This is a genomic window from Chryseobacterium sp. JV558, from assembly GCF_033712365.1.
Taxonomy (GTDB): Bacteria; Bacteroidota; Bacteroidia; order Flavobacteriales; family Weeksellaceae; genus Chryseobacterium.
In genome coordinates this window covers 576,715-633,231 of record NZ_WJHU01000002.1, presented here as the reverse complement: position 1 = coordinate 633,231, position 56,517 = coordinate 576,715, and the positions used below count along the sequence as shown (strand labels likewise).

Below are 56,517 nucleotides of genomic sequence, written 5' to 3'. Positions count from 1 at the left end.
TTTATACCATTTCAGATTCAATGTTATCCCGTTTCAAATTTTATGTTTGGATGAATTTACTGAATCAGGATAAATTTTTAAGTCCTTTTCATGAGTTTACTATGGAATATCATTCTGCAAAAAATGACATGCTGAAAGATCTTTATGATAAACAAAACGTAACAGAAATCTGGAATGACACCACCATTATGAGTGCTTTGAGACAAATTTCATTTTATTATGAGATGGGATTATTAAAGAAAAATGAGGTGGATCTTATTCTTGATGACCTAAAAAAATTACTGGAAGGGCTGGAAATTAAAACACTGGAAAAAACTAATTTCCAGATATATGTCAACGATTTAGTAATTTTAAACAACAGTATTTTATTCAAAAACGAGCAGCAATGTTCTTTTTTTGTTCCTTTCAGTATGTTTGGATATATGATGACCAATGATAAAATCACCTGTGAAGATTCTCTGAGCTATTTTGAGCACCAGATCAAGAACTCCAGATCACTGAACGAATCCGGAAACCGGGAAAGGAAAATGTTCTTTAATAAAATGTATGAACAAATTGACCAATTAAAACAAGATTTATCATGAATACGCTTCGTAAAGGCGAATATTTTGGAGAAACCAATCAAATGGTCAATTTAGAAGGATTGACAATCACCGATACGGAGTATACGCACCCTTATGTAGACTGGCATTATCATGAAAATGCTTATTTTACTTTTCTTCTTCAGGGAAATATGACGGAAGGAAATAGAAAAGAAACCTATGGCTGTTCTGCAGGAACATTATTATACCACCATTGGGAAGATCCACATTATAATATTAAGCCAGATATCTTTACAAGAGGTTTTCACATTGAACTTTCACAAAGCTGGTTTGACCGTTTTGACATTCAGAGAAATAAAGTGGAAGGCAGTTTTAATATAAAAGATCCCGCTTTAAAATTACTGGTTTATCAGATGTTCAAAGAAACCAAAACCAATGACTTATCTTTTGAACTGGCTGTCAATCAGCTATTATTACATCTGTTCAGTCAATTGACCCATCAGAAAGAAAGCACTAATAGAAAACCAATTTGGGTAGGTCAGATCAATGAGATCTTACATGAAAGTTTTACAGAAAGCCTGAATCTTACAGAACTTTCTAAAACTTTGAACATTCACCCTATTCATCTCAGCAGAGATTTTCATAAATATTTCCACTGCAATCTTGGTGAATATCTCAGAAAATTAAAACTTAATAAATCACTTGAACTACTCACTTTACCCCATTCTTTAACGGATATTGCTATGGAATGTGGCTTTTCAGATCAGAGTCATTTTATCAGATGTTTTAAAGAAAATATCGGGATTACACCTTTGAAATACAGGAATCTTCTGAAAGTTTAAAATATATCTGCAAGTAAAGAGACTATCTCAAAAGTATCATTCACGATTTGGATACATCATTCCCCGATTTGGATACATTTTCCCTTCTGTAACTTTTCATCTTTGTACCATCATTTAAACAAAAAAATATTTAAAAAATGGAAACAAGAAAAGTATGGTTCGTGACAGGAGCATCAAAAGGCTTAGGATTCGAGTTGGTAAAAAAATTATTATCCGAAGGATTTCAGGTTGCTGCAACAAGCCGTACCGTTGAATCCCTGATCTCAACCTTCGGAGAAACTTCTGAAAACTTCCTTCCGCTTAGCGTAAACATTACGGACAATAACGATATAAAATTGGCCATTGCAAAAACGGTTGACCATTTCGGAAAAATAGATGTAGTGGTCAATAATGCAGGCTACGGTCAAATAGGAACACTGGAAGAACTTACTGATGAAGAGGCAAGAGAAAATTATGCAGTGAATGTTTTCGGAACATTGAATGTAATCAGAAATGCCATGCCTTATCTTCGTGAGCAGAGATCAGGAAACATCTTCAATATTTCTTCTGTTGGTGGATATTCGGCTAATTTTCCGGGTTGGGGAATTTACTGTTCTACAAAATTTGCTGTTGCCGGATTTACTGAGGCTTTGGCTGAAGAAGTAAAAGATTTTGGAATTCATGCTACAGTGGTGTATCCGGGATATTTCCGTACAGACTTTTTAAATAAAGATTCTGTGAAAACACCTGCCAATCCTATTCAAGCCTATGAAGCGGCAAGAAATTCTGAACAGGCCCATCTTAATGACATCAACGGAAATCAGCCTAATGATCCGGAAAAGGCAGCTGATGTACTGATTCAGATCAGTAAAGAAAAAAATCCACCGGTACATTTATTATTAGGTGTAGGAACTGTGGAGTTTCTGAATAATAAGATTGATATTTTAAAGAAAGACGCTGAGAAATGGGAAAGCCTGACTGTTTCCACGGCAATCTAGATTTGTTATATATCCTTCGGCTTTGTTTATTAAGAACAGAGTCGAAGGCTTTCTGACACAATCTATTAAACCTTTTATAAAAACAACTAACTTCGCTATTATGAAACAACCTGTCCGTTTTAATTCCATTTCAGATTTCCATGCATTCTGTGGTCTTCCTAATCCTGAGCATCCACTGATCAGTTTGATGGATTACAGCAAAGTCCGGTATGTAATAGAGGATAATGAATTGAAGTGGATTCAGAATTTTTATTCAATTGGCTTGAAAAAAAATGTCAATCCAAAGTTTAATTACGGACAGCAGCAATATGATTTTGATTCGGGAGTATTGTGCTTTGTTTCTCCTCAACAGTTTTTAAGCCTGGAAATAAGACAGGATGTTGAAGTAGAACCTACCGGATTTTTATTATTGATTCATCCCGATTTTCTGTGGAATACTTCGTTAACCAAGAAAATAAAGTCTTATGATTTCTTCAGTTATCAGGTAAAAGAAGCGCTTTTTCTTTCCGATAAAGAAGAGAGAATTATCGTTGATATTCTTAAAAATATTGAACGTGAATATCAGGCAAACACTGATAAATTCACGCAGGAACTGATTATTTCACAGATTGAATCATTATTGATTTATTCTGAACGTTTTTATGAACGACAGTTTTTCACCAGAAAAAAATCCAGTCATGAATTGCTGCATAAGTTCGAAGACGTTCTTTCTTTATATTTCGAAAGTGGAAATCTCCTGGAAACCGGAATTCCATCGGTAAAAACCATTGCTGAGCAAATGAATATTTCGCCCAATTATCTGGGAACATTACTCCGTTTACACACGCAGCAAAATACCCAGCAGCATATTCAGAATAAATTAATTGATTCTGCTAAAGAACGTTTGAGTACTACGAGTTTATCTGTAAGTGAAATTGCTTATGAACTAGGGTTTGAGCATCCGCAGTCATTCAGTAAGCTCTTTAAACAGAAGACTAATCAGTCTCCGGGAGAATTTAGAAAGCTGTTTAATTAGAATGTAAATAAAGCGGGTCTCAATAAAATTCAGGATAAAAATAAATGACAATGTTAATTTCATTCTATTTTACCACAAGGAAGTTCAGTATTTTTGTTTAAATACTTTTTTTAAGATGAGACCTATCCTATTATTGATCTTTACTTTCACATTTTATCTTTATCAGGGACAAAATAAAAACATTACTACTCCTGAAAAAATTGAAAATCCCATTCAAAAAAAATATACCGGAAAAATTGTTTTTCTTAACAAGACCATTGCCCTTGAAAATTTGAAGGATTCGGACTTTCTTAGTTCTTCCCTATTTCAGGAAAACGGAGATCTCGGTATTCATGCTTTTTTTGATAACTCACTTGTCAATTACCTACATCAGCTTGAACCCAACTGGACAGTTGATGAACTGCTCAAAAACGGGAATTATCAATTCTCATTTTATGTAGATGGAACGCTGATCTATAAAGAAAACCTCAATACAGGTGCTGGTACTGCCGATAACAAAAAAGTCAAAACTTCATTGCGAATTCCTCTTCTCAGCAGTAAAAACGAAGATTCATGGGGAAGATATTTATGGATGCGTTTCTATATGTCTCATAACGGAATTGAGGCTCTGGCAGAAGGAAATCATACCTTGAAAATTGAAATGCGCCCGTATCTCAATACTTCTACACTCAAGATAGGATCTGTTATCGCAGAAGGTCAAATCAACCTCAATGTACCTTCACAGAATATTTCAGAGCAACAGATTGCTATTCAGCCTATCCAGCCCAACAGCGGATGGAAAGTTTCTCAGGAAAAAATCAACACGCAAACCATCAAAAATCTGAATAAGAAAATTGCAGAAACCAGGTTTAAAAACATAACTGGAATTGTCATTGCAAAAGACGGAAAATTGCTTCTTGAGGAATATTTCAACGGATCCGGAAGAGATTCTTTACAAGACACCCGCTCTGTAGGAAAATCGTTTTCTTCGGCATTGACGGGAATTGCTGTGAAAGAAGGATATATAAAAAGCGAAAATCAATACCTGAAAGAGTTTTACGATCTGAAACAATTCAAAAATTACTCCTCTCAAAAAGAGAATGTTACGATAAAAAGTTTATTGACAATGAGCTCCGGATTTGAAGGAAACGATGAAAATTCTGACTCTGCCGGAAATGAAGAAAATATGTATCCTACCGAAAATTGGGTGAATTTCACATTGGATCTGCCAATGACAGAGAATACTCCAGGAAAAAACTGGAATTATTTCACTGCTGGAGTTGTGGTAACCGGAGATATTTTGGATAAAACAGTTCCCCAAGGCTTAAAAAATTATGCCGATAAAAAGTTATTTCAACCCCTTGGAATCACCAATTATAAATGGCAGTTTACTCCACAGCAAAAACCTTCTCTGGCTGGAGGACTGCGTATGAAAGCTCTTGATTTTGCAAAATTCGGGCAGCTGTACAGCAATAATGGAGTTTGGGATGGAAAAACGATTTTGAGTAAAGACTGGATTAAAAAATCTTTTACCAATTATTTCCCGGACCGTCAGGATTTTGAAGGCTATGGGTATTTATTCTGGAGAAAAGTTTATACTGTGGGAAATAGCAGCTATGAAGCTTTCCAATCCAGTGGAAATGGTGGAAACAAAATCATCATCTTCACCAAGATACCTGTTGTAATGGTAATTACCGCACAAGCTTACAATAAACCTTATGCCCACTCACAAGTTGAAAAAATGGTACAGGAATATCTTTTACCCGCCTTGATGATGGATAATCAATTGCAATAATAAAGTTTCAGATAATAATAGAAATATTGACGGAGTAATCGCTTATTGTGATTACTCGTCTTTTTTAGATGGAACCAGGAATACGTCCATCAAGCCTTCCGGCAGCTGCATTTTAATGAATCGCTCTTCTCTGTTGACTTCCAGAATCCAGTCTTTGATCAAAGGAATTACAATTTCTCTTCCTTCAAAACCTAAAATGAAATAATTCTGTGCCGTCTGATCGTTTATCGAACGGATTACTCCACATTCATTATTGTTTTCGTCAAGGATGTCATACCCGATGATCTCGTGGTAATAGAATTGTTTTCCTGAAAGCTTAGGCAGTGAAGCAAGCGGAAGGTAAACATTTTTACCCAACACCTGATCTATGATAGCCTCAGAAGAGTTTTTGAATGCAAGATTCAGAGCATCAAGTTTGCTCCATGATGATCTTTCAATAAAAAATGGAACCAATAATCCGTTGATTTCAACGAATATTGATTCCAATTTATTGTAAAGCTCGGGTTGATCGGTATCCAATTTAAGGATCACGTTACCCGCAAGTCCATGTCTGCGTGTGATTTTACCTAAAAAATAGCAATCTTCTTTACGCATAACAGGGTTTGTTCTTAAGCTTCAGTGTTTTCTTCAGTTTCAGCAGCAGGAGCTTCTCCTTCTGTAGCTTCAGCAACAACTTCTTCAGCAGGTGCGTTAGCAGCTTCTTCAGCAGCTTTAGCATCAGCGTCAGCTTGTGCAGCAGCAGCAACTCTAGCTTCATTTACTTTTACTTCAGCTTCTAAAGCAGCTTTCTTAGCATCAGCTTTAGCAGTTGCTAAACCTTCTACTTTACCTTGTACTTTAGAGTCTTTAGCGTCTACCCAAGCATTGAATCTTTTTTCAGCTTCAGCTTCATCAAAAGCACCTTTAGCTACACCACCTTGTAAGTGTTTTTTGTAAAGAGCACCTTTGTAAGATAAAATAGCTCTAGCAGTATCAGTAGGCTGAGCACCGTTGTTTAACCACTCTACAGCGGAATCAACGTTCAATTCGATAGTTGCCGGGTTAGTAATTGGGTTGTAAGTTCCTAGTTTTTCGATGAATCTACCATCTCTTCTAGCTCTAGAATCTGCAACCACGATGTGGAAAAAAGGTTTTCCTTTTTTACCGTGTCTTTGTAATCTGATTTTTACTGACATAATGTTTGAATTTTACGGGAACTCGTCCCAGTTAAATATTTAAGAGTGCAAAGATAGTAAAAAAGTTTGAAGTAAAAAGCTACAAGTAAAAAGTTTTATAAATTCAAATTATTTTTTTGTCCAAGCAGGATAAAAGAGAAAACTGTTGAAATAATCACAGAAATCAAAATAGCTAGGAATATAATTAGATTACCTCTCGTTTTCAGCGTAACTCCATAGATCACAAAATAGTTGATGATATAGACAGGAATCAGTAAAAAAAACGAAAATAACCCTGTACAAACAATTACAGCTTTCAGAAACAAAAATCCAGTCACAGATGCAATTACAATTCCTAACAGGCTTTTGTAAATTGTTTCTTTATCTATTTTATCATTCTTTTTTACCTTTGAAAATTGATCAAATTTATCAAGAATAAAAACCTTCAAATCACTACTTCCCATGATTTCTGAAGAGATATTACCTATAATAAAATTTATTTCTTCTCCTTTCTGTACACTGTTGTAAACCTCAAACGCGACTCTTCCTTTTTCTTTAATTAAAATTTTTTGGAACTCTGCTTTCTTTACAAATTCATCATAATTGAATTTCTGACTGATTACTTCATGCATTTCATCGTTGATTTTGCCTGTATGATCAATCATATAAAGATAAGCCTCCAACAAATCTTCTTCATTATAATTCCTGTAAATATTCTTCATATTATACAGCACCCATATAGAAAAGTCCCAGACACTTCTGGTTCTCTTCAATGGTCAGAGAATCTTTCAACTCATCTACAATTTTGGGAGAACTCCAATAGCATCCGATATTATTGGCTGTACAAGTAAGATACATGTTCTGAACCGCCATTGAAACAGCCGCTATTTCTTCCCACTCAGGAACCATTCCGCTGAAATTGACAACAATAGAAACGACAACATTGGCTTTATTGATCTTAAAACCAATATCATTGTATTTTTTTTCTAAGAAAAGCTGTTCGGGTGTAATTGCTTTATAGATAGCCTGCATTTCTGAGGCCAGCTGTGCTTTTTCTTCTCCTTTGAATATTTTAAAACGCCAGGGTTTTGTCCGTTTATGATTGGGGGCAAAGGTGGCAGAGTTTAAAATCTCCTCCAAAACTTCCTGAGAAATTTCCGTATCTGTATAATCTTTTGGAAAAATACTTCTTCTTTCCTCTATGATTTCTTTTAAGATGGATGCTTTATTCATACCTGCAAATTTACAACATGGAATTCAATCTCTTTCATTTAAAATGTTAAGTATTTGCCATCTGTACACGATTTTTATAAGCTTTATAATCACTTTTACAGTACTTCCACGATCTTCTGATGGATTTTATTTAAAGTAAATTCATCACCTGGTTTCATACCATTCATTTTTTTGGCCATGGGACTTTCGGGGGAGATTGCATAAAACCGGTCCCCTTCGAAAAAAAATTCCCCTAATGACACTGATATATAAAACCGGGCCTTGTTGGTGATCACCAGCGAGCCAAGCTGCACTTTTTCTGTAGCGGTATTCAGGACTTTTGCCATATTTCTATTAAGATCATTCAAAGCACCCAGCTGTCGCTGCATCTGATAAATCTCCTCCTGCATTTCTTCTCTCATACTATCATATTTCGGAGTTTTTTTAATGTCACGGCTCGCTTCCAGGGTAAACTCGATAAAGTTTTTAAGCTTTTCAATTTTCTCTGCGATGGTAATTTTCACAAAGTCTCTGATATCACTTTTTTCAAATACAATCTTCTCCATACAATCGATTCTTTATATAAAGATAATATTTTTGAATAATATTTCTTGGGCTTACCATAAAATAACTCTTTCAAAATAGATCATTATTTTAAAAATTTATTTTTAGCTTTGCTTTTCTAAAACTAAAAATCATGTTTAAAGCACCATTTTCATTTGATGGGAGAATCAGAAGGACAGAATATGGATTGTCCTATCTTCTATATCTGGTATTTTCCGTACCATTCAATATTTATTTTCAGAGTAACGAACCATCATCGGGTGTTACTATAGTTTTCTTTCTTTTACTGATTCCATTTCTTTGGTTCCTTATTGCACAGGGAGCAAAAAGATGTCATGACAGAGGAAATTCCGGTTGGTATCAATTAATTCCTTTCTATGGTTTATGGATGTTATTTGCGGAGAGCGACCACGGACCCAATGAATATGGACCTAATCCTAAAGGGGAAGGAAATTATAACTCAATCAATGAGATCGGCAAAAAAGAATTATAATAAAAAAGCCTTGTAAATTTTACAAGGCTTTCATTTTATTTTTCAGCAAGTTTCTTCAGGTCTCCGAGTCCCTGACTAAACATTTTATCCATATTGCTATTCATCATTGGCTTCATAATCTTCATCATAGCGTTCAGTTCATTATCTATCATCCAGGTCACTTTCGTTCCGCTACCTTCAGGAGTCACAATGAAATTGGCTTTCATATCTCCCTCAAACGGTTCTATGAAGTGAAGTTTTGTTGCCATTTTCTGATCCGGTACAAGCTCAGTAATAGCCTGTTCTCCTTCTCCCACATTTTTATCTCCTTTCCAGTGATAAGAATCTCCTACTTTATCTCCGTCTCCGGAATAGGTAATCACAATGTTCTTATCAGCTTTGGAAAAAGGATCCCATTGATTGTAGCCTTTTAAAGTACCTACATAAGGCCATACTTTTTCTTTTGGAGCATTGATGACAATAGATTTTTCATAATGGTAATCTTTACTGAAAGCCAATACTGCAACTACAGCATAGATGATAGCCAGCACAATGATGGCACCAATGATTTTTAAGAGTGTTTTCATAGTCTATAATATTTAAGGTTATTTATTTTAAATCTGTTCTCAAAATTAAATATTCCCACATCACTCCCACTTTCCATATGACAAGATTATTTAAAGATAAGTATTTTTGTCATAACTTGTGAGTAAGGCATTATTTTTGAGCGTTTCAGCTGTGATTCCCAATGAATCGTTACATTTACTTTATATAAAAAATCAAAAAATGAATATTTTAACAGAAAAATTTACCACTCCATATCATTCAGCTCCATTCAGTGACATTAAAAATGAAGATTATCTTCCGGCATTTAAAGAATTGATTCAAAAATCCGAAGCCGAGATTGATGCTATCGTCAATAATACTGAAGCACCTACTTTCGAAAATGTTATTGAAGCATTGGCGTATTCCGGGGAACAGCTGGATGTGGTTTCAAATATTTTTTTCAACTTAAATTCTGCAGAGACCAGTGATGAGATCCAGCAGATTGCTCAGGAGGTTTCTCCGATCTTAACAGAATATTCTTCAAAAATATCTCAAAACGAAGCCCTTTTCAACAAAATCAAGAAAGTATATGATGAAAAGGACAAATACAATCTTAACGAAGAGCAAAAAATGCTTTTAAATGAGACCTACAAAGGTTTTGTGAGAAGCGGAGCCTTACTGAATGAGCAAGACAAAGAAACATTAAAGAAAATCAGCATGGATCTTTCTTTAAAATCTTTACAGTTTGGGCAAAATGTTTTGGCTTCTACCAATGCTTATTTTAAGCACATCACCAATAAAGAAGATCTTGCGGGAATTCCTGAAGCTATCATTGATCAATATGCTGAAGAGGCTAAAGAAAGAAACCTTGAAGGCTGGGTAGTCACTTTACAGTATCCAAGCTATATTCCGTTCATGACGTATGCTGAAAACCGCGAACTGAGAAAGGAACTGGCGTTAGCAAATGGTAAAAAATCCTTTGATGGCGGAGAATTTGACAACCAAAATCTGATTAAGGAACTTCTTCATCTGAAACAGCAGAAAGCTGAACTTATCGGGTATAAAAACTATGCAGATTTTGTTCTGGAAGAAAGAATGGCTAAATCTCCGGTAAAAGTTTTTGATTTCTTAAACGAACTTTTAACTAAAGCAAAACCTTATGCTGATAAAGAAATTGAAGAATTAAAGTCTTTAGCCAAAACTGACGGAATTGAAGAAATGCAGGGCTATGACCACACATTCTATGCTGAAAAACTTCGTAAACAGAAATTTGACCTTAATGATGAGGAATTAAAACCTTACTTCCCGTTAAACCAGGTACAGGAAGCCGTATTCGGATTGGCTGGAAAACTTTTCGGACTTACTTTTGAGGAAAGAAATGATATTCCGAAATACCACGAGGATGTAAAAGTATATGAAGTAAAAGAAATTATAGCTGTTTCCAGTACAGGAAAGATAGAATCTGATTATAAGGCATTATTATACGTTGATTACTTCCCAAGAAAAGGGAAAAGAGCCGGCGCATGGATGACCAGCTACAAAAATCAGTATAAACAAAACGGTGAAAATTCCCGTCCACATATTTCAATCGTTTGCAACTTCAGCAAACCGACAAAAGATACCCCTAGCTTACTGACATTCCAGGAAGTGACTACATTGTTCCACGAATTCGGGCACGCCCTTCATGGAATGATGGCAGATACCCAATATCCTACGCTGTCAGGAACTTCTGTAAAATGGGATTTTGTAGAACTTCCATCGCAATTTCTGGAGAACTTCTGTTATGAACCTGAGTACTTAAAAACATTCGCCAAACATTATAAAACCGGAGAAGTGCTTCCTGACGAGAAAATTGAAAGGATAGAACAGTCTAAAAATTTCATGGAAGGCTATCAAACCTTAAGACAGCTAGGTTTCGGACTTCTGGATATGAACTATCATACAAAGGTTGGAGAGTTAGAAAATGAAAGTATAAAGGATTTTGAGGATAAGTATACCAAAGCGACAACGCTTTATCCTTCCAATTCTGAAACAGCAATGAGCCCAAGTTTCTCCCATATTTTCCAGGGTGGATATTCTGCCGGATATTATTCTTATAAATGGGCGGAGGTTCTGGATGCGGATGCTTTCCAATATTTCAAGGAAAACGGAATCTTCAACCCTGAGATTGCAGCCAAATATAAAGTATTGCTTTCTTCAGGTGGAACAAAAGATCCAATGGAATTGTATAAAAGCTTCAGAGGCAGCGAGCCGAAAGTGGAAAGTTTGTTGAAAAGAGCTTTTGGATAAAAATTAAATAATATAATAACCATTTTAAATTCAAAAACATTCATGGCAATTAGTTCAAACTCAATAATACATTATACTAATAAATTAGAAAATATAAAGGGAATCTTAGAAAATTTAGGCTTTAGATTAAAATACTGTTCTGAAGGATTAATTATAAATAACACTCCTACACCACTAGCTGTACCAATGGTATGCTTCTGTGATATTCCACTGTCAGAAGTTAAAAACCATATGGACTCCTATGGTTCTTACGGAATCGGATTTTATAAATCCTGGGCAAAAGATAAAGGATTAAATCCGGTTCTTTATATAGAGGGAAAATCTGAAACTAGCAAGAACTTAGAAGCAGTAATTAAAAAACTGGCTAAAGACCAAAGAGAAAATAAAATGGATCAAGAACTTGCAACTACAATTATTAGATTTATTCAATTTTGTAAAAATTATGAAGGTCCACTAAAAACAGAAAAAATTGATAAAACAGATTATATTTTTTATAATGAAAGAGAATGGAGATATGTACCTAGTGAAGAATCTTTAAAAGGAGCAAATAGTATTCTTAATATTAAGGATTATAATAAAGACAAAAGTTCTTGGAATGAAAAACTTAAGAATATATATCTAAAATATGCCATTGAGGATATTCTTATATAATAGTTAGTGAAGATGATGAAGTTCCAGAAATATTAGACTTCATTAATAAAACTTTTCAAGATTTATGTACAGCGAAGCAACTAAAGATCTTAGGAACTAAGATTTTAACTAAAAATCAAATATATCATGACTTTTAGTTAAAACTCATCAAGTATTTCAAATAAAAAATACAATCATTTAAAACAAAAAGAACAGTAATTACTGTTCTTTTTGTTTTAAATTAGTCCTCAATAATCTCAAACATCATTCCTGATCCATGACCATCCAAGAACAAATCAAAGACTATATCAACAGCCAGCCTGAAAAGAAACGCAATGATATGCAGGAACTACACCACATTATTCTGGAACTTATGCCGGAATGCCAGCTATGGTTTCTGGATGGAAAAAACAGTGAAAATAAAACGGTTTCCAATCCTAATATAGGATATGGATTCTACACTATACACTATACCAACGGAAAAACTAGAGATTTTTATCAGATCGGAATGAGTGCCAATACCTCTGGAATCTCAATTTATGTTCTCAATATTGCTGATAAAACCTATCTGAGCACAACCTATGGAGATAAAATAGGGAAAGCCAGCGTAACCGGATATTGCATTAAATTCAAAGCATTGAAAGATATCAACATTGAAATCCTGAAAGCTGCTATACTGGATGGACTTAAAGGATAAAATTCTTTTAACCTGTAAAAACTAGCAGATCTATTCTAAGAAAGCTAAATTTGCATAGTATACAAAGCAAGCATCCATTCTGTAATTTTAAATAATGAGTACGATACCACAAAGATTAGAAAACGTAAAAAAACTTCAGGCTAAAAGATGGGAAAATGAAGACCATTGGGACACTTTGAATGATTTATTAGTCAAAGAATTAGATGAAATTTTATTGATTGAACCTGAAAACACTTCAGCTTTAATTAATATTGGTGCTGTTTATTCCGATATGGGAGAAAATGAAAAGGCTCTGGAATACTTAAAGATGGCTTTAAACTTAGGCTCTAAAGACAAAAATCTGTTTGTAAACCTAGCCATTGTACTTGTTTATATGGAAAAGCATCAGGAAGAGTATTTAGAATATCTTGAAGAAGTTGAAGATAAAACTGAAGATCCACTTACTTTTAAAGCTTATTTTGATCCTCAAGCCCAATAGAATCCTTCTCAATTAAAATTTTAAAATCATGTTACTAGCCATATTACTCCCCTTTTTATCCTTTATCGTCCGTGGAAAAGTTCTCACCGGGATTATCTGCCTGATTCTACAGATCACTCTCATCGGATGGCTTCCTGCCGCCATTTGGGCTGTTCTTTCTTTAAACAATGACAGAGCTGATCAACGTAATGACAGGCTGATAAAAGCAATGCGCAAAAACCAAAGGTAATTCAGCTATTCCCAAAACCGTCTGATATAATTGTCGTAAATTTACAGTACTGGAATAATAAAAACTCCTTTGACTGAAAGATTTTCAAAGTCTGAACGCGTTAGTTTACTATCACGAGAACCGTCAATCTTTATGCTATGAAAGAAAACAAATACGACAATCCGTCATTTTTTGACCAGTACGAAAAAATGCTCCGTTCACAGATAGGATTGGAAGGAGCTGGAGAATGGCACACCTTGAAAAATATGCTTCCGGATTTTCAGGGAAAGAATATTCTTGATCTGGGCTGTGGTTTTGGATGGCACTGCCGTTATGCCATAGAAAATGGTGCAAAATCCGTTATCGGAATTGACCTTTCGGAAAGAATGCTTGCAAAAGCTCAGAAAATCAATAATCTGGAAGGAATTCACTATGAAAGAAAAGCTCTGGAAGAGGTTAATTATCCTGCTGAAAAATTTGATATCATATTGAGTTCACTCACATTACATTATGTGGAATCATTCGATACTATTGCTCAGCATATTTACAAATGGCTTACCTCCGGAGGATCTTTTGTATTTTCAGTAGAACATCCTGTGTTCACCGCTGAAGGCGGCCAGGACTGGGTTTATGATAAAAATGGTGAAAAAATCTGTTGGCCCGTAGATCGGTATTTCATGGAAGGAAAAAGAAATACAACATTTTTAGGAGAAAATGTAATCAAATACCACCGTACCTTAACTTCTTATTTAAATACTTTATTAAAACACGGTTTCAAAATCAAAGAAATTATTGAACCGGAACCGGGTCAAGAAATGTTGAAAGAAATCCCAGAGATGAAAGAAGAACTCCGCAGACCAATGATGTTGTTAATCTCTGTTGAAAAATAGTTTTGAACTGACAGACTGATCAATTACTCTGCGTGGAATCTCCTGGTTTTTAGAAAGATTCATAAGTGATTAAGATGTATATTTGCTTCATTGCCAATCACAGAATATGAAGCTTTTTACTTTTTTCTTCATTTTTATTTTTTCAATGAATTGTCCTGCTCAACAGTATAGCAAAGAGCTGGATCAGTATTTCACAGCCCTAACAGATCTGAAAAATTTCAATGGGAATGTAAAGATTGCTAAAAACAACACTATTCTTCTTGATAAAACCTATAATATCCAGGACGCAGGTAAAGCATTAGAGGTAACTAAAAGCAGTAAATTCATTATCGCATCGGTTTCCAAGATTTTTGTAAAGTATGGAATTTTGAAACTGGTTGAGCAAGGAAAACTGAAATTATCGGATACCCTCAATAAATACATTCCGGATTTTCCCAATGGTGAAAAAATTTCTATTGAACAACTTTTATTTCATCAGTCCGGGCTTCCAAGGGAAATCAAAGATTATGAAAAGTATGACCATCTGAGTCTTGAAAAAATTATAGAACTGGCCAAAAAGGAAACGCTGCAATTCGAGCCGGGAACCCAGACTTTATATTCAAATGTCGGATACTTTATCCTGCACTCTATCATTGATAAACGGTCTGATAAAGGATACTGGAATTTTATTCAGACTGAAATCATCAAAAAATATAAATTAAAAAATACGGGTGAGTTTAATACCGCTCAAACATTATCTCATTTCGCTTATGGATTTTCGGGTGAAAATGGTAAAATAATTCCTGTCGCACATACCAACATCAATCGATTTGAAACTGGAAATTATTTTTCTACTACTGACGATTTGTACAGCTTCAGTCAGCAGCTTATTTCCGGAAAGAACCTCAGAAAAGACCATGTTCTGAAAATGTTTGGAAAGAACAGCCAATTGATACAGGCAGGAGGCAGGCCCGGCTACAGAGCTTATTATTATCAGGATCTGAAATCGGGAATTACCTTTATTTTCACTTCCAATTTTACCGATATTCCTTTTCAAAAAGTGACGGAAGATATTATTCATCTTTTGAATGGCCAATCTTATACGATTCCTCAGAAGATTAACAAAAAAGCAATTGAAGTTCCTGATGAAGTTCTTAGGCAATATACCGGAAAATTTGCCCTTGAAGCTGATCAATCGCAAGTTTTCAACGTTATTTTAGAAGATCATTTTTTATACATCCTCGACAAAGATGGTGAAAAGACCAAAATCTATCCTGAATCATCAACTTCTTTTTTTGATAATCCTCAATCCGAAGATGGTTATCAGTTTTTTAAGGGCAGCGATCAGCAATATTACCTAATCATTATTTCAACTGGTGTTAAATTAAATACCAAACGAATACAATAATCAAGTGCAAATTAATTTTGAAAAAATTTAAAACACAAATAACTATATTGCATAACATAGTAATTGTAATTAATTATATCTTTGCATAACAAAGTATAAAAATATGATTATTAAAAAACTAATTTCCGTCTTCATATTGCTTTTATTCTTTAGCAATACAACAGATGCTCAGATCCGTACAAAAGGATATGAAAAGAAAATTGACAGTATTATCCAGACAGAATTCGGGAACGGAAATGAACCCGGCGGTGTTTTTCTGATTACTCAAAATGGAAAGCCTCTCTATCGGAAAGCATTTGGAAAAGCTAATCTTGAACTCAATGTCAATATGACCCCAGAAAACGTTTTCCAGATCGGATCGATGACCAAGCAATTTACTGCTGTAGCTATTCTGATGCTGGAACAACAAGGCAAGCTTACTGTCAGCGATCCCGTTTCCAAATACATTAAAAATTACCCTAACGGAGATAAAATCACTATCCATCATCTTCTGACCCATACTTCGGGAATTAAAGATTTCACCAAAATGAAATCCATTTCTTCTATTGCACAAAAAGAGATGAAACCTGAAGAAATGGTTGATTTTTTCAAGAATGAACCTGTGGATTTTGCTCCAGGAGAAAAGTTTGATTACAACAATTCCGGATATGTAGTTTTAGGGTATATTATTGAGCTGGTTTCCGGAACTTCTTATGAAGATTTTATTAAGAAAAATATTTTTGATAAAGCGGGAATGCACCATTCTTATTATGCTTCAGACAGAAAAGTGATTCCGCAAAGAGCTTATGGCTATCATAAAAAAGAACAGGGATTTGTCAATAAAACAGTCATCAGTTTCAGTGTTCCTTTTTCTTCCGGTTCATTGATGTCTACTGTGGATGATATGCTGAAGTGGCAGCAGGCTTTACGTCAGAATACCCTACTGAATCCAACAGAAACCCAAAAAGCTTTTCAAAAATATAAACTGAACAATGGTAAAGAATTTACCTACGGATACGGATGGCACCTGAAAGATAGTAATGGAACCCCAGACCGTGAACATGGCGGAAGTATATTCGGATTTAAAAGCATGGGAGTTTATATTCCCAGTGAAGATCTCTATGTGATAGGACTCAGCAACTGCGACTGCCACTCTCCTACTGAAGTCACCAGAAATATTGCGAAAGCGACGCTAAGTGAAGTCAAAACCTCATCAAAAAAAGCAAACAAATAATTCCGACTATTTTTTACGCCTTATTTCAGGGAGAACATGGCCAGGAACTTTAAAAACAGAAACTATTACAAAGATCAGACAGAGAATATTGATTAATACTGTCACTGAAAACGCATTGTGATAATGCTGTACAGCAGGTTTTGTTCCCAGAAAATAGTAAAAAACGCTTCCTACAGCGACAATTCCAATGATGGCAGCAATCTGCTGAAAGGTATTATAAACCCCGGAAGCATTTCCAATCAGCTTTTCAGACATTCCCGACAAGGCAATATTGGCCAGCGAAGGAATGATTGAACCTACTCCCAGCCCATGCAAAAACAACAGCAGGCAGAAAATGGGAAAACCGATCTGTATTCTGAATAAAAACAGCTGAAGAATAAGAATAACAATAATAAAACTGAGCCCTGCAATCAGGGCTTTTTTTCCGTATCTCAAAATGAGTTTTACAGAAACTGCGGATGCCAGTACAAATCCCAATCCCTGAAAAACAATAATTCCTCCTGCTTCTAACGAGCTGATCTTTAATCCATCCTGAAAAAAAATCGACAGAATATAAAAATAGGAATCCAACATAATGAAGAAGAAGGAAACGGCCAGAATTCCCAAATTAAAATTCTTATAACGGAACAGTTCAAAATCAATCAGATAAGAACGTTCGTTTTGTATTCTCTTCTTCTGATTTATGATAAACCCGAAAATAATTACTGCTGAAAAAAACATCAGTGTAATATTTTTGAAATGAAAACCTTCATGTTCAGACATCGTAAGGGCATAGATAGCACAGAACAATCCTGCAGAAAGCATTACAACACCACCTATATCAAAAGACTGCTTTACTAAAGTTTTGGATTCATTTAATAATTTGAAGCTAAGAAAAACTGCCGGCAGACATATAGGAATATTCATCAGAAAAATAAGTCTCCAGGGTTCTTTCATTACCGTAAGAGAAGAAAAATATCCGCCTAAAAACTGTCCCAAAATGGTTCCTATTCCAATAGTGATTCCGTACCAACCCATTGCTTTTGTCCGCTCATGATGAAGAGGAAATAAAACCTGAATCATCGAAAGTACCTGCGGAGCCATCATTGCCGCACTTATTCCCTGTACAAATCTTGAAATAACAAGTTGTTCTGCTCCTGCAGAAATTCCGCAAGCCATAGAACTCACCATAAAAGCTATTAATCCGATGATATAGATCTTTTTTCTTCCGTAGAGATCACCCAACCGCCCTCCGGTTATCAGAAGAGAAGCAAATCCGATAAGGTAAGCTGCAATCATAAACTGCATTTCTCCGTTGGAAGCATGAAAATCATGTTGTATGGAAGGTATAGACACATTGATGATGAATATATCCATGATCGTCAGCAACTGACCAAAGAGTATAACCAATAATTTCAAATACTTATGTTTCATTTTTATATAGATATATCTATTTTTTAATATTCAAAAAAATTAGGGTAGTAAACCCTGAACAATTTTTTTAACCTGATCAAAAGAATCATTTTGTTTGTTGATTGTGGATGTTACAACCGCTCCTTCTATTAAAAGGAATATATTTTCTGCTGTTAAATTGGCATCAGAAAGTCGTCCCTCCACTCCGTATTCTGTTATGAGTGCTTTTATCATATCTTTCTGTTTTTCTTTATGCTGTTTGGCAAAAGCGGAGACAGAAGGGTTTCCTTCTCCTATTTCAGAAACTATTTTTATGAAATGACAACCTGCAAACTTTGAAGTCTGCTGTAGTTTCTTCCTGTAGTCAATGAGTGCCAGAAGTTTTTCTCTGGGGGCTGAAATTTTGGATATACTGTTTTCAAATCCTTCAAACCAGTCTAGTTCTTCTTTAATGAGATAGGCCTGAAGAAGATCATTTTTAGATGAAAAATGGTTATACAGTGAGCCAATAGCAATATCTGCTTCTGCAATAATCTGATTGATTCCTGTAGAATTGTATCCTTGTTTATAAAATAAATCTGAAGCAACCCTGATAATCCTCTCGCGCACTTTTTCTTTTTTCATCGTGAAAATTTTTACAAATCTAAACAAAAAAAATAGATAAGTCTATCTATTTTTAAAATACAGATAAAAACTTTATTTTAGATCAAAGAAATAATCCCTGCCATGAAATCCCTATTTTTCCTTTTCCTGTTTTTATTACTAATTGCTGTATCTTGCAGTGAATCACAGAAACCTAACCTTGGAAAAAATATGAAATCGACCAATCCTGTAGTATATTTTGAAATCCCTGTGCATGATCTGGAGCGAGCAGAAAAGTTCTATTCTGCTGTTTTCAACTTTAGTTTTGAGAAAGAAATAATAGACCGTTATGAGATGGCTCTGTTTCCTTTTGAAGAAAAAAACAGTGGGATTACAGGAGCTCTGGCTAAAGGTGATGTCTACAAACCTTCCAAAAGTGGTGTTATTATTTATTTTAAAACAGAGAGTATTGACTATACCCTGGAAAAGGCTGTAGAACATGGAGGAACTGTTCTTTATCCTAAGAAAACAGATGCAAAGTATGGTTTTGCCGTAGCAGAATTTGAAGATTCGGAAGGAAACAGAATTGCACTGCATGAGACGGTAAAATAGTTATACCATTCGCTACATATTATTTTTTTAAATAAAGTTGATGCATATTTTGTATCTTTCAATAACCATTTTTAAAGATTATTTGGTAAATACCTATGGCGGAAGAACTTTATTTCATCAAAACCAACCCAACTATTGCCAAAATTAATTTGTACAATAAGCTCGACCGTGAGGAGGAAAATATTCTAAAGTTTCTACCATCTGATGCAAAAGATACGCTTGAGAATATTAAAAACAAGGTTAAGGATTCTGTTGAAGAACTTACTCAGGAGGAGCTTCTCCTTATTTTTCAATGGTTTAGTAAAGTGTATTCTTCAGATCATGAGGAGACCAAAACACAGCTTTTCATCAATGGTATTGATCTTTTTTATGAAATTCCGACGACCATTCATGCCGAAAATTTTCTTCAGATTCTTTCAGATTATGAGAAACTCCTGAAACAAGACATGAATTATATTGTAGATTCTCAAAACTTCAATCAATTTCTGATCTACGGAATATTTCTCACAGAGCTTATCAACAGAGAGCAGCGTCAGGACAATATACTTTGTGAGTACCTGAAACCGGACAATCAGTCTTTATATCTTCTTGCAGAAAACCAATGTGGTTCAAAAGAATTTGATGGTAACGTCATCCCGGACCTTCAGCATCATTTTGCTGATCTGTATGATCTGACTAAATTTTACAAAGGATCCATTATCAAACTTGAACAGGAATAAAGAAAGAGACTTTTTCAGGCCTCTTTTAAAATTTCGGGATTTTTCATCAGATAATCCAATGCTTCTTTCACTGCCTGTTCCGGACTTTTGGGATTAAATCCAATCTCATTTCGGGCTTTGGAAATATCAAAATCCTGCTGTAATCCAGAAAACATGGCAATATCTTTTCTTGTGAGTACCGGAGCTTTTCCACTGAGCTTTGCGGTAAATTCCATAATAACAGCAATTGTGAATAGAATTCCTTTAGGTACTGAACGGGGAATCTCCAGTTTCAATTCAGGATAAAGCTGGTTGGCTAAAATGGTAGTATCTGTGATGGTCATACATTTTTCATTGGCCAGAATATAGCGTTCACCAGAGCGGCCTTTTTCAGCTGCCAGATAACATCCTTCGGCCACATCTTTCACATCTATCCAGTTCAGAGTAATTTTGGTATCTACCGGAATTTTTTTGTTCAGGATCAGTTTCAATACCCCATAGGAAACATTCAACGGAGAAAACGCTTCACTGCCTATCATCGCAGAAGGCATCACGGAAACCAGTTCTATTCCCAATTTTGCGGCCAGATCAAAAGCCAGTTTTTCACCATCATTCTTAGAATTATAATACATATCTCTCCGGTCCGGATTATAGCCGTTACTTTCTTTGGTAGGCAATGTAGTATAATCCAGTGCGGCAATAGAGCTTACATAGATTATTTTCTTCACACCGGCCTCCGCTGCTGCTTCGATTGTGTTTCTGGTGCCTGCGATGTTCACATCATAGATTTCTCTTTTGGGATCTTTTGCCCACAATTTAAAAGCAGCACCTACTGCATAGAAAGTTTCAACTCCCTGAAGGGCTTTTACAAAAGACGCTTTATCCGTAATATCAGCCTGCACCAGCTCACAATTCAGTCCATCAAAAGGTTTTCTGTTATGGATATTTCTTACTGCCGCACGCACCGGCAATCCCTGTTTCAGTAAAAATCGGACTAAATTATTTCCCAGATGTCCATTTGCTCCGGAAACAAGACTTAAATGATTCTTTGTCATTGCATTGATTTTAATGCTGCAAAGTTCATCATCCCAATACCGGAACCACTTGACTTTTGTTAGTTAATTATTTTTCTCCGGATTCTGCTCAGACTTTCAGGTTTCATCCCTAAAAACGAAGCGATGTGCTGGATAGGAACATTCTGAATAATTTCCGGATAGTCCTGCATGAGTTTCAGATAACGCTGTTCGGCATTCAAAACGGATAATTCTCTGGAACGGTTTTCATTGTAAGCAATTGACTGTTGAAAAACCGAAATACTGAAATCTTTCATTGCCTGACTTTTAGCGGTCAGATAGTCCAGGTTTTCTTTTGAAATTCTCAAAAGTTCAGCATCTGTGATGCATTCGACATTATTTTCAGAAACTGTACCATTGATAAAATCTGAGTAAGAAGTGAAAAATCCGGGTGGACAATTGATATGAGTGGTAACTTCACTACCATTCTGGTCATTATAAAAAAGCCTGAGATAACCTGAAACAATATAGTAAAGATAATGAGGAGTCTTCCCTGCTGCTTCTATCACCGTGTTTTTTGAAAACATAACCGGCTCGAAATATTGTTTGACAGCTTCTGTTTCTTCACTGGTAAAATTATGACCTGACTGGATATATTGTAAAAGCTTGTCGTGCATTGAATTGAATATTTTAAGTCTTTTGCAAAGCTACCAAAAGAAAGCTTCAAAATTTATTAGTCAAAAAAATATTCGCCTTCCCATGTAACATTCCGGATTCAATAATTGTCTTGTATACATAATCGAAAGAAAGCTGCTGATAAAAAAGCATAACTGAGATTGTAAGAATTATTGAATCAGGATAAAAACTATACCACAGCCAACAGTCTCTTTTACGATGCAGACCTGTTGGCTTTTTTATTTACGCACATTCAAGTGCCTTACACTAACAAAATAGTATATCATTCCTCCAGCAAAATAAGCCAGTACATCAAAAAAATCTCCGGTAAAGTGGGCTGATAGTTTCGGACAAAGGACTTCAAACAAAAAAGACAGGTAAAGTGCTGACGTCAATACAAATTTTAAATCCGGTTTCCAATGGCAGCTTATGATAGAATTCATGATATATTCTATCAGATAACAATACATAGGAACGGTAATAAAATCTGTAAAATGATCGTTAATAATGGGAATGTAAATTCCGTTTCGCCTCATTAAAATAACTCCTCCCCAAACTGCCAGTCCCAACAGAAACCAATGTGAAATTATCCTTTTCATCACATGTGGAGCACCGCCATTATTATCCCGAGAATAACCTGAAGTATTTTGGATATCACTTCCTGTGGATCAGTTCTATTTTCTCTTTCGTTTTTATCTGCAGATTCGTAATTGAATTTTTGTTTTCCTTCCATTATCATAAGATTATGATGCAAATATATTAAATTAGAACAATTGTTCTAATTTTTAAAATATGATTTATATCCACTCTTATATTCTTATCTTTGAAAGATGAAGACCAAGGATAAAATTCTGTCTAAAGCACTGGAATTATTTAATGACAAGGGATATAACAATATCACCACAAGGCATATTGCAGCTGAACTCAGCATCAGTGCGGGCAATCTGCATTATCATTTCAGGCATTCGGAAGACATCATTAAAATCCTTTTCGCAGAACTTACCCTGAAAATGGATGAGCTGCTGAACGAAATGAAAAAACTGGAAAACAAAACACTGGACGATCTTTATCAGTTTACCTATTCTACCTGTGGAATCTTTTATTCTTACCGTTTCATATTTATCAATTTTATAGATATTCTTAACCAGATTCCTGAAATAGAATCCAGGTATGAAGGGGTCAATTTCAGCAGGAAAGAGGAATTCCAACTGATCTTTTCAGATCTTCAAAAAAACCATATTTTCCAAAAAGACGTTCCTCATTTTATCGTTGATTGTCTTATTGAACAGATTTTCATCATTGCAGACAACTGGCTTACCCACAACAGGCTTATTTTAAAGCTTAATCCGGCAGAAGCAATACAGCATTACACCCTTCTTCAGATGAATCTTTTCTATCCACTTCTCAACAAAGAACAGCAAAAACTTTATGAACAGCAGTACATCCGATAATCCCAAAATTATCCTCAGAAAAGGGATTCAAAATGATCTCCTGGAAATGTTGGAGCTTTTTAGAACCACTATAGATGAAGTGTGCAAAAAAGACTATACTCTTCAACAGCTCGAAGCCTGGAAATCCGGTGCAGAGAATGAAGAACGATGGATGGATGTGATGACCAGTCAGTATGTTTTAATTGCTGAGAGTGCAAATCAGATTGTGGGTTTCTGTACTCTTGATCAGGGAAATTATATTGATCTGTTTTTTGTACACAAAGATTATCAGCAACAAGGTATTGCATCCAGGCTTTATAATACAATTGAAAAAGAAGCTCTGCAATATCATGAGAAGCGGCTCACAGCAGATGTAAGTAAAACTGCCAGACCTTTTTTTGAGAAAGTAGGCTTTCAGGTTGTTCAGGAACAGACTGTCGATGTAAAAGGAATTACACTTACCAATTATAAAATGGAAAAAAACCTCATCTCATAATTTCTTACTTATGGAATTACCAACGGAATATAATGAGTTTAGAATTTCAGTTCCTCAGGAATTTGAAAATGTATTTACCCATTTTTATTTTGCTGAAAATATTTCTGATCTATCTGTTACCAAAACTCTCTTACCCACTTATCAAACTATTTTATTATTCTGTTTTGGTGAAAGTGCTACGATGTCTACCCGGGAAAAGACGACCGTCACAGTAGATAAATGCATAATATTTGGCCCTGTGAGACAATCTTTTGAATATACGCTTCCGGCAGGCTGTTCTATTCTGGTCGCTAATTTTAAAGATGATGCCTTCTTCAGATTTTTTGGGAAGGTATCCATTGAACAATCGGTAAGACATCCGGACGAACTGCTGGAAGAAAACTGTTTTACGGATCTTTGGTATCAACTGACAGGATTAGGGTCAACCACAGAGCAAGTGAATCATATTCTTGAATTCTGCCAACCTTATCTTCAGCATCAGGATACTACCAGCAAGCTTTTGAGCAGTTTTGAAAATGATCTTTTAAATCCTGTCAAAGTTATTGCGGAACAGACTCATCAGACTGAAAGAAATATTCAGCGCAAACAGAAGGAACAGTTTGGATATTCTTTGAAAGAACTTAACCGCTATAACCGTTTTTTAAAAGCTGTAAAAATCATTGAAGAGGAAACCGGAAAACAAAGTAAAGTGAAATGGTTTACCATCATTGATGAGTGCGGTTATTATGACCAAAGCCAGCTTATCCATGATTTCAAGCATTTTATGAATATTTCGCCTGCTCAGTATTTGAAATTTCAGCAGGAGATCTGTAATCCAAAGTCTAAATAAGCGTTTCGTTTTCTTACAATTTTTGCAAAGTACATCCTGCTACTTTTGTCTCATTAATCTTAACAAGAAAAACAATGAGACATTTAATAATTTACGCACATCCGAATGAAAACAGTTTAAATCATAGCCTTTTAAGCACGGTTGTTGAAACGCTTCAATCCAGAAATGAGGAAATCGTTGTGAGAGATTTGTATGCAGCAGGTTTTGATCCTGTATTTTCTTTGGCTGATATGCAGGGACAGCGCATGGGAAAGGTAGCTGATGATATACAACTTGAACAGGACTATATTTCATGGGCAGAACAGATTACTTTTATTTATCCTATCTGGTGGACGGGTCTTCCAGCTATGATGAAAGGCTTTATAGACCGTGTTTTCAGTTATGGCTTTGCCTACCGTTATGACCAAGGCATACAAAAAGGACTTCTGACAGGTAAAAAAACTGTCATTATCAATACCCACGGAAAATCTCATGAAGAATATGAACAAACTGGAATGGATAAAGCTCTCACGTTGACCTCGGATAACGGAATTTTCATCTACTCCGGACTGGAAATTATCAGACATTTATTTTTCGATAAGGCTGATAGAGCTACTCCCGAAGAACTTGAGAGCTGGAAAGATCAAATTAGAAATCTATATTCTGAGCATGTCCTTAATTATTAAATAACAATTCATCCTGTATTTTGCTTTTAAGAGATTTATGGCATGAAATTAGCTTCAAAAACCGCAAGTAAAATTGTTTTGAACCATTATTTTAAGCCATTAGGATAGATGGACGGTTAAGTTTTTTTTAAAAACAAATCTTGTTATAACCTTGCAATACGTCTTAATGGTTTAAATATTGGCTCTCCAGGAAATCCCTGAATATTACATCACAATGAAACACTTAAACAGTATATTACGTCTTCCATTCTTCAGTGAATATTACGTTCCGAGCTATCGTTCGGGAAGACTTTCTATATCTGTAATTCAATAAAAATAATCTCACGTATATATAGAGCCCGGACAGTACCTGTCCGGGCTTTTTTCATTTTAAAACTATTCAACATGATTCATTTATTACAAGAAAATGTGGCTATTATCCTGCCAGAAAACAGTTTGGAGGAAAAACTTACACAAGCCAAAGAAGAAAACAGAAAGCTGTCTATCAAGCTGGGGTTCGATCCTACTGCTCCGGATCTCCATCTGGGACATGCCGTGGTGCTAAAAAAGCTGAAACAATTTCAGGACCTGGGACATCAGATCATTATAGTCGTAGGAAGCTTTACGGCAAGAATTGGTGATCCAACGGGGAAAAATAAGGCCCGAAAACCTCTGACTGCTGAAGATGTACAGCATAATGCACAGACTTATATCAATCAGCTTTCCAAAGTAATTGATGTTCAGAAGACAAAGATTGTTTTCAATTCTGACTGGCTGGATGCCCTTGACTTTTCAGAGGTTATCCAACTGCTGTCGAAAGTTACCGTTGCTCAATTGATGCACCGCAACGATTTTAATAAAAGATTTACGGAAAATACTCCTATTGCCATGCATGAACTGGTATACCCTATTCTTCAGGGTTTTGATTCTGTAAAAATTGAGTGTGATATCGAAATGGGTGGTACGGATCAGCTTTTCAACTGTACAATGGGGAGACAGCTTCAGGAGGTACATGGAATGCCAGCACAGATTGTCATATGCATGCCATTGCTGAAGGGCCTTGACGGAAAGGAAAAAATGAGTAAATCCCTGAACAATATTATCGGGCTGACAGACGAGCCTAATGAAATGTTTGGAAAAACAATGTCTATTCCGGATGCATTGATTGAGGAATTTATCAACCTGACCACAGATTTTTCGGTGGAAGAAAAAACGATTCTTATTTCCAGGATAACAGAAGGCGAAAATCCTATGAGGATTAAAAAAATCATTGCTAAGAATATCATCAGTCAATACCATGATGATGCTTCAGCAGAGAATGCTGAACAGTACTTTATCAATCAGTTTCAAAATAAAAATTTTGAAGAGAAAGTGTATGAAACTGTTTCTATAGGTTCTTTAACGAATATTCAAAACAAAATATCTCTAGTAGAGCTTTGTCATCATCTTAAAAGTGACCTCAGTAAATCTGCAGTCCGAAGATTAATTGAGAATGGAGGAGTTCAAATCAACACCATCAAAAAAACGGACTCCGATGAAGAAATTGAACTGATCCCGCAAACGAAGATAAAAATCGGGAGAAGAGGCTTTTTTGAGTTAATATAAGGCTGGAAAATGGAAGCCGGGAGAAAAAAGTTTCTGGATGACGAGTAACACCTGAAATTATTTGATTTATTTTTTTAAATAAAAGTTCTTTACAGCACAAAAATCACTTCTAGCTTCCTTCTTCCGGCTTCCCTCCTTCAACTTATTTCAATATCTTCGTTTTCTTAAAACTATTTCCAATGAGTTACATCATGGTTGACATAGAGTCGGATGGGCCGATTCCCGGTGATTTTTCAATGGTCTGTTTCGGGGCAGTACTTGTCACAGAGGAGCTGGACACTACTTTTTATGGAAAACTGAAACCCATTTCTGAGAAATTCAATCCTGATGCTTTAGCCGTTTCCGGTTTCAGCAGGGAAGAAACAATGAATTTTGATGATCCTCAGACTGTGATGCTTGCCTTTGAAGACTGGATTAAAACAAATTCCAAAGGCAGACCTATTTTCATCAGTGATAATAATGGTTTCGACTGGATGTTTATCTGCTGGTATTTTCATCATTTTCTCGGACGGAATCCTTTCGGTTTTTCTTCCAGAAGGCTTTCTGATCTTTACTGTGGATTGGAAAGAGATACTTTTGCACAATGGAAGCACCTTCGCAAGACTGAGCACACGCACAATCCGGTAGATGATGCCCGGGGAAATGCAGAAGTTTTGCTGTACATGAAAGAAGAGATGGGACTGAAAATTGCATTAAAATAGAATCTAATTTTTATTTTTGAATATGGATGTTAACCTGCGTTATAAACAAGCTGATGATACTGATATTGATTTTCTTCTCAACCTCAGAATGAAAACCATGAACCCTCATTATGAAAATTCAGGGTTATCTACTGACAGAGAAACAACTTTGCAAAGAGTTCTATACCAGTTTGAAAAAGCCAATATTATTCTTTTAAACAATGAACCCATAGGACTGTTAAAAGTAGACCGGACATTTACCAACATTGAGGTTCTGCAACTTCAGATTGATCCCAGCCAACAAGGTAAGGGACTTGGAAAAAAGATTTTGGCTGATATTCTGGAGGAAGCATCGTTAGCTGGAAAGACGGTATCATTAAGCGTCTTAAAAACCAATAAGGCACAACATCTTTATACAACTCTTGGTTTTAGAATTGTGGGCGAAGATCAGTATTCTTATTTTATGGAAACTGAAAAACAATAATTTGAAAATCATCTAAGTTTTGGCTAAAGCCGTTGGCATTTTATTTTTTTAACGGGCTGGAGCCTGTTCCTATTGAAAAATTTACCATTTCAGTTTTATCAGTATTCTGTAAACATAAATTCTACCACTATCTGAAAATCAACAAGCCAATTACTCATATACTTTTTGTTTTTGCAGTAAATTGATCATCATTCAGCTACTTATCATGTACTCTATTTCCAGAATAATCCGGTATATTCTAAAGGAAGAATAAGGGTACTCTCCTTTCTATGCGTATGTATCATACTCAACAGCTACAGCATTTCATTTCCATCAGCTTTCAGCATTCCAAACCTGTATATCTTTGAGCCGTTTCACAAAATCAGGCATTGTGAATTAATCATTATAAATGATTTAAAACCCTTAAAGAATACTAACAACTAAATTAAAAACGAATGCAGACAAATTTACTTTTTCAAAGGATTTTAATGATTTCCTTTATCATTTTCAGTTTAAAAAGTTTTGGTAAAACAATTGTACTGAATGTCAATAATGCCAATTCTGATGGTTCTCTGTATCAAATCAACGAAAATGTAGTCATTGGAGATAAGATACGTTTTACCAACAATTTAAATTATGCTATCAGTCAACAAAACACCAGCTTTATAAGCGGTCCTGGAGGCAATATTGCGATCAATATTCAGCCGGGAGGATATTATGAGCTGGAACTGACATCAGAGACCCAGACCATGTTTACTTTTGTCCATATGAATATGACTCAGAATAAATATTATAACAGCAGGATCAATTTAACATTTGCTGCTTTAAAAGTAAGTGAGACATCAGGAAACGACAACGGAATGAAGGTATTTCCCAATCCATCCCGTGATGTACTTCATATAACATCAAAAGAGAATATAGAAGAGGTTGCTCTTTTTGATGCCAGTGGAAAATTACTATTCACTAAAAAAATAATCAATACAAAAAATAATCACAAAGAAAATATTAATCTGTCTTTTTATGTAAAAGGCAGGTATTTTCTGAAGGTAAAAAATTCTGATGACACCTATTCTACAACTAACGTGATTAAAGAATAAATACCTGATTAAGACATTCTCATAATTATTTTAATATTACTCTTTTTTCTTCCGGCTGCTAATTTTAAAACTGTTATTTAAAAGCCGGAAGAATTTTAAATCGTTGTTAAAAAATATAAAATGTATTATATTTTTCCCCGTGACCTAGAAGAACTGCTGATATGGTTTCTCATAAAAATTATGCCTTTCTACTATCTCTTCCGCCCCTCTCTTTCACGATCCAGATTATATTTTACGATCATAAAAATTACTGTCCTTATTTTGGACAAAATTTTTATTCACAAAACTATTTAATTCAAATTTTACTGATTGGCCATTGTCACATAGATCAATCTTCCTCCTTCTTCTGCAGACAATAATATTTTCTTACCATCCGTCAGCTCAACCATAGAACCGGGCGGAATTTCTTTTTGTTCTGTAATATCTTTCATTCCTGATAAACCTTGGTTTACCAATACCCAACTTCCCTGATGAAACGTGAAATATCCTACGGGCATTTTGTCCTGCATTGTCAGATTTTCGTTACGTATCACTTTCCTGGAAACATGCCATTTGAATAAGTATTGATTATGATAGACCATCAGTCTGTGATTTTCCGGTTTCCATACCTCATCATCAAATTTGAAATATAAGTCTAATACCGGTAATGTTCCCTGATGTGGTGTTCCACAGAACGGACATTTAGGACTGCTGGTATTATCAAAAACATACCATTTTTCGGTACAACTTGAATTGTGGCAAGGCTGTATCAGATCTACGGTTTTCAACAGAGCTGCTTCCCATTCATTGGCTGTGGGACGTCTGATTGGGTCATGCAATCCATCTATAAAGGTTTTTCTGAAAAGACCTGAAATGTAAGGTCCGGTTACGGTATAAGGAATCTTTTGAGGATCGCCCCAGAATGCATCCCATTTCCGGAGATGATCTGCTTTTACCTGATTGGAAGGATTTTCTGGATCTTCCACAAATAGGGCTTTTTCTCCCATAGACAGAATTTCATCTTTTTCGGAATCCAGATCCCAGATTTTTCCTCCGCGCAAAGGATGTCTTCTTAGCAGATACATGTAAATCAGAACAGCAAGGGCATGCAGATCTGTTTTTTGGTTAGGCAGATGTCTTCCCGGATCCTGAAGGCTTAAATGTTTGGTTTTTAACACTTCGGGAGCAATAAAATCTGCAGTTCCAATTACTTCCGGTGGAAACAGTTTGGGAACAACAAGACCGTCTATATCAATGATACAGGCAGATTTCGTTACGGGATCTACCAGAATATTATTATAAGATAAATCGGAATGCGCGAGCCCCATCTGATGCAGCTTTTTCACCCCTCTACTGATATTGACAGCAATCTGAAAATAACTCAGCCAGTCTCCCAGCTCCGACTGATCTAATCTCAACGGATACTGCTGATTCCTGAACATGGGTGCAGTAAACCATTTCCCAACCTTATCCTGTCCTTTAATATTATCTGAACCGATGTATCCTTTTGCAAAATAAAATTTATTATGATAAACAGGAACTACAATTCCTGTGAGTTTATTTCTTTCAACAATGTCATAAGGCCATCTGAATATTTCGTTCAGAAAGTACTCTGAGGTATTCCCGTTCTGTATACTCTGCAGATAGGTAGAAACAATTCTCATGATCCTTTCTTTTTGTCCTTCATCCAGCGGACTGCGGTAAAAAGCCACCACATAATCTTTATCGGGAGAAAAGTACACATCTTTCACGCCGCCCCGGATAGGGTTTTCATCTATATATTCATAGGATTTGGCTGTATCCAGAACAGAAACAACCTTAATGGTCTTTTTCATGGTATTAATAGATTATTGCCAATGTTCGGTCATCGTGATTTCCTCTGCTCCAGAAATCGCTCCATATTAAAAGTTGTTCATCAATTTTTTCGTCATTGATAAAATCTGCTTTCGTCCGGTCATCATTATTTCCGGCCAGATCTTCAAAAATTGATTTCCAGCTTTCTGTATCTTCCAGTTTGTTTTCTGTAATGAATTTCGGATCATAAATACCATCTGTCATCAGCACGAGGTAGGAAAAATCATCCACACAAGTGATGCGAAAACGGGACGACAATTGATCGTTAAAAATCTCTTTCATGGTGATAAAACGGGTACCACCACTAAACTCACCCACATCCATCTGGTTCAAAAGTTTCACTTCAGAAAAATCAGAATTGATGAGGTTAATCGGGCAGTCTCCAACTCCAAAACTAAGAATGACATATCCAAAACTGAATTTTTTAAGTAATATAAAGATCAGTGTAGCATGCAGATCACTTACAGACAGTGAATGTTCTGCTGCCGTTTTTTCTAATGTTTGATAAACCTCTACAACACTCTCCGATACAATATTTTTGATGCTTTTTTCAGCATCTGAGCGCTCTTCCCTTGAAGATCCAATATCATACATGCGACTGATATTGTTTTCAATTTCGTGTAAAATTTCCTGCGAATTGAAAAATTGATTAATCGTTGTCGTTGCCAATCTTGAGCCTTCTCTTGCAGTTGTTGCTGAACCTGCTCCATCTGAAACAGAAACAATATTCCAGTCTCCAGGAAGGTTATTTACTGCAAAATCATCTTCACGAAATTTCCCTTCATGAGCATGGGAACGTCCTCTTTTGGATGCCACAACAATTTTTTTGTCTGAAAAGAAACCTTTGAAAGAGTCTTCTTCTGATTTATAGAAAACTGCATTTGTATCACTGGGAATATTCTTCCATAAGTCTTTTGGGTCTGCGTTTACAAACAGCTGAATCTTCTTTATTTCAATCTGGTTTGGGTCATGAATATGATAAAACTGAACATCCAGGTGATACATATTGTTGGTAACCGGAGTTCCTGATAGGGTATTATTTTCAAAAGTGAGTCCTGTTTCTTCCAGGTTTCCGATATTCTGAATTTTTATGTTCGGAAAATCGTCCATATCAAGGCTGAATTCATAATATTGCTTTGCATTGGCATTTTTTAATATCCAATGAGCGTCTTTAAATTCTTCTTTTTCTCTGTAAACGACAGCTTGTTCTATCGTCTTCGGTTTAGATTCAGAGGCTGATTTCTTGAAAAATTTCCCCATCATTATCCCAGGGTTCTGTTAATATCAAATCCTCCACCGGAAAATCCGTAATAATCCGAAGTTCCACACCATGGACATTTGCTGTATCCTTCTCCTCTCAAACAATGGATCCCGCCGCAGGAACAGGTTGCCAATGCAATCGGATTGGCACAGTGAGGACATGAAGTACCTCCTTCCAGTTCTTCTATATTGATTTTAAGATGTGTTTTCTGATTAGAAGAAAGTCTGTAATAGGCTTTTTCATCAATTTTATAAGCTCCATCCAGTCTGTAATATCTTGTTGCCATTCCTGGAATACTCGATTCAGCAAAGGCTTTTTTAAATTTCATCAGATAAAGCTTTTCAGTTTCCTGACATTTCCCATTTAATACTACAAAATTGTTGTCCGGGAATTTCTGTTCCATTTCAGGATCTACTTTCTCAAGAATAAGAGAATCGATCTTAGAAAGGTTAATTCCTTCTTTCTTGGCTTCTGTTACGCTCTGGCTGGTCGTTTTAATAGAATCTGTTACCCACTTGAAAAATTCTTTATAGGAATTCTCATCAGAGTTATTGAAAAGCAATACATTATCGGCTAATGAACCGAGCAGCTTATAATTTGTATTTTCACCGATAGATACGGCAATAGTGTTGGGTTTTCCACTGTATTTGTTATTCCACCTCTCAATAGCTTTGGTGGCATCATCAGTGGGAACTCCGTCTGTAAAAAGGAAAACGATGGGTTTCCAGTCTCCTTTTCTTTCATAGGTAGTTTTCACAATATCCCTGTCGATACAATCCATTACTTTAATCAAACCCTGGGAAAGTGACGTCCCGCTCCCGATGGGAATTTTAGGTGGATAAAAGCTGATAATATCCTGCATGGGAGTAATCACTTCCGCTTCTCCTGCAAAACCTATCACAGAAATATAAACGGTTTCGAGTGAATACGGATCTTTTTTTAATTCTCTGATAATATTGGCGATACCTTCCTGTACCTGCTCAATAGGTTCTCCTACCATAGATTCGGAGATGTCTACTAAAAAATAAATAGGCAGTCTTCTCATGTTGTAAAGACAATTTTTTAAATAATAATAGTAAGCTCCGATGGTGGCGGAGGCAGTGTGATATTTTCTCCTGTATTCTGTGAGTGTCCTCCCTGTGTGATGGAAGAACTTACCCATTTGAAAAAGGAAGAAAGGGTAATGGCGTCTGTGGTATCTAGTTTTACCACATGATCTGTCAGTTCTTTAAGATACTGTTCATCGGCTTTCGGACCTGCAGCACAGCCTACAATGGCTCCAAATTCCAATCCTCTGATCACAGGAATCATCTGTCTGTATTTCTGAATATCTGAAGGTTTTCCATCTGTAAATATAAAAAGTAGCGGCTGCCAGTCTCCTTTTGCATCCGCCGATTCTTTTACGATTTCTCGCTGCACCAATTCGGAAACCATTTCCAATGCAGCTCCCGTATGGGTTGGCCCGCTATCCGGACAGGTAATTTCCATGGGATAAAAACTCGCCAGATCTGTTAAAGGGATAATATTTTTCACTTCTCTATCGAAGGTAATGACGCTCAAATGAAGGCTGTCCATTGCCTGCGGATCTGCACGAAGCATACTAATCAATCCGTTGAATCCGTTATTCAGTGCCTGAATAGGTTCCCCGTTCATAGAACCTGATGTATCTAATAAAAAATAGGCTAATAATCTCCTGCTCATTATACGACAATATTAATTCTAAATCCGGCGGAGGAAGTCTTCGACTTCCTCCGCCGGATTTATTTTGGTTTGATAAATTTTGAAAATCTAGTTGGAATAAGCGTATTGCTGTTTAAGAATATCTATAAAGTTATCTGTATGATGCGGCTCACCCACAGCACGGAATTTCCAGTCTCCGTTATGACGGTATGCTTCTGCAAAAACCATTGCACACATCCCGTTCATACTTGAATCTCCGGAAAGGCTGTATTTTGTAATTTCTTTTCCTGTAGCATCCACCGCCCGGATAAATGCATTTTCGATCATTCCGAAGTGCTGGTTATTGGTTTTTCCCTGATAAATGGTAACCAGGAATACAATTTTCTGATAACTCTGATCCAGCTGATCCAGTCTTACAATAATCTGCTCATCATCTCCATCTCCCGCTCCGGTTCTGTTGTCTCCTGTAAGCCATACATTTCCGCTTGGGTGCTGCATAGAATTGAAGAAAACCACATCTCCCTGATAAAGCGCCATCTGTCTTCCGTCATTGGTCTGTACGGTTCTTCCAAGATTCGCTACTTTACCGTTACCATCTAAGAGAAAGGCCACTGCATCAAGGTCATATTCAGCTTCTTTACTAAACAGTTTCCCAAAGAATCCACTGCCTTGTTTTCTTACATCCCATCCTAAACCGATGGTTACCTTTGAAAGATCATAAACACTTTCTCCACGGTCATTCTTTCTTAAATCTATCGTTTGTCCTTTCTGTAAATTAATTGCCATAGTTATCGTTTTTGTGTATTTGGGTGTTTTTTATTTGATGATTTGTCCTTTGTAATATTTCTCCAGGAAGAAGCCCAGATCTGCTCTGTATCCTATCCCTGAAGCTTCAAATTTCCAGCTCCCGTTTCTTTTGTACAGCCTTCCGAACTCTACTCCTGTTTCAATAGAGAAATCTTCATCCAGCTCATATTTTGCAATTTCCTGGTTTGAATGGTTATCAACAACTCTGATGTAAGAGTTTCTTACCTGTCCGAAATTCTGTCTTCTTCTTTCAAAATCTTCTATAGTGACTACGAAAAGAATCTCTTCCACTCTTGAATCTACTTTATCAAGATCTATCACGATTGCTTCATCATCGTCACCATCACTGTTTTTACCATTGGGATCATCACCTGTATGCGTAAGAGCTCCGTCCGGAGAATTCAGGTTATTGTAAAAAACAAAGTATTCTTCGCTTACTAATTTTCTGTCAGAATCAATCATGATTGCAGAAGCATCAAGGTCAAAATCGTAGCCGGTTCCTTCATTAGGATCCCAACCTAGCCCAATCGTCATTTTCGTCAATCCTATATCGATCTTTTGCCCTTTCTGTAGATTAATTGCCATAGTGTTTTATATTATGATTATTTTTCGCATTAAGATAGAAGTGATTTATGAATTGACCAAATTTATTTAGGAAAAAATGATCTACAAAGCCCAATTAAAGCTATTTAAGTCACCAATTACCATAAAAAAAGGTCCAATTGAAAAATTGAACCTTGTATTGTATAGAAGAGTATTGAATTACTTTTCGAAATCCTTATCCGAAACAGCAGCATTTCTTGCTTTTGCCAGCATAGGAATGGAAATCAGTCCCATCACCAGCATAATCACAATCTGCAGCGGTAAAGAAATAAAGGAATACGTCAATCCCATTTCCCCTCCGAAATCAGCACTTTTTCCTATTGAAATAAAGAGTGCCATAAAACCATACTTCATCGCAAGGTTATAAGCCCCAATACCTCCACTGGCAGGAATAATCATTCCCAATGTTCCTACTACAATAATAAAGAAACCGTCTGCAAAGGTAAATGCGGAGGTTTCAGGAAGTGCAAAGCAAACCAGATAGGCGGCTAAATAATAACAAATCCAGATTCCTAATGTATAAAGGATAAATTTCCCTTTTTCTTTTAATTTAAAAATGGAAGTTATTCCTTGAAGAATACCTTTTCCAAAATTGATAAGTTTTTCTTTTTTATATTTATAGAGAAGACCTAAACCTACTAAAACCAATATTCCCAGAGCAATTTTAACATACAGATAAAATGAATCAAAATCATTTACCCCCAACTTCATTATTTGTTTCTCAAAAAAATTAGGAATAAATTCTTCCTTTTCATCTTTCTTATCCATTACAAAATGGTAGAAAGCAAGAATTGCTTTAAATTTAAAAATTCCTGTCAGAACTAAAAAACCTGCCATACAAATAAGATCCACTACTCTTTCCAAAATAATAGTCCCTATAGATTTGTCCACAGGTACTTTTTCCACTCCATATAAAGTTGTCGCTCTTGCCACTTCCCCACTTCTCGGAATGGTAAGGTTCATCAGATACCCAAATGATATAGACCAAAGCGCATTGGAATTTGAAATTTTGTATCCCATGGGTTCCAGCATCAGATTCCAGCGGATAGCTCTAAACCAATAGGCAAGAAGGCCAAATACGGATGCTAACAATACCCAAAGATAGTTCGCTTTCGCCAGTGACTTCTGAATGACTTTAAAGTCAAGCCCTCTTAAGGCAAGCCATAAAAAAAAGCCTGCAAAAGCAAGCGATATTACTATTGTTAGTATTGATTTTATTGGACTTTTTGATATTTTCTCCATGTACTAGGTAAGAAGATTTGTTTTTTCATCCGGAAAAACAATCTTCGGTTGGAAGTCTTTGGCTTCTTCCGGGGTCATCTGTGCATAAGCAATGACGATGATGATATCATCTTTCTGTACTTTTCTTGCTGCAGGCCCGTTCAGACATACTTCTCCGGATTTTCTTTTTCCTTTGATAACGTAGGTATCAAAACGTTCTCCATTGTTCACATTCACAATATAGACCCTTTCTCCTACTACCAGACCGGCAGCTTCAATAAGATCTTCATCTATTGTTATACTTCCTATATAATTAAGGTCAGAGGCAGTTACTCTCACCCTATGAATCTTAGACTTGAAAACTTCTATTAGCATGGTGCGAATTTACTAATAAAAATTAATAAAATAGGTCTTTACTATCATTAAAAAAACTCCCACAAATACAGGGGGTAATTTTATAAAACACAAGAATTCCGAGAATTACTTATAAATTTAATAATCATATGGTTAAAAAAATTAATTGTCTATACTTAATTTAGGATTTAATAAATACAAAAAATAATATTAACTTTTTGCTAAAGTCAATACACATAAGCATTTGGCATGATTTTAGTAACGCGTAACGTAGGTTTTCCGTGAAAATTGGAATTATCATATTTTAACTAATTTCACCGAAAAGCAAAAAAATTTTACAAGTTTTAATAAAAAAATTGCACAATTAGAAAATAGTATTATATTTGCTATAATTACGAACTAACTTTAATATTAAAAATTATGAACAAGTCTGAATTAATCGACGCAATCGCTAAAGATGCAGGTATCACTAAAGTTGCAGCAAAGGCTGCTTTAGAGTCTTTCATTGGTAACGTAACTACTACTTTAAAGAAAAAAGACGGTAAAGTGTCTTTAGTAGGTTTCGGTACTTTCTCAGTAGCTGAGAGAGCAGCTAGACAAGGTATTAACCCTGCAACTAAAAAACCGATCAAGATCGCTGCTAAAAAAGTAGCTAAATTTAAAGCTGGAGCTGATTTATCAAATGCAGTTTCAGGTGCTAAGAAAAAATAATCATTCAGATTAAAAAAATTCAAGGGCTGTTTCTTAGAAACGGCCTTTTTTTATTTAAAATGATGGTAGAAATTAAACCATTAAGAAGTTTTAAGCGGTTAAGAATTATTAAGTTTTGGCTAAAGCCGTTATTATTACAATAAATAAGCGGGCTAAAGCCCGCTTCTATTGATATTGTAAAGTCTATATAATCAGTGTCTCAGTATATTATTTAAAACAACTGCTACCACCAACCTCTAATCTACCTTCTAAATTCCATTTAAGGTGCCAGTCTCGAAATCTTCCAATCCAGATCCTCAAGCTGATAAATAATCCTGTCATGAAGACGATTAGGTCTACCTTGCCAGAATTCAATTTCATAAGGTCTTGCCAGGTACCCACCCCAATTGGCAGGTCTTGGAACTTCTGTATTTTCATATTCCTTTTCCAGCTCTTTTAATTTACCTTCCAAAAACTCTCTATTCGGAATCACCTGACTCTGTGGAGAAACTACAGCTCCCAGCTGGCTTCCTTTCGGTCTTGAATGAAAATACCCATCACTTAAGTTTTCTGCCAGTTTTTCAAGATCTGCTTTAATGATAATCTGTCTTTCAAGATTAGGCCAAAAGAAATGCAGACATGCTTTATGATTGTTTTCTATTGCTTTACCTTTTCGGCTGTTATAATTGGTATAAAAAATAAAACCTTCATGGGTATATGCTTTAAGAAGTACCATTCTTGTTCTCGGACACCCATCTTCCTCTACAGTAGAAACAGCCATAGCATTGGCTTCTGAGATCATTGGACTCTCATTTGCCTCCAAAAACCAGTCTCTAAACTGCTCCATTGGATTTTGTTTTATCTCACTTTCAATAAGTTGGGATTTATCGTACACTTTTCTTTTGTCGTGCAGGTTTTCCATAAATATTTTTTATTAAATTTGAGTATGAATCACTCATACAAAGGTAAAATATTAATCTCGACACCTGACATTTCCGGCGATATTTTTTCAAGATCGGTAGTATTGGTTATTGAACATAATGAAAGTGGTGCATTTGGTTTGATTCTGAATAAAAAGAACAGCCAGATGAGCAGCAAGTTCAAAGATTTTTTTGACTTTAAAATTGAGGTGTATGATGGAGGGCCAGTGGAAAACGACAAAGTCTTTTTTATTGTAAAAGGTAAAAGGGTTACTGAGATCTATACAGACATCACAGATGAATACTATCTTACAGAAGATATTGACCGTATCATCAACTCTGTTTTGAGCAGCGAACTGGACATTGAACACATCAAAATATTTTCAGGGTACTCAGGATGGTCTCCCGGCCAGCTGGATACTGAAGTTCAAAGAAAAATGTGGACGGTAGTAGATGTTTATAATCTTGATTATACACTTCCCAATGATCAAACTCTTTGGAAATCTATTATGCAGAATCTTGGAGGAGAATTTCTTCTTTGGGCGAATTCACCTGAAGATATTTCGCTGAATTAATGTGTCATTTTCATATCAATCAGACAATTAACAAACTTTAAGATTCCTTTAACCAATTTTAAAGAAAGTTTTTCCGTTCTTTGAAAAACTAAAATCACTGATATGAAAGGTATTACATTACTTGCTTTATCAATATTTTCTACCGCATTTTTATCATTTACTCCCATTAACAAAAAATACATTGTCATAGATGCCGGACACGGTGGAAATGATTTTGGGGCAACACATGGTGAAATTCGTGAAAAAAATATATCATTAAGCGTTGCTAAAGAAATCCAAAAGATCAATGAAAGCCAGGATCAATATGAGATCATTCTGACAAGGGATTCTGACACGTATCCTTCTCTTTCCGAAAGAACAGATCAGATCAATAAACTTAATCCTGAAATGGTCATTTCACTCCATGTCAACACTTCTCCTGAACAAGAGAGAGCTGATAACGCATTTGAAGTTTACACTCAGAATTCTGATGTTTCAAAGGAGTTGGCTGGAAAAATTTACAAGAAATTCAATGCCCGTAAAATATCGGAGAGTAATCTTCATATTTTAAGAGAAACTAAAGCGCCTGCCGTATTGGTAGAACTTGGATTCATCAATAATTCTGAAAACAGGAATTATATAACGAGTGAAAAGGGGCAAAAAGAAATCGCACAGAAATTTGTTGAAATCATCAACGAATACTAAAATAAATAAACAATTTCTGATTTAATCAGAATAAAACCCGGTAAAGGACTTCTGGAACTTTGTTGTTTACCGGGTTTGTCAATTTTTATTGATTAAAACTTTTCTTCCAGCCTTCTACTAATTCTGAGAAGCGGGAGTTTTCAAAAGTTTTATTTCTTATCTTACCTACAGAAAATATTCCTTTTTCTTCAGAAATCATTAAAATCTCTTCAGCTTTCTGAGATTCGAATGCGATAATCTCGTGTTCCTGAATATCAGCAAGGTTATTTTTATGTAAAAAAGTAACAAAATTTTCCATCAAAGGAGAAATGTAAGCTCCTTCGGTCTGCTTCGGTACTTTAATAACGTCACCTTCTAAAAAAAGAAGATTTCCAACAGTGGTACGTGCTATTCTTTTGTTTGGGTTCAGAAGAATAACGTCATCAAGGTCATTTTCCTGGGCATAGATCGCTCCGTAGATGTTTTCCGGACAGTGAACTCTAATATTGCTCAGAAGGTTGTTATTAACGTTAATTTCTTTAATCAAATCCAATTCTAAAAGTCTTTGATGAACTGCCAGTACATCTTCCATTTCTAAAACTTCGAAAAAATAAGAGACAGAAGATTTTGCCAATGTCACTTCATCATTGTTTCTGAACACCTGGAAATTGATAATTCCGTTCTTTACTCCTTTACCTTCAATAATTTCTTTTTGAAAGAGTGACTGGAAAAACTCCAGGGTGTAAGTCAAAGGAATATTCATTCTCATCTTTCTCATGGAAGCCATCAGGAAAAAATAGCATTCTTCGTCCATGATCAACCCACCATTTCTTACAAAGAAAGAAACCTTCACTGAGTCTCCCCAAAGGAAGGCTCTGTTCTTTACATTTAACTCGTCTGATGTAAAATATTGATTTTCCAATTTTTGATGTGATTTATTTACAAAAAAATAATGAACGATAAATCGTTCATCAGTTTTATCATTTAATATAGCCCGGTATTATGCCGCACCTAGTTTTATTCTCAGGTTCTCAATAAGATTTTCCCAATACATTGCGTTCTCTTCTTCATCACCTTCTTCACAGAAATCTGTAATATTTAAAGCCAGATCTTCTGTAATATCATCAATTGTGATCGTCATTTCAAAGAAATTTTTTGTTCCTTCATCTTCTTCCCATCTGAAACGCACGAAACCTTCAGGCTTATATCTGATCAAAGTGGCCTTCTCAGCAGGACCTCCACCCCAGCTAAAAAAGAAATCATCGCCTTTCTCTGTTACCTCATCCGCAAACCATTCAGACAATCCTTCTGCAGTTGCCAGATATTCGTATAAAATCTCTGATAAACAGTGCATTGGAAATTCGTAATGGACTTTATGTTTCGCCATATAATCTTTGTTTTATCGTCCCGCAATATATAAATTAATTTTTTTATTACGCAAAAAAACAATTACTTTTTTAAAGAATCAGTATGATATTTATCACAGGATTTAAATCCTTATCCCATTAATTTTTAATGGATAAAGTTATCATGCACAGCATAAAAAAATCTCTCTGAAGCAGAGAGATTTTATCTTTAATTTTCGTTCAGTATATCAAGAATAATCTGACATCCTTCTCTGATCTCCTCTTTAGATAATGTAAGAGGCGGGGAAATCCTCAGGTATTTATTTCTGTACAGCTGCCAGAAAACAACAAGCCCTTTTTCCATACATTTTTTTGCAACTTCCAGTGTATATTCAGGAGTTCCGAGGTTCACAGCAAGCATTAAGCCTTTGCCGTTGATATTTTTAATTTTAGGATGAACTAAAAGTTCTCTGAAGAGTTTTTCTTTTTCTTCCACTTCATTCATAAGCCCGCTGTCCAGCACTTCTCTTAAAGTAGCGTAACTTGCCGCAGCAATCAACGGATTTCCTCCAAAAGTGGTAATATGACCTAGCTTTGGTGAATGTGATAAGCTTTCCATAATTTCTCTGGAACTCATAAAAGCTCCTACGGGAACTCCTCCTCCCATTCCTTTACCCATCACCAGGATATCAGGAACGATTCCAAAGTGTTCAAAAGAGAATAGCTTCCCTGTTCTTCCAAATCCGGGCTGAATTTCATCTAAAATTAAAAGCGCTCCCACTTCTTCACATCTTCTCTTCAGTTTGATCAGATAATCATTATCGGGAACCAGAAACCCTGCTGCTCCCTGAATGGTTTCCAGGATAACACAAGCCGTTTTTTCAGTTATTTTATCGAAGTCTTTTTCATTATTAAATTCAATGAAAGAAACCATGGGCAGTAAGGGGCGGAATTCTCTTTTATGGGTTTCGTTTCCTGAAACACTCAAAGCACCATGAGTATTCCCGTGGTAAGAGTCTTTAAAGGATACAATTTCTTCTCTCCCTGTATATCGTTTTGCCAGCTTCAGACTTCCGTCAATAGCCTCAGCACCACTGTTCACAAGATAGGTAACTTCCAAAGGCTCCGGAGTTGCTTCTGCAAGCAGTCTGCATAATGCAATAGGTTTCTCCTGTGCATATTCACCATATACCATTACGTGAAGGTATTTATCTGCCTGTTCTTTGATTGCATTCACAATCTTAGGGTGTGAATGACCGAGTGTATTGGCAGAAACTCCTGCTACAAAGTCAAGATATCTTTTTCCGTCTGTACCGTAAATATAGCTTCCTTCTGCTTTTTCAACTTCAAAACCTGCTGCAAATTTTGTGGTTTGAGCCTGATATATAAAAAAATCTTTATGCATTTCCATTGTCTCCAAAATTTCAGCAAAGCTATAAAAGATTCATTAAAGGTTAAAATATTAATCCACAAAAAAAAGACCAGCGAGTACTGGTCTTTTCTATTATTTTCTGGTCCGTTTCGGCTTTTTAGCTTCTTCTTTGGCTTTTTCGTCATCAATTGCTTTCTGCGCGTTATCGAAGAGCTCGCTATCAGCGGTATATTTTATTTCTTCGTTGTTCGGGGTATCTACAAGGATATCCTGCCACTTTCGAATCCTGTCTTTGGTATTCCAGTTAAAATCGGGGAACTTCCTTCGTGCAGGTTCTATTTTACTCATCGGATAAGTGTCTGAATTTGCTCCGATACTGCATGAAATAATCTGCAGGGCTCTTTCTTCAAACAATGCTCCGATAATTCCACAGGTAGAAAGGGTAATTCCTATTCTTTCCGGTTTTTTGGTTTCCTGATCGGTATCATCTACATAGACAATAGACTGGGCATTCCCAACTACTCTCGCTTCTTTAATATCATTTTTCTCATAGTAAACCGTCATGAACTTTCCTTTCACCTGGTTGAATTCATCTTTCAGAGTAAGTGAATCTACTTTACTGATAGCAAAGGCATTTCCGATTACTTTTAATGAGTCTATATCTTCTGTCTTGGTATTAAAGTAAGCTTCTACTTTATCACCTGTCACCTGCTTTTCACCACTCCACAAAATGGGACTTGTATACATATGCATCACTCCATCTGTTTCATTGAAAGCAATGGAGTCTGCTCTTCCCTGTGCATTGGATTTGTAAATACGGGCTTTTTTAAAGGCTCTCAGATAGCTTTTCTTCACTTTAATATCAAGTGAATCCGGCCTTTGATAAGAGATAATTTTTTCTGCTGCAAAATAAATGGAATCTTTTTCCATCACTTTTACGGCATAAGGATTTTTCGTCATCATCGCAGAGTCTTTTTTCTCAAAAATCTCTCCGTATCCTCCTTTTATATATCTTCTTTCTTTTGGATCATCAAGGGTTACATTTCCGGTGGCTTTACCAAATCCTGAAATCTGATTGTAATACATATCATCACCGGTAAGGATTTTATCGTTATAATAGATCCTGGAGTTTTTGGTTAGATAAGCCTCCTTAGAATCCATTTTATAGGTTCCTCTTTCAGTATATATTCTGTTTCGGGAATTGGTTTTGCTGGTAATGGTTGTAGGTCCATTAAAATCAGCAATTTTTGTATTCTGATTCTGCTTGATATTAGGACCTTCTATGATATATTGAGGCGTTTCTATTTTTACATTACCAGTAAGGTCTACAATTCTTGTATTGAGAAAGTAAGTTCCTACTTTGGCATAGGTTACATTCTGACCATCAGAGATCGTTCCACCTGTATTAAAATAAGCCTGGTTAGCCAGCCTGTCATAATACAGAATATCTGTTTTTATTGTTTGTTTAGGGTCGGTTAAAACCACGTTTTTTCTGGCAACACCTTTTTGGGTATTGGCATCATATTCCATTTCTCCTGCTGTAATTACAGAGCCATCTGTATTTTGAAGCCTTGTATTGCCTATTGCTTTTACAAAGTTTTCTTCATTATACAGGACTACTTCATCCGCAGTAAGAATGGAGCCCTGATGTTCAATCTGAACATGCCCGGTAAAATATTGATTTCCGTCGTACTTTTCAGGGTCTTTCTTGATTTCGTCCGCATGGATGATTTTTACTTTATCTTCAGGTCTCACCTGTTTGGGCTGAGCCGGTGAAGGAGTCTGCAAATAGGGATCTCTCTTCACAGGAGTTTTTTCCTGCGCAAAGCTTAGCGTAGAAATAAAGATTAACAGAAAAAGGATTATTCTCATTAATTAGTCATTCTTAGTGCCATAGAAATATAGCGAATGAGAATCAATTCTTACGCCAAACGCTTCTTCAATGGCTTCTTTGATTCCTTGGATTCTTGGGTCGCAGAATTCAATAATTTCTTCAATCTCTTTATCAGAGTCTTTTTTGTAGATCACCAGGTGGTCATGCTGTTTGTCAAAATAAGACTTCTCATAAGATGAAGAGGTCAATGTTTTTTCTCCGAACTGATGCTTACGGATCAATCCTGCATCAAGGAAAATTTCAATAGTGTTGTAAATCGTTGCCTTAGAAACATGATATTTCTTCTGCATCATCAGAAGATACAGATCATCAACATTGAAGTGATGATCCATATTATAAATCTCTTCTAATATCGTATATCTTTCAGGTGTGTTTCTGAACCCTTTTTCTAATAAGTAGTTTCTCAAAACATCCTTGATCAAAGCTATATTTTTTTCTTTTTGTACTGTATCCATTAAAAAAATTATCTACAAATTTATTGAATTTTATTTAAATAGATAGTATGGTTAGATGCCATAAGGCTAAGAGTTGTGACGGAAGTACCCCGACTGCTCAATCTTATTATCATAAACCGTAAGTTCTGTAATAGGTGCAGATTCTACCTCAACGTTATGAGAAGATACTCCCCAAGCCTTAAAGTCATCACTTCCGATATACTTCACAAAGTTATAAATGTTAAGAATAATCTTTTGTTTAACCGTTAAAAGGATATCGTTGATATAAGTATTATCTATGATTACATATTTAAGATCCGGTGGTATTTCATGAGATCTTAAAGAAGGATGGCTGCTTCTTGAAGGAATGGTTCCGTCCGCCATTAAATCTTTAAGGACCATATTAAAGTAATCATTGATTCTTCTGTCTACTTTAAATCCTAAAAGGAAGTTGATTTTATATACTGTTCCCGGAAGAATTTCGTCTACGGTGTATTTAAACGTATAGGGATCTTCCTGGTTTACGATGCTCAGGATAAAGTAATGATCTGCTCTTTTCGGCTGTTTTTTGATGATGGAATAGATAATTTTTGATTCCACTTCATCATTTCTTTTGGCTCTGCTCAGATAAGCAAGGTTGGTAGCGTATTTCGGGATGGTTTCATCCAGTTTCATGTCTTTAAGGATAGAAACATACTTTTCTATTTTCACAAACTGAATAAATCTTGTTTTGATCAAACGTCCGTTATACCATGCATACATAGAAAGTCCGATAGAACCAGCTAATACAACTGTAATCCATCCTCCTTCCAGGAATTTGATAATATTGGCACTGAAGAAACCTAGTTCAATAGCCATATAAACAAATGCGAAAAATAAAATCAATATTTTGCTTACTCTTTGTTTCAATAACCAGAACACAAGCAGAATTGTTGTCATCAGCATCGTGACCGTAATGGAAAGTCCATAAGCGGCTTCCATTTTTCCGGATTCTCTGAAATGCAGAACAACAATAATACACAGAATAAGTAGTCCCCAATTGATTCTTGGGATATACATCTGTCCTTTAACTCCGGAAGGATAATCAATTTTTTGATTCGGCCATAAGTTAAGAGACATTGCTTCTGAGAATATGGTGAAAGAACCTGTAATCAATGCCTGGCTGGCAATAATTGCAGCTGCTGTTGCTAAAATTACTCCCGGAATAATCATCCATTCTTCCATAATTCCAAAGAAAGGGTTTACTACGGAGAATCCAGGTTTATTGTAATTGGTCAAAAGCCAAGCTCCCTGCCCAAGATAGTTTAGAATAAGCATGATTTTAACGAATCCCCAGCTTACTCTGATATTTTTTGCACCACAGTGTCCTAAGTCTGAATAAAGAGCTTCAGCTCCTGTTGTACAAAGGAAAACAGCTCCTAAAATAACAATAGCACTCGGTGAGTTGACAATAAGCTTGTAAGCATAGTAAGGATTGAAAGATCTTAAGATTTCAAAGTTTTCACTCAAATGCATTACTCCCAAACCTCCTAATACCAGGAACCAAACCACCATTACAGGGCCAAAAAACTTCCCGATAAAGCTGGTCCCGAATTGCTGTACCACAAAAATAACAATCAAAATTCCAATGGTAATTGGTACAACAGGGGTGTGAGGATTATAAATTTCAAGACCTTCAATAGCTGACATTACGGTAAGCGATGGTGTAATTACCCCGTCTGCAATAAGAGCAGCTGCTCCTACAATGGCAATGAGATACAACCAACCTTTTTTAAGGTTTTTCACAAGTGAAAACAAAGCAAGAATACCTCCTTCACCTTTGTTATCTGCTCTTAAAGCAATGATCACATATTTTATGGTAGTCTGAAGTGTAAGAGTCCAGATAATACAGGAAAGAGCACCTTCTATGTATTCATTGAACGGCATATTACTTCCTTGAAATTGTGCATTCACAATTGCTTTCATTACGTAAAGCGGTGAGGTACCAATATCTCCAAAAACAATTCCTAGAGACACTAAAACTCCCATAAAGGAAAGCTTCTTTATATCGAAGTGGTAACCATCTTCTGTAACTTCTGCCATATCAGCTTAATTTATTTTAAAGGCGCAAATTTATACTAATTTTATGACGTCAAGAATTTTTCTTCATGAATATAATAAATGAAAAAACTTCCTTTCGGAAGTTTTTCTCTATAACTATTTTACGTACATCGCTTTTTTGATTTCCTCTTTTACTTTTTCAAGTTTAGGGAACCATTCTGCAAATAATGCTGCAGAGTAAGGTGCAGGTGCATCAGGAGTAGTAATTCTCTTGATAGGAGCATCTAAATAGTCAAATGCTTTTTGCTGTACCATATAAGTAATTTCAGAAGATATAGAAGCAAATGGCCAAGCTTCTTCTAAAATAACCAATCTATTTGTTTTCTTCACTGATGCCAGAATAGTATCAAAATCAAGAGGACGAACTGTTCTAAGGTCAATAACCTCTACAGAGATTCCTTCTTTAGCCATATCTTCAGCAGCCTGTAAAGCCAGCTTCATGATCTTACCGAAAGAAACCAAAGTAACGTCTGTACCTTCTCTCTTGATATCTGCTTTTCCTAATGGTAAGTAGTATTCTTCTTCAGGAATTTCCATTTTATCTCCATACATCTGCTCAGATTCCATGAAGATAACCGGGTCATTATCCTGAATTGCAGTTTTCAACAACCCTTTCGCATCGTAAGGATTTGAAGGAACCACTACTTTAAGACCAGGAATGTTTGCAAACCAGTTCTCAAAAGCCTGAGAATGGGTAGCTCCTAATTGTCCTGCAGAAGCCGTAGGTCCACGGAAAACAATTGGACAGTTCCATTGTCCACCACTCATCTGACGGATTTTTGCAGCATTATTGATAATCTGATCAATTCCTACCAATGAGAAATTGAATGTCATATACTCTACAATTGGTCTGTTACCATTCATCGCAGCACCCACAGCAATTCCTGTAAAACCAAGTTCTGCAATTGGGGTATCGATTACTCTTTTAGGACCAAACTCATCCAGCATTCCTTTTGAAGCTTTATAAGCACCATTGTATTCCGCAACTTCCTCCCCCATTAAAAAGATGGATTCGTCTTTACGCATTTCCTCGCTCATTGCCTGTGCAATTACCTCACGAAAAGTATATTCTGCCATATTTATTCGAAAAATTTAGACTACAAAAATAGTGAATTTTTATTATACACATCATAAAAAGGCTTTTCATTTGAATGATGAAGTTATAATATTAATTTTATTTAAAACTGATTCTTCTCTTGTAGACTCAGTTCTGTGTAGTTTTCCATAAGGTCATGAAGAAATTCCTATCCATTCTTTATATACAAAAAATGACACCTCATTTCTGAAATGTCATTTAAAATTCTATTTAAACTTATATTAATTCATTTTCTCCCAAACCTGGGTTCTTCCTAATAGAGATAATCCTAAGTAACCTCTTACATTCAGCTTATCTCCGCTTCTTGTAATGGTACACTTGTATGTTTTCCCTGTTTTAGGATCTGTAATTGTTCCTCCTGTGAATTCATCACCATCTTTTTTCAGTCCTCTGATGATCTCCAGCCCTACAATTGGTTTCCCTTTTCTGTCATCCTTACAAGCTGAACAGTTCGGATCAGCTGGTTTTACCAACAACTGGGAAACTTTCCCATAATATTTTCCATCTGATTTTTTGAATACTTCAACAATAGATTTTGCCTGTTTTGTCTCATCATCTATCGTTTTCCACTTGCCTTCTATCTGAGCAAATGTAAGTACACCACATAAAGAAAGCGCGAACGTTAACAATATTTTTTTCATATTTCTTATAGTTTTAATTTTAATACAATATTCTTATCTACGTATTGATAAAAATATAAATTAATTTTCAACGAACAAAAACTTTTATTATACAAAGCATAAAGAGATGATGAAAGTCGAAATAGCAAGACTATAAAAAGGCTGATTTGAAAATTAATCCACTAGTCATTTAGTATTTCCACCTATGTATTTTAATACAGTTTCCTGTTAATCACTCTATCCATATAGTCCTGATACCAGGCTTTTGCAGTTAGTTTTCCTTGTTCAACTTCAGGGGTTTTAACTTCATTGATCAGGTTTTTCTCAAGGCTCAGGTCAGATTTATTATAAACTCCGATAATTTCTTTTCCGTCAAAACGGTAAATATAATTCCCTATCATGAACTGATCTGTGCTTCCATCTGAATTTACAACGATAAAAGGGTACTTTTTATCACTTACCAAACTTCTTCCCCAGCTTCTTATCGGTTTATTATACCCAATAAGATCAGCCAATGTAGGATATATGTCTGCCTGCTGTGCGATTTCCTGGCTGACTCCTTTGAGCTGATATGCAGGATTCGGAGAGTAGAAAACCAATGGAACGGCATAACGGTTCATCGCTCTTTCGTATTCCGGATAATACACCTGATTGGTATGATCTCCGGTGAAAACAAAAATCGTATTGTTGTACCAAGGCTGCTTTTTCGCAGTTTCAAAATACTGTTTGATAGCATAATCTGTATACTGCATCGGCTCATGTATTTCTATTTTTCCTTTTTTAAATTTTCCGTTATATTTCTCAGGAATTTTAAAAGGATGGTGCGATGATGCAGTGAATACTGTAGTCATGAAAGGTTGTTTCTTCCCGACATTCTTAGCAAAATACTGTAGGAAAGGCTCATCCCATATTGCCCACATTCCATCAAAGTCTTCATCATGATTGTATTCTGTTTTTCCGAAATAGTGTTTAAATCCTAAAATATTTCCAAATCCCAGGAATCCCATAGAACCATTTGGTGCTCCATGATAAAAAGAGGTATCATATCCCAGATCATTACAAACCGAAACGATAGACTGAATTTTCTGATTGGAATAAGGTGATCCTGTAAAGGCATCGGTAAGACTCGGAATTCCGGCCAACACACTGCTCATCCCATGAATCGACTGTCGTCCATTGGCAAAAGTATTGGGAAAAATAAGACTCTGGCCAGCCAGACTATCCATAAACGGGGTGTAAGAAACGTAATCTTTAATATTTTTATCTTTATTAAAAGCTCCTGAATATTCTCTTCCGAAAGATTCTACAATGAAAATAACAATATTGGGACGGTTTTCTACTTTTCTGTCATATACTTTATAAGGCTGTACATTTTCTTCAATATATTTTTTATCTACGAAATGAACTTCCTTAAAATTATTGGTATTTAAAGTCCTGAAAAAGGAAAATGTACTGTTGAGCACCATGTTTCCCTGCAGCGGATTGGTTACAAAACGGGTAGCATCCACCATATTAATAGGCCTTGTACTATGTTTGAAATCTCCTCTGATCCCTCCTACAACCAATACCGCAGTGATACACAGCGTAACAATGGAGGTAATAAAGTAAGGAAGTAATTTCAAAGGCTTCACTTCCTCCACTTTTACTTTTTTGTAAAGGAAAACCCACAATCCCATTAAAACAATAAACCAAATCAGCACAAAAGGATGCTCTCCCACAGAAATCATCAGGGTTTGGGAAACATTGGATTCATGTTCAGCCACCTGAAATACGGCAGAAGTAAGCCTTGCCTGTGCAAATTTATAGTAAATGAAATCACCAAAGTTCATCGCATAAGCTATCCCATTGGTAATGAAATACAGCCAGAAAAGAACTTTTTGAAAAACTTTCTTTGTATTGATCACCAAAGGCAACAAACTCAGAAGTATAAACAATGCATTGACATATAAAATAGCAGTGGTATCGAAAGCTGTACCATGGAAGGCCAGCTTTATATATTCTGAAACAGAGTCAACTTTAATCAGATCTTTATTAAAATACCAGAATAAAAGTCTGGCAATCTGATAAAAAACATAGGCTAAAAAAATCCTGTAAACTAATGCCAGAACTTCCTGTTTTCTAAATCCTTTTAAAAATTTCATGGGGCAAATTTACATCAAAATCACTTTAATGCATTTTTTAGTGCAGATTATTTTGAGTTAGAATTTTTAAAAACTGTAATTTTGTGGTTATGGATTTTATAAAGAATAATCTGGCCAATGCCTTAACCCTGGCTAACTTATTTGCAGGCTGTGTAGGGGCAATACATCTAATTTTAGGAGATTATCAGACTACGGCAATCTGCCTTATTCTCTCTTCGATTTTCGATTTCTTCGACGGCTTTGTAGCCAGAGCTGTAAAATCAAACTCCAATCTGGGACTTCAGCTGGACTCTCTTGCGGATATGGTAAGCTTTGGGGTAATTCCGGGACTTACTATGTATAAAGCACTTGAACCCTTTGGTGCTGAGGTTCTTGGGATTCATTTTCCGTTTGAAATCAAATATCTCGGATTGATCGTTACCGTATTTTCCTGCCTGAGACTTGCCATCTTCAACCTTGATGAAGAGCAGCGTTATTATTTTAAAGGATTGAATACGCCTACCAATACCGTTTTATTGTTTGGTCTCTATTATGCATTTAAAGAAACCGGAACTTTTAGCTTTTTATTTGATAATGAACTGCTGCTTATTCTGCTGACACTTCTTACATCATGGCTTCTGATCAGCCCGATTAAGATGATGGCGATGAAATTCAAATCCAAACAATTAAAAGACAACTACCCTAAAGTTGTATTGCTTGTGGGAGGTGTTGCTATTCTTGCCTTATTTCAGGTAGTAGGAATTCCGATGCTTGTTATTTATTATATAGTAGTGTCTCTTGTTTTTCAGGGACAATTAAAATAGAAATTAAACAATTTACATAAGGTTTCTATCACCTTATTTTAAGTAAAACACACTTTCAAATTATTAATGATCAACATGAATTTAAAACTCCATAAACCGCTTTGTATTTTTGACCTTGAAACAACAGGAACCAATATCGGAAAAGACAGAATTGTTGAAATCTGTATCTTAAAAGTAAATCCTGATGCTTCCAGAGAAAGCAAAACATGGCGTATCAACCCGGAAATGCTTATTCCCAAAGAAAGCAGCGAGATCCACGGGATCTATGATGAAGATGTAAAAGATGCTCCTACATTCAGGGATATTGCTTCTAAAGTGATGGAAATGATTACCGGAAGTGATTTGGGAGGATTTAATTCCAACAGATTTGATGTTCCTCTTTTGGCTGAAGAGCTTTTAAGAGTAGGAATGGATTTTGATCTGAGTAAATTCAGATTGGTAGATGCACAGACTATTTTCCATAAAAAAGAACCTAGAAACTTAGGTGCTGCTTATCAGTTTTACTGTGGAAAAACATTAGAAAATGCGCATTCTGCAGAAGCTGATGTAATGGCAACCTTTGAAGTTCTGGATGCACAAGTAGGAAAATATGATGATATTCCGAATGAAATAGCACCGTTAAGCGAATTTACATTCCATAATAAGAATGCAGATCTTGCAGGATTTATCGGATATAACGAAAAAATGGAAGAAGTTTTCAACTTTGGAAAATACAAAGGCCAGGGAGTGAAAGCAGTATTCCAAAAAGATTTAGGATATTTCGGATGGCTTCAGAATGCTGACTTTCCGTTGTATACGAAAAAAGTTTTTACAAAAATTCAATTATCTAGCAGGTTTTAAAAATGTCTGAACTGGTTCGTTTTAAATTTTATGAAACTGCCCTTGAAGCTAACAGGGACAAACAGATATTGGCTGAAAACGCCATCAATAGTTTCATTGCAAATGAGCAGCTGATCCAGTCAGATTGGCTCCTGTCGCAGGCTGTTGGCGGCATACAGCTTCAGGTATTTGAAGAAGATCTGGAAAAAGCCAAGCAAGTATTACAGGATTATAGGGACAATGAACAGTATTCGCTGGAAGTAGAACACACCATTGAAGATCCTGAGTTTGATTTTGGCTGTCCTAAATGTGGTTCGAATCATATTTACAGAGATGACAGCGCCACCAGCTTCTTTGGAATTTCTTTTCTGACAAGTCACAAGTTCAAATGTTATTATTGCGGGAATGAGTTCTCCCATTAAGTTTTAATATGGTCAAAAAAATTGGAAAGATTTTTCTCGTTGTTATTCTTGGTTTTCTTTTTTTCATAATAGGAAAATTCATATTGGTATGGAACAGCGTAGAAGTTGATCATAGTCTAAGCCAGAAACCTCTTTTTAAATCTTTTGATCAGCAAAAACAAACAAGTATTTGGGGTTCAGAGAGTGAAGATATTAAAACCAATGATTTCAAGACAAAATCAGACAGTATAAGTCCAGCATATTATACGTGTTTTATTAATGAAAATCCAATGCTAAACGTTACATTTTCTGTTGGAGATGGTTTCAGCGGTGGTGGTTTTCAGATAGATATTTTTCAAAACAGATATAAAATCTCTCCCTATTCTTATACTGACGATGTAAAACTTTTTGATTTTTTGGACACGGGAGAATATTATAAAGTTTTGGACAGTAAAGTTATTCTGGATAAAGAATCTTATCAAAAAGGAGATAGCATCTTCGGATATACTGAACTCAAAGTTCAAAGAAGATATGGTCCTGAAAAATATATAGAAGAAGGTAAAGGATATTTTAAAGGTAAAGTAAATTAATTAAGTTATGAAAATAATCTGCATAGGAAGAAACTACAGTGAACACGCGAAAGAATTAGGAAACGAAATTCCTGAAAATCCTGTTATTTTTATGAAACCGGATACAGCGGTTCTGAAAGGAAATGATTTTTATATTCCTGAGTTTTCAAATGATATTCACTACGAGCTTGAGGTGGTATTGAAAATTTCTAAGGGAGGAAAATATATCCAGAAAGAAACAGCCAACAAGCATTATGAAGAAATAGGTCTGGGAATAGATTTCACGGCCAGAGATCTTCAGAGTGAGTTAAAATCAAAAGGACTTCCATGGGAACTTGCTAAAGGTTTTGACGGTTCTGCTGTGGTAAGCAGTTTCTTTAAAAAAGACAGTTTCAGTCTTGACAGCCTCCAGTTTTCATTATTAAAGAACAAAGAAAAAGTACAGGATGGCAATACAAAAGATATGATGTTCAATTTTGACGATATCATTGCCTTCGCTTCTCAGTATTTCACGTTAAGAGTAGGTGATCTTATCTTCACCGGAACTCCAAAAGGGGTTGGAAAAGTAGATGAAAATGATATTCTGGAAGCGTATCTTGAAGAGGAAAAAATCCTTGATATCCGAATATTATAAGTATTTAACACCAGAGTCTGACAATTTTTCCCTATCTTTAGGTAACAAAATTAGAGGTTATGATAAATATTGTAGTACCCGTAGATTTTGGGGACAAGACAGACCAATTGGTAGACGGTGCCATAAAATTTGCAAAACAGCTTAACGGCAGAATTTACCTGATCCACGTAGCACCATCAGACATTGGCTTTGCCATTGGTGATATGGGATTTCAATATTTTCCTGAAGTAGAAGCCAACGAAATCAGAGAGGAGCTGGTACAGCTTAATAAAATTGAGCAGAGAATCATCGCTCATGATATCGATTGCGAACACCTTTTAAAACAAGGGCTTGCCAAAGATATTATTCTGGAACATGCAAAGGATAAAAATGCAGATTATATTGTGATGGGATCACATGGCAGAAGCGGAATATATGATGTATTCGTGGGAAGCTTAACCAAAGGAATTACAAAAAGTTCAAGTATTCCTGTGCTGGTACTTCCAATTCACGACTAAGAAAAAGAAAATTTTAATCGTTAGTAATAAAAAAACCGATCAAAGCATATTGTTTGATCGGTTTTTTACTATATAACCAATTAATTAACCTTCTTTTTTGTAGATATTCGGATCGTAGTAAGGATTCTTACCTTCCGTTGGAGAATAATAGTCTTTGTCTTTGTCCCCACCTAGTGTTACTACAAGTACATAGCACCAATAAGTAAATAATACACAACAAACTGTAAATAAAATCCAGTTTAAAACATTTCCGAAAGTATCAAAGAAACCGAAAGTCCATTTGAAAACTTTGCTTAAGAATAGAAAGAAAGACGTCATTATTTTCCTTTTTTAAATTAACTTTGTACAAATTTATAAAAAATGTTTAAATTACTTTCAAAAGAAAGCAATATTTTTTCAATTCCTGTTTATATTGGTTTTCTTCTTTTAGTAGTCGTAATATTTAACATACTGAATTTCAACACCTATGAAGCCATTGTTGCCGGAATAACTTTTCTGGGAATTGCTTTGGGATATTTTTGTTTTCACAGTATTGCCCTTAATTATCAGACGCACCTTCCATTATTCTTATATACTTTTTTCATTTTCGGGCTGTATCCTGGAAATCTGGATATAGGAATTGCGGTTTCTCTGCTTACAAACTCCTTTCTTATCCTTCTTCTCACAAGTGCGGATGAAGATATCAGAAAGAAATCATATGTACTGGTAGGATCTATTGTAGCATTGAACTTTATTTTCCTTCCTACCACCTGGCCGATGGCTGTTTTTGTGATCATCCACGTGATTGCGACCTCTGCCAAAATCACATTGAACCTTTTCAGATTCCTGCTCGGGATCGTTTTGATTACCTTCAGTTATTTTTCTGTGATGTATTTTGTTCAGTTTACTTCCTGGAATATAGATTATTTTCCGTTTGGAAAGATGAAGCCTGTAACGGATTATACGGAGCTTCTGCCACTGATTCCTGTGGTTCTGATGCTTATTTATGCGGTATACGACCATTTTAAAAACTATAATAAGAAAAGTCCGATAAGCAGGTATAAATATACTTTCCTGTTGGTTTTTTCTATGGCCCAGCTTGTTTCCATCATCCTGTATATGAATAAGAGCTATGAATATCTGCTGCTTCTGGCATTTCCTTCAAGTATTATTCTAAGCAGAATGATGAGATTTTTACCCAAATATTGGATGCGTGAAGCCAGTGTATGGCTTATTATTATTAGTTTACTGACCTTTAAAGCAGGTACAGTTTTTGATTTATTTTAAAAAATTATGATTCAGATAGACGATAAATTGATTTCTGAGGAAATTTTTTCCGAAGAATTTGTTTGCAACCTTACGAAATGTAAAGGTGCATGTTGTGTGGAAGGTGATGTAGGAGCTCCGTTGGATAAAAACGAGCTTGAAGTATTGGACAGTATTTTTGATAAAATAAAACCTTACCTTACTCAGGAAGGCATCAAAGCCCTTGAAGAACAAGGAACATGGACTACTGATCCGCACGACGGAATGTATGTTACTCCTATGGTGGAGAACCGTGAATGTGCTTATGTAACGTTCGACGAAAAAGGAATTACCAAATGTGGTATTGAAAAAGCCTATGAAGATGGCGCTGTAGAATGGCAAAAGCCGATTTCGTGCCACCTGTACCCTATTCGTATTACAGAATATTCTGCATTCACTGCTTTGAATTATCATGAATGGAATGTATGCAGCGACGCATGTACGCTTGGAAAAGAACTTCAGGTTCCTGTTTATAAATTCTTAAAAACTCCATTGATCAGAAAATATGGCGAAGAATTCTACAATGTTCTGAGTGGAGCCGCTGACGAATGGAAAAAAGAATATGGTTCTTAACCGATCAGGATTTGAATTAAATAACAAAAACCGCAGATTTCTCTGCGGTTTTCTTATTGTCAATAAAAAGGCTGACTAGTTAGCTGCTCCTGCTTTTACAGTAGTTACTTCGGCTTTCTTAGTTTCATCTTTTTTAGCTTTTTCCCACCCGTCTTCCGGCATCAAAGTGGCTACAATTCTACCTTTTGTAAGATATTTTTTAGCAACATCCTGAAGATCCT

The 56,517-nt window shown here is 35.7% G+C and carries 66 protein-coding genes (2 of these 66 cut by a window edge); 35 read left to right on the top strand and 31 right to left on the bottom strand.

Features of this window, described 5'->3' with window-relative positions; translation table 11 throughout:
* The 5 genes from GFU89_RS08680 to GFU89_RS08660 form a co-directional block, all read left to right on the top strand.
* Positions 1-584, top strand: the 3' portion of a protein-coding gene (locus GFU89_RS08680) for a helix-turn-helix domain-containing protein (RefSeq protein WP_318846750.1). The gene continues 346 nt to the left of window position 1, outside the view; 584 of the gene's 930 nt are visible here — the last part of the coding sequence; the start codon falls outside the window, past its left edge; its stop codon occupies positions 582-584.
* Positions 581-1,384 carry a helix-turn-helix transcriptional regulator gene (locus tag GFU89_RS08675; protein WP_318846749.1) on the top strand — a complete coding sequence of 268 codons (804 nt, stop codon included), beginning with the start codon at positions 581-583 and terminating at the stop codon, positions 1,382-1,384. The genes GFU89_RS08680 and GFU89_RS08675 overlap by 4 nt, the downstream gene beginning before the upstream one ends.
* 137 nt (positions 1,385-1,521) lie before the next feature.
* Entirely contained in the window at positions 1,522-2,361 is an 840-nt protein-coding gene (locus GFU89_RS08670; protein WP_318846748.1) for an SDR family NAD(P)-dependent oxidoreductase, read from the top strand.
* A gap of 100 nt (positions 2,362-2,461) precedes the next feature.
* Positions 2,462-3,376, top strand: a complete 915-nt coding sequence (locus tag GFU89_RS08665; RefSeq protein ID WP_318846747.1) for a helix-turn-helix transcriptional regulator — start codon at positions 2,462-2,464, stop codon at positions 3,374-3,376.
* 115 nt (positions 3,377-3,491) lie between these two features.
* Entirely contained in the window at positions 3,492-5,150 is a 1,659-nt protein-coding gene (locus tag GFU89_RS08660) for a serine hydrolase (RefSeq protein ID WP_318846746.1), read from the top strand.
* Between the two features lie 51 nt (positions 5,151-5,201).
* Here the strand turns inward: GFU89_RS08660 and rimM are convergent, their stop codons facing one another.
* From rimM to GFU89_RS08635, 5 genes are all read right to left on the bottom strand, one after another.
* A complete protein-coding gene (gene rimM / locus GFU89_RS08655; RefSeq protein ID WP_318846745.1) occupies positions 5,202-5,744 on the bottom strand; it encodes a ribosome maturation factor RimM in 543 nt (180 codons plus the stop codon).
* A gap of 14 nt (positions 5,745-5,758) precedes the next feature.
* The gene (locus GFU89_RS08650) at positions 5,759-6,325 is read right to left on the bottom strand and encodes a 30S ribosomal protein S16 (RefSeq protein WP_318846744.1); all 567 of its coding nucleotides are present in this window, start codon (positions 6,323-6,325) and stop codon (positions 5,759-5,761) included.
* Positions 6,326-6,420: 95 nt separating this feature from the next.
* Entirely contained in the window at positions 6,421-7,026 is a 606-nt protein-coding gene (locus GFU89_RS08645; RefSeq protein WP_318846743.1) for a hypothetical protein, read from the bottom strand.
* A gap of 1 nt (position 7,027) precedes the next feature.
* Positions 7,028-7,537 carry a nitroreductase gene (locus GFU89_RS08640; protein WP_318846742.1) on the bottom strand — a complete coding sequence of 170 codons (510 nt, stop codon included), beginning with the start codon at positions 7,535-7,537 and terminating at the stop codon, positions 7,028-7,030.
* A 95-nt stretch (positions 7,538-7,632) separates the two neighbouring features.
* A complete protein-coding gene (locus GFU89_RS08635; protein ID WP_318846741.1) occupies positions 7,633-8,082 on the bottom strand; it encodes a hypothetical protein in 450 nt (149 codons plus the stop codon).
* A gap of 131 nt (positions 8,083-8,213) precedes the next feature.
* Between GFU89_RS08635 and GFU89_RS08630 the strand changes: the two genes are divergently transcribed.
* Positions 8,214-8,573: a DUF805 domain-containing protein gene (locus tag GFU89_RS08630; RefSeq protein ID WP_318846740.1), complete on the top strand. Its 360-nt coding sequence runs from the start codon at positions 8,214-8,216 to the stop codon at positions 8,571-8,573.
* 35 nt (positions 8,574-8,608) lie between these two features.
* Here GFU89_RS08630 and GFU89_RS08625 read toward each other — a convergent pair whose 3' ends face one another.
* Positions 8,609-9,139, bottom strand: coding sequence for an SRPBCC family protein (locus GFU89_RS08625; protein ID WP_318846739.1), 531 nt, complete (start codon positions 9,137-9,139; stop codon positions 8,609-8,611).
* A 199-nt stretch (positions 9,140-9,338) separates the two neighbouring features.
* Between GFU89_RS08625 and GFU89_RS08620 the strand changes: the two genes are divergently transcribed.
* The 8 genes from GFU89_RS08620 to GFU89_RS08585 all read left to right on the top strand — a co-directional run bounded on the left by GFU89_RS08620 (position 9,339) and on the right by GFU89_RS08585 (position 16,890).
* Positions 9,339-11,387 carry a M3 family metallopeptidase gene (locus GFU89_RS08620; RefSeq protein WP_318846738.1) on the top strand — a complete coding sequence of 683 codons (2,049 nt, stop codon included), beginning with the start codon at positions 9,339-9,341 and terminating at the stop codon, positions 11,385-11,387.
* 42 nt (positions 11,388-11,429) lie between these two features.
* Complete coding sequence (locus GFU89_RS08615) at positions 11,430-12,038, top strand: abortive infection system antitoxin AbiGi family protein (protein WP_318846737.1); 609 nt, start codon at positions 11,430-11,432, stop codon at positions 12,036-12,038.
* Positions 12,039-12,294: 256 nt separating this feature from the next.
* The gene (locus tag GFU89_RS08610; protein WP_318846736.1) at positions 12,295-12,714 is read left to right on the top strand and encodes a DUF1801 domain-containing protein; all 420 of its coding nucleotides are present in this window, start codon (positions 12,295-12,297) and stop codon (positions 12,712-12,714) included.
* Positions 12,715-12,808: 94 nt separating this feature from the next.
* The gene (locus GFU89_RS08605) at positions 12,809-13,192 is read left to right on the top strand and encodes a tetratricopeptide repeat protein (RefSeq protein WP_318846735.1); all 384 of its coding nucleotides are present in this window, start codon (positions 12,809-12,811) and stop codon (positions 13,190-13,192) included.
* 28 nt (positions 13,193-13,220) lie between these two features.
* The gene (locus tag GFU89_RS08600) at positions 13,221-13,421 is read left to right on the top strand and encodes a YqaE/Pmp3 family membrane protein (RefSeq protein ID WP_318846734.1); all 201 of its coding nucleotides are present in this window, start codon (positions 13,221-13,223) and stop codon (positions 13,419-13,421) included.
* A gap of 137 nt (positions 13,422-13,558) precedes the next feature.
* Positions 13,559-14,290, top strand: a complete 732-nt coding sequence (locus GFU89_RS08595; protein WP_318846733.1) for a class I SAM-dependent methyltransferase — start codon at positions 13,559-13,561, stop codon at positions 14,288-14,290.
* A 145-nt stretch (positions 14,291-14,435) separates the two neighbouring features.
* Positions 14,436-15,677, top strand: a complete 1,242-nt coding sequence (locus GFU89_RS08590) for a serine hydrolase domain-containing protein (protein ID WP_318846732.1) — start codon at positions 14,436-14,438, stop codon at positions 15,675-15,677.
* A gap of 103 nt (positions 15,678-15,780) precedes the next feature.
* Complete coding sequence (locus tag GFU89_RS08585) at positions 15,781-16,890, top strand: serine hydrolase domain-containing protein (RefSeq protein WP_318846731.1); 1,110 nt, start codon at positions 15,781-15,783, stop codon at positions 16,888-16,890.
* Positions 16,891-16,896: 6 nt separating this feature from the next.
* On the opposite strand, the gene GFU89_RS08580 is transcribed toward GFU89_RS08585, so the two are convergent.
* Both GFU89_RS08580 and GFU89_RS08575 read right to left on the bottom strand, forming a co-directional pair.
* A complete protein-coding gene (locus GFU89_RS08580) occupies positions 16,897-18,303 on the bottom strand; it encodes an MFS transporter (protein ID WP_318846730.1) in 1,407 nt (468 codons plus the stop codon).
* 39 nt (positions 18,304-18,342) lie between these two features.
* Entirely contained in the window at positions 18,343-18,906 is a 564-nt protein-coding gene (locus GFU89_RS08575) for a TetR/AcrR family transcriptional regulator (RefSeq protein ID WP_318846729.1), read from the bottom strand.
* A gap of 102 nt (positions 18,907-19,008) precedes the next feature.
* Between GFU89_RS08575 and GFU89_RS08570 the strand changes: the two genes are divergently transcribed.
* Both GFU89_RS08570 and GFU89_RS08565 read left to right on the top strand, forming a co-directional pair.
* Positions 19,009-19,476: a VOC family protein gene (locus GFU89_RS08570; protein ID WP_318846728.1), complete on the top strand. Its 468-nt coding sequence runs from the start codon at positions 19,009-19,011 to the stop codon at positions 19,474-19,476.
* 95 nt (positions 19,477-19,571) lie between these two features.
* Positions 19,572-20,195 (top strand): hypothetical protein, encoded by a 624-nt coding sequence (locus GFU89_RS08565; RefSeq protein WP_318846727.1) that lies wholly within the window; start codon positions 19,572-19,574, stop codon positions 20,193-20,195.
* Positions 20,196-20,209: 14 nt separating this feature from the next.
* Here GFU89_RS08565 and GFU89_RS08560 read toward each other — a convergent pair whose 3' ends face one another.
* The 3 genes from GFU89_RS08560 to GFU89_RS08550 all read right to left on the bottom strand — a co-directional run bounded on the left by GFU89_RS08560 (position 20,210) and on the right by GFU89_RS08550 (position 22,461).
* Positions 20,210-21,229 carry an NAD-dependent epimerase/dehydratase family protein gene (locus GFU89_RS08560; protein ID WP_318846726.1) on the bottom strand — a complete coding sequence of 340 codons (1,020 nt, stop codon included), beginning with the start codon at positions 21,227-21,229 and terminating at the stop codon, positions 20,210-20,212.
* A gap of 59 nt (positions 21,230-21,288) precedes the next feature.
* The gene (locus tag GFU89_RS08555; RefSeq protein ID WP_318846725.1) at positions 21,289-21,864 is read right to left on the bottom strand and encodes a Crp/Fnr family transcriptional regulator; all 576 of its coding nucleotides are present in this window, start codon (positions 21,862-21,864) and stop codon (positions 21,289-21,291) included.
* Between the two features lie 237 nt (positions 21,865-22,101).
* Entirely contained in the window at positions 22,102-22,461 is a 360-nt protein-coding gene (locus GFU89_RS08550) for a hypothetical protein (RefSeq protein ID WP_318846724.1), read from the bottom strand.
* 231 nt (positions 22,462-22,692) lie between these two features.
* Between GFU89_RS08550 and GFU89_RS08545 the strand changes: the two genes are divergently transcribed.
* The 8 genes from GFU89_RS08545 to GFU89_RS08510 all read left to right on the top strand — a co-directional run bounded on the left by GFU89_RS08545 (position 22,693) and on the right by GFU89_RS08510 (position 29,106).
* A complete protein-coding gene (locus GFU89_RS08545) occupies positions 22,693-23,313 on the top strand; it encodes a TetR/AcrR family transcriptional regulator (protein WP_318846723.1) in 621 nt (206 codons plus the stop codon).
* The gene (locus tag GFU89_RS08540; RefSeq protein ID WP_318846722.1) at positions 23,291-23,788 is read left to right on the top strand and encodes a GNAT family N-acetyltransferase; all 498 of its coding nucleotides are present in this window, start codon (positions 23,291-23,293) and stop codon (positions 23,786-23,788) included. The genes GFU89_RS08545 and GFU89_RS08540 overlap by 23 nt, the downstream gene beginning before the upstream one ends.
* Positions 23,789-23,798: 10 nt before the next feature.
* Entirely contained in the window at positions 23,799-24,617 is an 819-nt protein-coding gene (locus GFU89_RS08535; protein WP_318846721.1) for an AraC family transcriptional regulator, read from the top strand.
* Between the two features lie 74 nt (positions 24,618-24,691).
* A complete protein-coding gene (locus GFU89_RS08530; RefSeq protein WP_318846720.1) occupies positions 24,692-25,282 on the top strand; it encodes an NAD(P)H-dependent oxidoreductase in 591 nt (196 codons plus the stop codon).
* Between the two features lie 384 nt (positions 25,283-25,666).
* Complete coding sequence (gene tyrS, locus GFU89_RS08525; RefSeq protein ID WP_318846719.1) at positions 25,667-26,866, top strand: tyrosine--tRNA ligase; 1,200 nt, start codon at positions 25,667-25,669, stop codon at positions 26,864-26,866.
* A 179-nt stretch (positions 26,867-27,045) separates the two neighbouring features.
* Positions 27,046-27,567 carry a 3'-5' exoribonuclease domain-containing protein gene (locus tag GFU89_RS08520; protein WP_318846718.1) on the top strand — a complete coding sequence of 174 codons (522 nt, stop codon included), beginning with the start codon at positions 27,046-27,048 and terminating at the stop codon, positions 27,565-27,567.
* Between the two features lie 22 nt (positions 27,568-27,589).
* On the top strand, positions 27,590-28,030 hold the full coding sequence (locus GFU89_RS08515; protein WP_318846717.1) for a GNAT family N-acetyltransferase: 441 nt from the start codon (positions 27,590-27,592) through the stop codon (positions 28,028-28,030).
* A gap of 434 nt (positions 28,031-28,464) precedes the next feature.
* The gene (locus tag GFU89_RS08510) at positions 28,465-29,106 is read left to right on the top strand and encodes a T9SS type A sorting domain-containing protein (protein WP_318846716.1); all 642 of its coding nucleotides are present in this window, start codon (positions 28,465-28,467) and stop codon (positions 29,104-29,106) included.
* A gap of 302 nt (positions 29,107-29,408) precedes the next feature.
* Here GFU89_RS08510 and GFU89_RS08505 read toward each other — a convergent pair whose 3' ends face one another.
* The 8 genes from GFU89_RS08505 to panD all read right to left on the bottom strand — a co-directional run bounded on the left by GFU89_RS08505 (position 29,409) and on the right by panD (position 36,886).
* Positions 29,409-30,920, bottom strand: a complete 1,512-nt coding sequence (locus GFU89_RS08505) for a protein kinase domain-containing protein (protein ID WP_318846715.1) — start codon at positions 30,918-30,920, stop codon at positions 29,409-29,411.
* A 4-nt stretch (positions 30,921-30,924) separates the two neighbouring features.
* Positions 30,925-32,202 carry a PP2C family serine/threonine-protein phosphatase gene (locus GFU89_RS08500; RefSeq protein WP_318846714.1) on the bottom strand — a complete coding sequence of 426 codons (1,278 nt, stop codon included), beginning with the start codon at positions 32,200-32,202 and terminating at the stop codon, positions 30,925-30,927.
* Complete coding sequence (locus GFU89_RS08495) at positions 32,202-33,245, bottom strand: TerY-C metal binding domain-containing protein (protein ID WP_318846713.1); 1,044 nt, start codon at positions 33,243-33,245, stop codon at positions 32,202-32,204. Before GFU89_RS08495 ends, GFU89_RS08500 begins: the two co-directional genes overlap by 1 nt.
* Before the next feature lie 17 nt (positions 33,246-33,262).
* On the bottom strand, positions 33,263-33,901 hold the full coding sequence (locus GFU89_RS08490) for a vWA domain-containing protein (RefSeq protein ID WP_318846712.1): 639 nt from the start codon (positions 33,899-33,901) through the stop codon (positions 33,263-33,265).
* Between the two features lie 87 nt (positions 33,902-33,988).
* Positions 33,989-34,666, bottom strand: coding sequence for a TerD family protein (locus GFU89_RS08485; protein ID WP_318846711.1), 678 nt, complete (start codon positions 34,664-34,666; stop codon positions 33,989-33,991).
* Positions 34,667-34,696: 30 nt separating this feature from the next.
* Positions 34,697-35,272, bottom strand: coding sequence for a TerD family protein (locus GFU89_RS08480; RefSeq protein WP_047378867.1), 576 nt, complete (start codon positions 35,270-35,272; stop codon positions 34,697-34,699).
* A gap of 177 nt (positions 35,273-35,449) precedes the next feature.
* On the bottom strand, positions 35,450-36,532 hold the full coding sequence (locus tag GFU89_RS08475) for a lysylphosphatidylglycerol synthase transmembrane domain-containing protein (RefSeq protein ID WP_318846710.1): 1,083 nt from the start codon (positions 36,530-36,532) through the stop codon (positions 35,450-35,452).
* A 3-nt stretch (positions 36,533-36,535) separates the two neighbouring features.
* The gene (panD, locus tag GFU89_RS08470) at positions 36,536-36,886 is read right to left on the bottom strand and encodes an aspartate 1-decarboxylase (protein WP_047386679.1); all 351 of its coding nucleotides are present in this window, start codon (positions 36,884-36,886) and stop codon (positions 36,536-36,538) included.
* Between the two features lie 399 nt (positions 36,887-37,285).
* On the opposite strand from panD, the gene GFU89_RS08465 reads away from it, so the two are divergent.
* Positions 37,286-37,576 carry an HU family DNA-binding protein gene (locus GFU89_RS08465; protein ID WP_002976900.1) on the top strand — a complete coding sequence of 97 codons (291 nt, stop codon included), beginning with the start codon at positions 37,286-37,288 and terminating at the stop codon, positions 37,574-37,576.
* 259 nt (positions 37,577-37,835) lie between these two features.
* On the opposite strand, the gene pdxH is transcribed toward GFU89_RS08465, so the two are convergent.
* Positions 37,836-38,477: a pyridoxamine 5'-phosphate oxidase gene (gene pdxH / locus GFU89_RS08460; RefSeq protein ID WP_318846709.1), complete on the bottom strand. Its 642-nt coding sequence runs from the start codon at positions 38,475-38,477 to the stop codon at positions 37,836-37,838.
* A 24-nt stretch (positions 38,478-38,501) separates the two neighbouring features.
* Here pdxH and GFU89_RS08455 point away from each other — a divergent pair, with 24 nt between their 5' ends.
* Both GFU89_RS08455 and GFU89_RS08450 read left to right on the top strand, forming a co-directional pair.
* On the top strand, positions 38,502-39,050 hold the full coding sequence (locus GFU89_RS08455; RefSeq protein ID WP_318846708.1) for a YqgE/AlgH family protein: 549 nt from the start codon (positions 38,502-38,504) through the stop codon (positions 39,048-39,050).
* A 102-nt stretch (positions 39,051-39,152) separates the two neighbouring features.
* A complete protein-coding gene (locus tag GFU89_RS08450) occupies positions 39,153-39,734 on the top strand; it encodes an N-acetylmuramoyl-L-alanine amidase (RefSeq protein WP_318846707.1) in 582 nt (193 codons plus the stop codon).
* A gap of 85 nt (positions 39,735-39,819) precedes the next feature.
* Here the strand turns inward: GFU89_RS08450 and GFU89_RS08445 are convergent, their stop codons facing one another.
* From GFU89_RS08445 to GFU89_RS08405, 9 genes are all read right to left on the bottom strand, one after another.
* Positions 39,820-40,635, bottom strand: coding sequence for an aminotransferase class IV (locus GFU89_RS08445; protein WP_318846706.1), 816 nt, complete (start codon positions 40,633-40,635; stop codon positions 39,820-39,822).
* Positions 40,636-40,713: 78 nt separating this feature from the next.
* Positions 40,714-41,100, bottom strand: a complete 387-nt coding sequence (locus GFU89_RS08440; protein WP_034696870.1) for an START-like domain-containing protein — start codon at positions 41,098-41,100, stop codon at positions 40,714-40,716.
* Positions 41,101-41,288: 188 nt separating this feature from the next.
* The gene (locus GFU89_RS08435) at positions 41,289-42,464 is read right to left on the bottom strand and encodes an aspartate aminotransferase family protein (RefSeq protein ID WP_318847162.1); all 1,176 of its coding nucleotides are present in this window, start codon (positions 42,462-42,464) and stop codon (positions 41,289-41,291) included.
* A gap of 99 nt (positions 42,465-42,563) precedes the next feature.
* Positions 42,564-44,303, bottom strand: a complete 1,740-nt coding sequence (locus tag GFU89_RS08430; RefSeq protein WP_318846705.1) for an OstA-like protein — start codon at positions 44,301-44,303, stop codon at positions 42,564-42,566.
* Positions 44,304-44,306: 3 nt separating this feature from the next.
* Complete coding sequence (locus tag GFU89_RS08425) at positions 44,307-44,780, bottom strand: Fur family transcriptional regulator (RefSeq protein WP_047386665.1); 474 nt, start codon at positions 44,778-44,780, stop codon at positions 44,307-44,309.
* Positions 44,781-44,846: 66 nt separating this feature from the next.
* Positions 44,847-46,841 (bottom strand): KUP/HAK/KT family potassium transporter, encoded by a 1,995-nt coding sequence (locus tag GFU89_RS08420; RefSeq protein ID WP_318846704.1) that lies wholly within the window; start codon positions 46,839-46,841, stop codon positions 44,847-44,849.
* Positions 46,842-46,955: 114 nt separating this feature from the next.
* Positions 46,956-47,936, bottom strand: a complete 981-nt coding sequence (locus GFU89_RS08415; protein ID WP_047378880.1) for a pyruvate dehydrogenase complex E1 component subunit beta — start codon at positions 47,934-47,936, stop codon at positions 46,956-46,958.
* Positions 47,937-48,176: 240 nt separating this feature from the next.
* Complete coding sequence (locus GFU89_RS08410; protein ID WP_318846703.1) at positions 48,177-48,596, bottom strand: DUF2147 domain-containing protein; 420 nt, start codon at positions 48,594-48,596, stop codon at positions 48,177-48,179.
* A gap of 191 nt (positions 48,597-48,787) precedes the next feature.
* Complete coding sequence (locus tag GFU89_RS08405) at positions 48,788-50,716, bottom strand: LTA synthase family protein (RefSeq protein WP_318846702.1); 1,929 nt, start codon at positions 50,714-50,716, stop codon at positions 48,788-48,790.
* A gap of 89 nt (positions 50,717-50,805) precedes the next feature.
* On the opposite strand from GFU89_RS08405, the gene GFU89_RS08400 reads away from it, so the two are divergent.
* From GFU89_RS08400 to GFU89_RS08375, 6 genes are all read left to right on the top strand, one after another.
* Positions 50,806-51,519, top strand: a complete 714-nt coding sequence (locus GFU89_RS08400; RefSeq protein ID WP_318846701.1) for a CDP-alcohol phosphatidyltransferase family protein — start codon at positions 50,806-50,808, stop codon at positions 51,517-51,519.
* A gap of 75 nt (positions 51,520-51,594) precedes the next feature.
* On the top strand, positions 51,595-52,359 hold the full coding sequence (locus GFU89_RS08395) for an exonuclease domain-containing protein (protein ID WP_318846700.1): 765 nt from the start codon (positions 51,595-51,597) through the stop codon (positions 52,357-52,359).
* A 2-nt stretch (positions 52,360-52,361) separates the two neighbouring features.
* Positions 52,362-52,760: a DUF2007 domain-containing protein gene (locus GFU89_RS08390; protein ID WP_318846699.1), complete on the top strand. Its 399-nt coding sequence runs from the start codon at positions 52,362-52,364 to the stop codon at positions 52,758-52,760.
* A gap of 8 nt (positions 52,761-52,768) precedes the next feature.
* Complete coding sequence (locus tag GFU89_RS08385) at positions 52,769-53,329, top strand: hypothetical protein (protein ID WP_318846698.1); 561 nt, start codon at positions 52,769-52,771, stop codon at positions 53,327-53,329.
* 7 nt (positions 53,330-53,336) lie between these two features.
* Positions 53,337-53,942, top strand: a complete 606-nt coding sequence (locus GFU89_RS08380) for a fumarylacetoacetate hydrolase family protein (RefSeq protein WP_318846697.1) — start codon at positions 53,337-53,339, stop codon at positions 53,940-53,942.
* Positions 53,943-54,001: 59 nt separating this feature from the next.
* Entirely contained in the window at positions 54,002-54,439 is a 438-nt protein-coding gene (locus GFU89_RS08375) for a universal stress protein (RefSeq protein WP_318846696.1), read from the top strand.
* Between the two features lie 84 nt (positions 54,440-54,523).
* On the opposite strand, the gene GFU89_RS08370 is transcribed toward GFU89_RS08375, so the two are convergent.
* Complete coding sequence (locus GFU89_RS08370) at positions 54,524-54,757, bottom strand: DUF6341 family protein (RefSeq protein ID WP_318846695.1); 234 nt, start codon at positions 54,755-54,757, stop codon at positions 54,524-54,526.
* A gap of 42 nt (positions 54,758-54,799) precedes the next feature.
* Between GFU89_RS08370 and GFU89_RS08365 the strand changes: the two genes are divergently transcribed.
* Positions 54,800-55,705, top strand: coding sequence for a DUF6427 family protein (locus GFU89_RS08365; protein WP_047378892.1), 906 nt, complete (start codon positions 54,800-54,802; stop codon positions 55,703-55,705).
* Positions 55,706-55,711: 6 nt separating this feature from the next.
* Entirely contained in the window at positions 55,712-56,296 is a 585-nt protein-coding gene (locus tag GFU89_RS08360) for a DUF3109 family protein (RefSeq protein WP_318846694.1), read from the top strand.
* Between the two features lie 75 nt (positions 56,297-56,371).
* Here the strand turns inward: GFU89_RS08360 and GFU89_RS08355 are convergent, their stop codons facing one another.
* Positions 56,372-56,517: the final stretch of an insulinase family protein gene (locus tag GFU89_RS08355; RefSeq protein ID WP_318846693.1), read on the bottom strand. Its footprint extends 2,719 nt past the window's final position; the window shows 146 of its 2,865 coding nt (coding positions 2,720-2,865); its start codon lies beyond the right edge, outside the window — the gene reads right to left on this strand; its stop codon occupies positions 56,372-56,374.

Coding starts and splice junctions, on each gene's coding strand:
- GFU89_RS08675 (WP_318846749.1), top strand. CDS start 581: ATGAATACGCTTCGTAAAGGCGAATATTTTGGAGAAACCAATCAAATG.
- GFU89_RS08670 (WP_318846748.1), top strand. CDS start 1,522: ATGGAAACAAGAAAAGTATGGTTCGTGACAGGAGCATCAAAAGGCTTA.
- GFU89_RS08665 (WP_318846747.1), top strand. CDS start 2,462: ATGAAACAACCTGTCCGTTTTAATTCCATTTCAGATTTCCATGCATTC.
- GFU89_RS08660 (WP_318846746.1), top strand. CDS start 3,492: ATGAGACCTATCCTATTATTGATCTTTACTTTCACATTTTATCTTTAT.
- rimM (WP_318846745.1), bottom strand. CDS start 5,744: ATGCGTAAAGAAGATTGCTATTTTTTAGGTAAAATCACACGCAGACAT.
- GFU89_RS08650 (WP_318846744.1), bottom strand. CDS start 6,325: ATGTCAGTAAAAATCAGATTACAAAGACACGGTAAAAAAGGAAAACCT.
- GFU89_RS08645 (WP_318846743.1), bottom strand. CDS start 7,026: ATGAAGAATATTTACAGGAATTATAATGAAGAAGATTTGTTGGAGGCT.
- GFU89_RS08640 (WP_318846742.1), bottom strand. CDS start 7,537: ATGAATAAAGCATCCATCTTAAAAGAAATCATAGAGGAAAGAAGAAGT.
- GFU89_RS08635 (WP_318846741.1), bottom strand. CDS start 8,082: ATGGAGAAGATTGTATTTGAAAAAAGTGATATCAGAGACTTTGTGAAA.
- GFU89_RS08630 (WP_318846740.1), top strand. CDS start 8,214: ATGTTTAAAGCACCATTTTCATTTGATGGGAGAATCAGAAGGACAGAA.
- GFU89_RS08625 (WP_318846739.1), bottom strand. CDS start 9,139: ATGAAAACACTCTTAAAAATCATTGGTGCCATCATTGTGCTGGCTATC.
- GFU89_RS08620 (WP_318846738.1), top strand. CDS start 9,339: ATGAATATTTTAACAGAAAAATTTACCACTCCATATCATTCAGCTCCA.
- GFU89_RS08615 (WP_318846737.1), top strand. CDS start 11,430: ATGGCAATTAGTTCAAACTCAATAATACATTATACTAATAAATTAGAA.
- GFU89_RS08610 (WP_318846736.1), top strand. CDS start 12,295: ATGACCATCCAAGAACAAATCAAAGACTATATCAACAGCCAGCCTGAA.
- GFU89_RS08605 (WP_318846735.1), top strand. CDS start 12,809: ATGAGTACGATACCACAAAGATTAGAAAACGTAAAAAAACTTCAGGCT.
- GFU89_RS08600 (WP_318846734.1), top strand. CDS start 13,221: ATGTTACTAGCCATATTACTCCCCTTTTTATCCTTTATCGTCCGTGGA.
- GFU89_RS08595 (WP_318846733.1), top strand. CDS start 13,559: ATGAAAGAAAACAAATACGACAATCCGTCATTTTTTGACCAGTACGAA.
- GFU89_RS08590 (WP_318846732.1), top strand. CDS start 14,436: ATGAATTGTCCTGCTCAACAGTATAGCAAAGAGCTGGATCAGTATTTC.
- GFU89_RS08585 (WP_318846731.1), top strand. CDS start 15,781: ATGATTATTAAAAAACTAATTTCCGTCTTCATATTGCTTTTATTCTTT.
- GFU89_RS08580 (WP_318846730.1), bottom strand. CDS start 18,303: ATGAAACATAAGTATTTGAAATTATTGGTTATACTCTTTGGTCAGTTG.
- GFU89_RS08575 (WP_318846729.1), bottom strand. CDS start 18,906: ATGAAAAAAGAAAAAGTGCGCGAGAGGATTATCAGGGTTGCTTCAGAT.
- GFU89_RS08570 (WP_318846728.1), top strand. CDS start 19,009: ATGAAATCCCTATTTTTCCTTTTCCTGTTTTTATTACTAATTGCTGTA.
- GFU89_RS08565 (WP_318846727.1), top strand. CDS start 19,572: ATGGCGGAAGAACTTTATTTCATCAAAACCAACCCAACTATTGCCAAA.
- GFU89_RS08560 (WP_318846726.1), bottom strand. CDS start 21,229: ATGACAAAGAATCATTTAAGTCTTGTTTCCGGAGCAAATGGACATCTG.
- GFU89_RS08555 (WP_318846725.1), bottom strand. CDS start 21,864: ATGCACGACAAGCTTTTACAATATATCCAGTCAGGTCATAATTTTACC.
- GFU89_RS08550 (WP_318846724.1), bottom strand. CDS start 22,461: ATGAAAAGGATAATTTCACATTGGTTTCTGTTGGGACTGGCAGTTTGG.
- GFU89_RS08545 (WP_318846723.1), top strand. CDS start 22,693: ATGAAGACCAAGGATAAAATTCTGTCTAAAGCACTGGAATTATTTAAT.
- GFU89_RS08540 (WP_318846722.1), top strand. CDS start 23,291: ATGAACAGCAGTACATCCGATAATCCCAAAATTATCCTCAGAAAAGGG.
- GFU89_RS08535 (WP_318846721.1), top strand. CDS start 23,799: ATGGAATTACCAACGGAATATAATGAGTTTAGAATTTCAGTTCCTCAG.
- GFU89_RS08530 (WP_318846720.1), top strand. CDS start 24,692: ATGAGACATTTAATAATTTACGCACATCCGAATGAAAACAGTTTAAAT.
- tyrS (WP_318846719.1), top strand. CDS start 25,667: ATGATTCATTTATTACAAGAAAATGTGGCTATTATCCTGCCAGAAAAC.
- GFU89_RS08520 (WP_318846718.1), top strand. CDS start 27,046: ATGAGTTACATCATGGTTGACATAGAGTCGGATGGGCCGATTCCCGGT.
- GFU89_RS08515 (WP_318846717.1), top strand. CDS start 27,590: ATGGATGTTAACCTGCGTTATAAACAAGCTGATGATACTGATATTGAT.
- GFU89_RS08510 (WP_318846716.1), top strand. CDS start 28,465: ATGCAGACAAATTTACTTTTTCAAAGGATTTTAATGATTTCCTTTATC.
- GFU89_RS08505 (WP_318846715.1), bottom strand. CDS start 30,920: ATGAAAAAGACCATTAAGGTTGTTTCTGTTCTGGATACAGCCAAATCC.
- GFU89_RS08500 (WP_318846714.1), bottom strand. CDS start 32,202: ATGATGGGGAAATTTTTCAAGAAATCAGCCTCTGAATCTAAACCGAAG.
- GFU89_RS08495 (WP_318846713.1), bottom strand. CDS start 33,245: ATGAGAAGACTGCCTATTTATTTTTTAGTAGACATCTCCGAATCTATG.
- GFU89_RS08490 (WP_318846712.1), bottom strand. CDS start 33,901: ATGAGCAGGAGATTATTAGCCTATTTTTTATTAGATACATCAGGTTCT.
- GFU89_RS08485 (WP_318846711.1), bottom strand. CDS start 34,666: ATGGCAATTAATTTACAGAAAGGACAAACGATAGATTTAAGAAAGAAT.
- GFU89_RS08480 (WP_047378867.1), bottom strand. CDS start 35,272: ATGGCAATTAATCTACAGAAAGGGCAAAAGATCGATATAGGATTGACG.
- GFU89_RS08475 (WP_318846710.1), bottom strand. CDS start 36,532: ATGGAGAAAATATCAAAAAGTCCAATAAAATCAATACTAACAATAGTA.
- panD (WP_047386679.1), bottom strand. CDS start 36,886: ATGCTAATAGAAGTTTTCAAGTCTAAGATTCATAGGGTGAGAGTAACT.
- GFU89_RS08465 (WP_002976900.1), top strand. CDS start 37,286: ATGAACAAGTCTGAATTAATCGACGCAATCGCTAAAGATGCAGGTATC.
- pdxH (WP_318846709.1), bottom strand. CDS start 38,477: ATGGAAAACCTGCACGACAAAAGAAAAGTGTACGATAAATCCCAACTT.
- GFU89_RS08455 (WP_318846708.1), top strand. CDS start 38,502: ATGAATCACTCATACAAAGGTAAAATATTAATCTCGACACCTGACATT.
- GFU89_RS08450 (WP_318846707.1), top strand. CDS start 39,153: ATGAAAGGTATTACATTACTTGCTTTATCAATATTTTCTACCGCATTT.
- GFU89_RS08440 (WP_034696870.1), bottom strand. CDS start 41,100: ATGGCGAAACATAAAGTCCATTACGAATTTCCAATGCACTGTTTATCA.
- GFU89_RS08435 (WP_318847162.1), bottom strand. CDS start 42,464: ATGCATAAAGATTTTTTTATATATCAGGCTCAAACCACAAAATTTGCA.
- GFU89_RS08430 (WP_318846705.1), bottom strand. CDS start 44,303: ATGAGAATAATCCTTTTTCTGTTAATCTTTATTTCTACGCTAAGCTTT.
- GFU89_RS08425 (WP_047386665.1), bottom strand. CDS start 44,780: ATGGATACAGTACAAAAAGAAAAAAATATAGCTTTGATCAAGGATGTT.
- GFU89_RS08420 (WP_318846704.1), bottom strand. CDS start 46,841: ATGGCAGAAGTTACAGAAGATGGTTACCACTTCGATATAAAGAAGCTT.
- GFU89_RS08415 (WP_047378880.1), bottom strand. CDS start 47,936: ATGGCAGAATATACTTTTCGTGAGGTAATTGCACAGGCAATGAGCGAG.
- GFU89_RS08410 (WP_318846703.1), bottom strand. CDS start 48,596: ATGAAAAAAATATTGTTAACGTTCGCGCTTTCTTTATGTGGTGTACTT.
- GFU89_RS08405 (WP_318846702.1), bottom strand. CDS start 50,716: ATGAAATTTTTAAAAGGATTTAGAAAACAGGAAGTTCTGGCATTAGTT.
- GFU89_RS08400 (WP_318846701.1), top strand. CDS start 50,806: ATGGATTTTATAAAGAATAATCTGGCCAATGCCTTAACCCTGGCTAAC.
- GFU89_RS08395 (WP_318846700.1), top strand. CDS start 51,595: ATGAATTTAAAACTCCATAAACCGCTTTGTATTTTTGACCTTGAAACA.
- GFU89_RS08390 (WP_318846699.1), top strand. CDS start 52,362: ATGTCTGAACTGGTTCGTTTTAAATTTTATGAAACTGCCCTTGAAGCT.
- GFU89_RS08385 (WP_318846698.1), top strand. CDS start 52,769: ATGGTCAAAAAAATTGGAAAGATTTTTCTCGTTGTTATTCTTGGTTTT.
- GFU89_RS08380 (WP_318846697.1), top strand. CDS start 53,337: ATGAAAATAATCTGCATAGGAAGAAACTACAGTGAACACGCGAAAGAA.
- GFU89_RS08375 (WP_318846696.1), top strand. CDS start 54,002: ATGATAAATATTGTAGTACCCGTAGATTTTGGGGACAAGACAGACCAA.
- GFU89_RS08370 (WP_318846695.1), bottom strand. CDS start 54,757: ATGACGTCTTTCTTTCTATTCTTAAGCAAAGTTTTCAAATGGACTTTC.
- GFU89_RS08365 (WP_047378892.1), top strand. CDS start 54,800: ATGTTTAAATTACTTTCAAAAGAAAGCAATATTTTTTCAATTCCTGTT.
- GFU89_RS08360 (WP_318846694.1), top strand. CDS start 55,712: ATGATTCAGATAGACGATAAATTGATTTCTGAGGAAATTTTTTCCGAA.